Genomic DNA, 57,671 nt, shown 5'->3' with positions numbered 1-57,671 from the left:
CATACGCATTTGCATGAGTGTTTAGGACACGGTTCAGGTAAATTAGAATCAGGTATTCGTTCAGATGATTTAAAAGCTTATGGTTCGGTTATTGAAGAAGCGCGTGCCGATTTATTTGGCCTTTATTTTATGGCTGATAATAAAATGTTGGAGTTAGATCTGGTTCCAGATATGGATGTTTATAAAGCACAGTATAACTCATATATCCGAAACGGTTTAATGGTTCAGTTGGCTCGAGTTAAGCATGGCGCTAATATCGAACAGACGCATATGCGCAATCGACAATTGATAAGTTCGTGGGCCTTTAAAGAAGGAGCTGGTGAGAACGTTATTGAGCATGTATCAAAGGATGGTAAATCGTATTTTAAAATAAACGATTACAGCAAGCTTCGTAAGCTATTTGGAAAGCTATTAAAGGAGGTGCAACGTATAAAATCGCAAGGAGATTACGAGGCCGCCAGAGAACTCGTTGAGCAATATGGAGTAAAGGTAGATAGTACTATGCATAAGGGCGTGCTAGAACGGTATGCTAAACTAAAGATTGCCCCGTATTCAGGTTTTTTAAATCCTAAGTTATCACTCCTTAAAGATGATGATGATTCAGTTATTGATGTGAGTATTGATTATTCTGAAGGGTTTATTGAGCAAATGCGTCGTTATAATCGAGAGTATAGTTTTGAACTTTAACTGGAAAATCCAGCATAGTGATTGGCAATAAGTAGGAGGCGAAGTGTTTGACGTTTTGTATCTGTGATCTATGAACCCAATGTGTTAAGATTATTCCAATATAAACATTACTTTTGCAGCATTACACAATAAGGGAATCAGGTGTAAGGCCTGAACTGTACCCGCAGCCGTAATCCGCACCTTTAGTCAGGAACTTTGTTGTAATCATCCACTGTTAATTTCGATTAATGGGAAGGAGCAATAAAGAAGGAAAGTCGGAAAACCTTGTGCGTAATGCTATTCAAACATAAATCTTTCGGGAGAAAAAGAGATGGTTAAAATATCGACATTACTATTCGCTGCATTACTACTTCTATTTGGGTGTCAGTCAAATAACAAAGGCAATCAAGAACGACTTTCTGTTGCTGAGCCTGATAGTATATATCAACCAAAATACGCTAAAGGTTTTCTTATAAAGTATTATGATGGATACCGACAGTTGGTACTAAATGACCCTTGGGGTGATAAAACTAAATTTGAAAGCATTGCCCTGGTTGAAACGGCTGAGTTAAAAGCAAAACTCCAACAAACGAATGATTATGTGTTGGATTATCCGGCCATTAAATGGATTGCGCTTTCATCTACGATGGTTAATTATGCCGATAAGCTTGAAATGAAAAATACTATTTCGGCAGTTGCTGAGCCTCAGTATATTTCCGATGACTTTATTCAAAGCAGTATTGAAAAAGGCAGCATTCGTAATGTAGGAATGGCTGTTGCGCCTGATATTGAAGTGGTGGTCGATGTCGAACCAGATTTTATGATGGTATCTCCATTTAAAGACAATCATTTTTCGGCCATAACAAGTGCAGGCATTCCAGTTGTAACCAATGCCGATTACCTAGAACATACACCACTTGGACGTGCCGAGTGGCTCGTGTTTGTTGGGGAGTTGCTTGGTAAAGGCGAAAAGGCCAAACGTCAATTTAATGCCATTGAAAGAGAATATCTGGCAGTTAAAAAATCTGTACAAAACATCTCAATACGTCAATCGGTTTTTACCGGGCATATCTATCAAGGTATATGGTATACGCCAGCTGGTGAAAGTTATATGGCTAATTTCTTTAACGATGCGGGCTTTGATTATATATATAAGGATACCAAGGGAACAGGATCGTTGTCGCTCGATTATGAAACAATAATTGACAAAGCCGAACATACCGATTGTTGGGTTTTGATTATTAACCATCCACTGGCGATTAGTTATACCGAAATTGAAAAGATCGATAAACGTTACACCGATTTTGAAGCATTCAAAAGTGAGAACATGGTGGTGACCAACGCTTCGCACTCATTGTATTTTGAAAAAGGACTGCTGCAACCGCATATAGTGCTTGCAGATTTAGTTGATGCTGTTTATCCAGGAATTATAGAAAACCACAAAGCGATTTACTTTCATAAATTAGATAAAAAGTAATGGAAGAGCATCGGTATAAATGGATCATGGGTTTTGTGCTGTTGGCAACACTTGTTCTGGTATTGTTCCTCCTAAATATTGGTGTTGGTTCTGTAGCTATCCCATTTGAAGATATTTTAAAGGTACTGTTAGGTGAAGAGGCATCACGGAATGCCTATAATTCAATTATTCTTAAATCACGATTACCACAAACCATAACTGCTGTTTTGGCAGGTGCTGGCTTAGCAGTGGGAGGCTTGCAAATGCAGACACTATTTCGAAATCCTCTAGCCGGACCATCTATACTTGGTATTAGTAGTGGAGCTGGTTTGGGTGTAGCATTAGTTTTGTTGTTTGCCGGTAATGTACTTGGTGTAAGTATCAGTGGTTATGGTTTATTAGGGCATATGACAGTTGTTGGAGCTGCATTTCTTGGTGCCTTCCTTATCTTGTTGTTAATCGTATTTTTTGCACAGGCCTTACGCGATAATACCATTCTTCTGATAGTTGGAATTATGGTTGGTTATGCCGCTTCTGCCATTATTGGTGTTATGAAGTTTTACAGTCCGAAGGAAGATGTTCATGCCTATGTCATTTGGGGCTTGGGAAGTTTTTCGAATGTCACTTGGGAGCATCTTATAGTATTAATCCCGGTTGTGCTTATTGGCTTACTATACAGCTTAATGCTTATCAAACCCTTAAATGTGCTTGTTTTAGGTGAAAACTATGCCGAAAACCTTGGGATAAATATCAAACATACACGTTTAGCCATATTGTTTTGTACAGGATTACTAACAGCATCTATTACCGCCTTTTGTGGGCCAATTGCATTCTTAGGTCTGGCAGTGCCCCATTTAACCAAAGGCTTGTTTAGAACCAGTAATCAAAAAGTACTCTTACCAGCTGTAATAGTTGCTGGTTCGGTATTGGCCTTATTTTGTAATTTAATTGCCCGATTACCTGGTTTTGAAGGTGCGCTGCCTATTAATGTAGTTACGGGCTTAATAGGTGCACCCATTGTTATATCGGTTATTATCAAACGTCGCAAATTAAATATGAATGGATAACACAGCACTATTAGAATCCGTTAATTTGGCCGTTGGATACAATCAGGGCAGTAGCAGGCAATTGGTTTTGCATAGCAAAATAAACGTGCAATTACATCGAGGTGAGTTTGCCTGTTTATTGGGGCCTAATGGAGCTGGTAAATCAACGCTTATTAAAACCCTAAGTGGTTTTATTCCAAAAATATCAGGTAATGTTTTGGTTGATGGTACACATTTGGAATCATACAAGCGTAATCAATTGGCCAAGGTGGTGAGTGTAGTATTGACCGAAAAATTACAGGTCTCTAACATGACGGTGTTTGATTTAGTGGCGCTGGGGCGAACGCCTTACACCGATTTTTTTGGCACCATTGGTAAACATGACAAGCAACTGGTGATGCAGGCGATAAATGATGTTGGTTTGCAGGGTTTTGCCAATCGTCAATTGGTGTGTATGAGTGATGGTGAGCGACAAAAAGCGATGATAGCAAAAGCTTTGGTGCAGGATACGCCGTTAATTATTCTGGATGAACCTACCGCCTTTTTGGATTTACCTAGTAAGATTGAAATTGTACAATTGCTTAAAAAATTAGCTGAGGAAAAACAAAAAGGTATTTTGCTTTCAACGCATGATTTAGACCTGGCGCTTCAATTGGCCGATAAAATATGGTTATTGGGTCAAGGGCGAGAACTGGAATCAGGCATCCCTGAAGATTTGGTGTTGGCAGATGGCTTTCGTCGCTTCTTCGAAAAAGAAGGCATTCTGTTTGATAATGAGCGTGGTTCATTTAAAGTACAGCAAAAGCAATTAAAAGCCATTCGGGTTGTTGGGGCTGGAATTGAATACAAATGGTTAAGTCATGCCCTTAATCGCAAGGGCTATCAAACAACAGAAACAGAAGGTGACTATCCGCAAATAGAAGTTGATAAAGAAGCCAATAAAGCATATGTTCTTCACCAAACAGATGGAAGTAAACATGAGTTGAGAACCATTGAGGATTTACTAGAACAGATTACCCTGGATTGATTCATTGTTATATTCAAGCTTACAAAACTATCGCCGAATGATTCGGCATTACCACCAAAGCATTCAGAGATAGCTCCAAGCTCTTCAGCGACGCCTCCGAATCATTCAAAGGCACCTCTGAGGCTTGCGAAACTGTCGCCGAGTCGTGCGGCGGTACCTCAGAATTGTATAGAGACACCTTTAAACTCTTCGACAACGTCTCAAAAACATTCAGAGATATCTCTATGGCATGCAAAAGTACTTCCGAATTATTCGGCACTGCCGATGAATCATATGGAGATACCTCCAAGCTCTTCAGCAACGTCTTCGAAACATTCGGAGATATCTCTATGGCTTACGAAAGTACCTCCGAATCATCAGGCGATGCCTCTAAGTCTTTCGTAAACTATTTTTATGTCGATGCATTTCACTCTAAAACTTTGCCTATTAAAACTCTGTGTCTCTAAGCCTCTGTGCTTATTTTCTTACATCATAAATCATTCATCATAAATCTCTAATTCATTTTCTCTGCCAAAATTTCAACCCACTGTCACCTCATGCTGTCGCTTTGTCACACATTGACTAATGGCACAGCCTTTGATAACTTTGTGCCGTTAATTTGAAAGTTAAAAACATAAATATTTGTAACGATGCAAAAAGGACATATTGGGGTTACTACGGAGAACATTTTCCCAATCATCAAAAAGTATCTTTATTCAGATCATGAAATTTTCTTGCGCGAATTGGTTTCCAACGCTGTAGATGCTACTCAAAAGCTAAAAACATTAGCTTCGGTAGGCGAATTCAAAGGTGAAATTGGCGACGCTCCTGTTCGTATTATTCTTGATGAAGATAAAAAGACCATTACAATTTCTGACCGCGGTGTCGGTATGACATCTGAAGAGATTGATAAGTATATTAACCAAGTTGCTTTCTCTGGGGCTAATGAGTTTCTGGAGAAATATAAAAAGGATGCCAATGCCATTATAGGTCATTTCGGTTTAGGTTTCTACTCATCGTTTATGGTGTCTGAAAAGGTCGAAATCATTACCAAATCCTTCCGCGATGATGCACAAGCTGTTAAGTGGAGTTGTGATGGTAGTCCTGAGTACACACTTGAAGAAGTTGAAAAAGAAGATAGAGGTACTGACATTGTTCTTTACATTGATGAAGATAATAAGCAGTATGCAACAAAAGGCGAGATTGATGGTCTTTTGAAAAAGTATTGTCGTTTCTTGCCGGTAGAAGTAGTGTTTGGTAAACAAACAGAGTGGAAAGATGGTAAGGAAGAGCAGACTGATAAAGACAATGTGGTTAATGAAACGAAGCCACTTTGGACGCGTACGCCTTCTGAGTTAAAAGATGAAGATTACAACAAATTCTATCAGGGTTTATACCCAATGACTGATGAGCCATTATTCAACATTCATTTAAATGTAGATTATCCGTTTAACCTGACAGGTGTTCTTTACTTTCCAAAATTGAAGAACAATGTAGAGGTTCAGAAGAATAAGATTCAGCTTTATTGCAACCAGGTTTATGTAACCGATTCAGTTGAAGGAATTGTACCTGAATTTCTGACATTGTTACATGGTGTTATCGATTCTCCAGACATTCCATTGAACGTATCACGTTCATATCTGCAGAGCGATGGTAATGTGAAGAAAATTTCGAGCCATATCACCAAGAAAGTTGCTGACCGTTTAGAAGATATTTTCAAAAAAGATCGTGAAGGATTTGAAGCCAAGTGGGACGATTTGAAGATTTTCATTGAGTATGGCATGTTAACAGAAGAGAAGTTCTACGATCGAGCTAAGAAATTCACTTTGTTGAAGAATACTGATGGTAAATGCTTCACTTTTGATGAGTATGCAGCCATCATTAAAGATAACCAAACCGATAAAGATGATCAGTTGGTTTATCTTTATGCAACGGATGTTGATGCTCAATTTAGCTTTATTGAAGCAGCTAAAAACAAAGGTTACGATGTAATTGTACTGGATGGTCAGTTAGACAGCCACTTTGTTAATCACCTGGAAAGTAAATTTGAGAAGTCTCGCTTTGTACGTGTAGATAGTGATATTGCTGAAAAGTTAATTCCAAAAGCTGAAAACCTTGAGTTAAAATTAACTGAAGCACAGAAGCAAGACTTAACTAGCATCTTTAGCTCACAAGTGCCAAACGTTGATAAGAAAAACTTCATTGTAACTTTTGAAGCATTAGAAGAAACAGATTCGCCAGTGATGATTACGCAGCAGGAGTTTATGCGTCGTATGAAAGAAATGAGTGCATTAGGTGGTGGCGGTATGAACTTCTATGGTGAAATGCCTGATAGCTACAACTTGGTTGTAAACGGTAATCACCCATTGGTTAACCGCATCATCGAAGATGAAGAAAAAGAAGTAGGAGAGAAGGTATCATCTTTACGTCATAAGATTGAAGGTTTAGACGGTAAGCGTGCTGAACTGGAAAAGGCGAAGGAAGGCAAGAAAGATGAAGAAATACCTCAGGCCGATAAAGATGAGTTAGATGATATCAATAAGAAGCTGACTGAGTTGAATGGTAAAAAAGATGAAGAATTAGCTTCGTTTGCATCATCCAATAAATTAGTTTCTCAATTAATTGATTTAGCACTTCTCTCTAACAATATGTTGAAAGGAGAAGCCTTAACGAAGTTTGTTAAGCGTAGTATTGACCTAATTTAAAAGGTAATCATAAATGCAGGAGAAAAGCTCGAAACGTATGTTTCGGGCTTTCTTTTTTTTGTTATACTTATTTCTGGTTGAGGTTTAACTACTCATTGAGTATGTAGATTCGTAAAACTTCAGTATAGCTTTTAATTCCGCCTGTTTTCCTTAACATCATTTAACAAAATAAGATGCTTGTCATGAATTATAAAAGCTTATAAATCCCAGTATTTATCTATTTTTGCGCCGCTTTTAATAGTAAGCGCGTATTTACTTAACCTTATGAGTAGAATATGACGCACACGAAATATTCTAAAAACCAGAAAAAATGGAACAAAAAGTTTTCATCGCTAAAGATGTAACAACTAATCCGGCTCCTCTTGGACTTGCCGGTTTCGGACTAACAACAATCCTATTAAACCTGCACAATGCTGGTTTGTTTGGTCTGGATACAATGATTATGGGTATGGGAATCATGATGGGTGGTTTAATTCAGATTCTTGTAGGCATGCTTGAATGGAAGAAAAACAACATGTTTGGTATGATGGCCTTTAGTTCATATGGCGCATTTTGGATTTCGTTAGTGTTTATTTGGATATTCCCAAAAATGGGATTAGGTGAAGCTCCTTCAGCAACAGCAATGGGCTATTACCTTACAGTGTGGGGTATTTATACTGTTGGTTTTTGGGTTGCTACCTTCAAAATGACCAAAACTATGATGTTTTTGTTCGCAACTGTTGTAGTGTTATTTGCTTTATTAGCGATAGCCAATTTTACTGGTAGTCACTTGATTCATACAATAGCTGGCATAGAAGGGGTTATTTGTGGTGCAACAGCTCTATACATTTCAATAGGTACATTACTCGTTGAAGTGTATGGAAAGCAAATATTGCCAATGCCTTACTAATATTTATCTTGGTACAATTATAGTGTGTTAAATATGCACACTATTAAAGCATATTATCATAGTATTTCAATAATAAGAGGGATTCCTTAATAGGAGACCCTCTTTTTTTTGAAATACTTTGGTACTTTAGCAATAACAAAAGCCATAAGCATGTCAAATAATAAGTTCCAGAACTTCTTCGTAAGCATTGTTGTTCCAACGTTTCTTACCGTAATTCTATTCGTTATTTCATTGTACTTTATTTTTATTCCTGCCTATGAAAGTGCTATTATGAATAAGAAGAAGGAAATGATATCTGAACTTACTAATACGGCCTGGAGTTTATTTGAAGAATATGAGAATGAATACAAAAAGTCTAATTTAAGTAGGGAAGAGGCACAGATTCAAGCTATTGCTCGTGTTTCGGAAATTAGATATGGTAATGAACGTAAAGATTATTTTTGGATTATTAATCAGGAACCAAAGATGATAATGCATCCATATCTTCCTGAACTTGTTGGTAGCGACTTAAACGACTATAAAGATGCCAACGGCAAAAAACTATTTGTCGAAGCAACGAAAGTGGTTGAGGATGATAGTAATGGCTTTATTAACTACATGTGGCAATGGAAAGATGATGCGAGCCAGATTGTGCCAAAATTATCATACGTTAAAGAATTTGAGCCCTGGGATTGGATTATTGGAACGGGCATTTATCTGGATGACGTAGAAGCAGAAATAAAAACACTTAAAAGTAGGTTGCTTCGAATATCATTACTTATTTCATCAATCATTACGCTTATTCTTTTGTTTGTTATCAGGCAAAGTCATTTGATTGAGCGTAAAAGAATGAGGTTGACTGATGAATTGCGTTTATCACAACAGAAATACAAAACACTGGTTGACGCTTCAACGGAAGGTACTATCATGTTTTTACAAAAGAGAATTATTTTTTGTAATTCTAAATTCAGCGACTTATCAGGATACGATACCTATGATATTCAGCAAAAGAATCTCTCAGATTTGTTTACCATTAATTGGGAAGACATTAAAACATCTCTGATTAATAATAAGGTTTCTGCATCAATTGAAACAGATTTGCTTTGTTCTAATGGTGTCAGGAAAAATGTAGTTATTGCTGTTTCCCAGGTTAACTACAATAATCAGGATGGTTACATCATTATTCCCAAAGAAGTATCGCAGAAAGTTAGGCTTGAGAAGGAAGCTGAAAAACTGGCAAGCGAGCTGCAAACATCGCTATTGTTAATGAAGCAACCCATTAAACCTTTAATTCGCGAATTAATAAGTTGTTCACCCAATACAAGTGTTAAAGAGGTAGCTCATCTTATAACGAAAAAGAAATGCCATTATATGTTCGTGAAGGATAAAGGGTATTTAATGGGTGTTATAACTGATAGCGATATCAGGAAAAGAGTGTTAGCTAAGGATAAAAGTATAAATATACCTGCAGCACAAATAATGACAGCGCCAATTGTCACAATTCCGGAGAATGCACTCTTATATGAAACGCATTTGCAGTTTAATCGCGAAGAAGTTACTTCACTTGTTACGCTCAGTGATGAGAATGAGTTCACAGGCTTTATTACCTATCACGATGTTACAAGCATGCAACAAAATACGGTAGGGTATCTTATAAAAGAAATAGCCATCGCCGAAACAAATGAAGAGTTAATCGATATCCATAAAAAGGTGCCTGTGCTGGTAAATGCTTTGGTTCAAAGTGGTGATAATACGGCCAATATTACGCGTATAATTACCTCAATTACTGATGCTATAACAAAACGAATTATTGAATTGGGCATTGAGAGAGTAGGGGAAGCTCCATGTGCGTTTGCTTTTATTGTATTAGGAAGTGAGGGCCGCATGGAACAAAGTCTGAAAACGGATCAGGATAATGCGATTATATTTGAAGATGTGCCGGATGAGCTTCTACCAAATGTTAAAATATATTTTGAGGAATTAGGCGATTTTATCTCGGATTCGTTAAATAACTTAGGCTATAATTATTGCACCGGTGGTATTATGGCCAGTAATCCTAAATGGAATCAACCATGGTCGGTCTGGAAGAACTACTTTGAGAAATGGATTAATAGTAACGATATAGAAAGTGTTGTAGAAGCAAGCATCTTTTTTGATTTACGAGGTATTTATGGTAGCCATGAACTGGTTGATTCATTAAAAAGCTATATGCTCGATGAAGTACGAAATAAGAAGCAGTTTTTGTTTAATATGGCACAATCAGTAAGTAATTATAAGTCACCAGTTGGTGTGTTTGGGAATATTGTTGGCAATAATTTATCGTCTAATAACAAAAGTATTGATGTTAAAATGATATTAATGCCTGTAATAAAGTTCTCAAGATTATATACATTAACATACGGCTTTGATGAAACGAACACTTTAGCACGAATTAAAAGGCTATACGAAGAAGAACACATTCCTAAAATTATGTATGAGGAATTAAGTTTGTCCTATAATTACCTGATGCAGCTACGTTTCAGATTTCAGGCAGCAGATCAGCTGAAGGGTAGTGAGCCCAATAATAACATTGATATTGAAGAGTTGACTCAAATCGAAGTTGGAACATTGAAAAAAGTCTTTTCGGAAGTTAACTCAATTCCTTCAAAAGTAAATGCCGATTACAAGAGCTTTTAAGAAAGAGATAAGTGATTGAAAAGATTTAAAGAGGGAACGAATTCGTTTCCTCTTTTCGTATTATATACTTGAATCATTCGGTTTGTAAACAAACAACCCTTGTGTTTGACTCAGTTTAAATAAAATCTACATAAAGAAATTATATAAAATAATATCACTACTCGATAGTGGATGACCACTATCTTAAAGGATTGTTATGCTTTGATACATAGTTATGTATAACTCTTGTCGAATCTGACGTATATCGATTATGGATATTTAATATTAAAGCGTTATTGGTTATTAGTAATTTAATCATAAGTATAATACTTCTTTAGTGTATTCATAGTCAATAGATAGTCGTAAATTTTAATCATTTGCTTTGCGAAATGATTTTGTTAGTTTTGCACCGCTTTAACCAATCATTGTAAACCTGTTGTCGTTTCTTTTTGGTAAGAAGATTAATAAAGATATAGTTGAAAATGGAAAACAAGCAACGCTCATACAAAGAGCAAAGAAAAAACTCTAAAGAATTTAATAACAGAACTGAGTATCTGGAACACGAATTAACCATTATGAAATTCAGAAAATGGCGACTTAATTTGCCATTCAGGGATTTTAGTTTTGAATTAGAAGATTTAGTGCCGGCATTAGCCGCTACAATTGGTAAGGTAGTGATGGTAACGGCAATGGTGGCAGCATTTGCTGTGCAATTTGGATTGGCTCCTGAATTTGTAGCCGAAAATGTTCGTTTTGAATTATTGATTGCGGGAGGTATTTTCGTTATTTTATTTTCTGCTATACTTAATCCGAATGCTAACCTGGCGGGTACTCATGGTCCAATGATTCCCTTAATTCCTATAATTGCAGCAGCCGGCGGACACCCTCTAGCATTAGGCGTGTTAATCGGTTTCTTTGGTCTGCTTTTAAGTATAACTAAAGGAGGTTCAAAGTTAATGACCCTTACTGGTGTTGGAGTACGTGGTGGACTTTTAATATACCTTGGTGCTGTTGGTTTAATTGGGCAGATAGGTAAATTTAATGGCTGGGCCGAAGCCAGTGGTGTAAGTACAGTTTCTTTCGTAGTTATTGGTATTACCATTATAATATATGCATACCTCGCTCGTATCGGTAAACGTTGGTTAGCTATTCCTTTGTGTTCCGCCATTGCAGGTATTGTTGCCTTCTCAATGGGAGCTGATTTTGCTTTTACCACAAAACCCGGATTACCACATATGAATCCATTTTGGTGGTGGGGTGAAACTACTGGTTGGCAATTAGGATGGCCAAATTTGCAACACTACATTGCAGTAATTCCTTTTGCGATTTTAGCAGTAGCTATGTGGTCGCCTGATTATTTAGGGCACCGTGTATTTCAGGAGATGAACTACCCTAAGCAGGCAAAGAATGTATTGATGGATGTTGATGATACCATGACTGTGGCTTCCATTCGTCAGGCAATAGGAGCTTTTCTTGGTGGAGGTAATATCGCATCTTCGTGGGGAACCTACATGATTCCTGCAGCAATAGCAAAACGTCCGATTCCTGCTGGTGCAATTCTTACAGGTATCTTATGTATCTTGGCTGGGGTTTTAGGTTACCCAATGGATTTAGCCATGTGGGAACCTGTATTGCGTATTGCATTAATTGTTGGTGTATTCTTGCCGTTGCTTGAGGCTGGTATGCAAATGATTCAGAAACAACAAGATTCGTTAAGTGCAGGTACTTGTATTTTTGCAAGTGCATTGGTAAACCCAGTATTTGGTTGGGCTCTAACGATGCTGTTAGATAACTTAGGATTAATTGGTGATCGTGAAAGAGCCAGCAAACTTAGTTGGACTGAGAAGCTTGTTATTCCTAGTGTAATGTTTATTGTTTGTGTAGTTGCATTAGGTTTAGTGGGGCAATTACCAGGTATTAAAGGAATATTCTAGATATTAGCAATCATTATATATCAACGCTCAAACGAAAGTTTGGGCGTTTTTTGTGTTCGCTAAAATGGTCATTCCAAATTGGTAATTATAATAGTGTTAAACTATTCTCACAGGTTTATAGGATTTTGTTGTAGATTTTCTGATGTTTCGAAAATGGTCTACTCTTCGGTTTCAAACGATATGTTTTTTTGATAAACCAACCTAAAACAAACTTTAATGGTAAGGATTGCACTTATGAATAATTTAAATTTGTAGTCTAAACTTTACTCAAACTATGAAACATTTAGAAAGTGCTTTTAAAGGAGAAAATGAATGGTGGAAATACCTTTTAATGCTAACTATTATTCCCTTTTTTGCGCAATTGCCAGCTGCTATTCCTTTTTTGATTGCTCGTGCCATCACTGATTTGCCTGAAGGTGTAAAAGAGGAGGATGTCTCATTAATGCTTCCTGAAACCTATGGTTTAAACTCTTCTGTAGGCTTAGCTCTGATGGTGTTTGTATTTATTTGTATGCTCATTGCTTTTGTGGTACTATATAAACCTTTTCATGGGCAGAGCTTTAAAAACGTATTAAACGGTACAAATACTATTCGCTGGAGAAGGATAATTATTGGGTTTGCTGTATGTTTTGTTGTGGAGGCATTTTTCCTGGTTACAGACTACTATTTGAATATCAATGATTACGAAATGCGACTTAACTGGGATGCATTAATTCCATTGGCCATTGTTTCGTTTCTGTTAATTCCTTTTCAGTCAGCTTATGAAGAAATCATGTTTCGAGGTTACATTGCAAGGGGAGTGGCCAGACTCACTAGAAATCGCCTGGCAGTAATAATTATTCCTACCATATTATTTGCCTTACTTCATGCTTTTAACCCTGAAGTTGATAAACATGGCTTTTGGATGATGATGCCATTTTACGCCATAGTCGGATTGAGCTATGCGATAATTTCGGTATTGGATGATGGCATTGAAATCGCCATTGGCTTGCATGCAGCTAATAATGTATTTTCAAGTGTTTTTGTAACTACAGAAGATAGTGCTTTAAAAACCGATGCACTCCTGTTTTTGAAAGAGGTTAATGTTCCAGAAGAAATACTGCCTTTCATAATAGTTCAGGTCATTATTTTTGCTGCGATTGCCTTTAAATATCGATGGAAGATAAAAACCTTATTCACTAAAATTGAAGTCGGGAAGGTTTAATGTTAGTGATTTAGTACCGGAATTTCTTGAATTGTTATAACATCAAAAATGCCTTCTGAAATTGAAGGCATTTTTGATGTTATTGTTTAGATGATTACCATTGTTGCTCCGTAGCCATATTCCTGAAAAGAAGCATCCTGATAAACGTGGTTTTTATAATGGCGATCGAGTAATTTGCGCACTTCTGTTTTAAGCTTGCCATTGCCAACTCCGTGGATGAAGACAAGCTTTCTGCCTCTGTTTTGGGCATTATCCAACATTACCTGCTTAAATTTATCTAATTGAATAGTGATGATTTCCCCATTGCTTAAACCTGCTGTTGAGTCAATTAGTTCATCAATATGTAAGTCTACCTCCAGTATAGAAGGCTCATCTCGACGAGCGTATTTTTTCTTCGGTACTTTAGCCTCTTTCTCCTTGATTACCTTATTAAATTCTTTATCAGATAAAGCATCCAGTTTGCGTTCAAATTCACCCTTAATAACCGGAAGCAGAACTGCTTTTTCGTGGTAGTAATCATTATCGGCAAAAACATTATCCTTTAAAAAGCGTGGTGCTTTAATTTTAATTACCTCCGAAACGGGCGGGATATTCTTATAGGTTTTACCTTTTTTATAAAGCGATAAATTAACTTGCCATTGACGATCATCTAGCTGCATAATAGCCAGTTTGTCCAAGGCCAGCTTAGTGTTTGGCTCAATTGTTCCATTGTAAAAAAGATCTAAATCGCCATCCTTACGTAAGTTGCTAATCGTATAAAAGATAAAGTAATTACTATCATTTATGGCTTGAATACGCAAATCACCTGATGCTTGCCCGGGTTTATCACCTTGAAGAAAAGCGATGTGAAATTGAGGATTTGAGTCATCACCAATTTCTTCGCTATATTCATAATTCTCTTCTGTCTCTTTTTCAGCACTTTCTTCTGCCTTATTAGTTGATGATTCGCTTTTAATAACCACGCATTCGCTTGTTAAAACAGGAACTTCAAAGCCATCCTGATCTTCCACAAATGCCAATTTGCCTTCAACTCTAATAACTGTTCCTCCACCATTGGTATCTAAAAAACGTACTGTATCACCTGCTTTTATCTTCATTCTTATCGTGTTTTTATTATACAATTTGAAAATATGCACCAACTTCTAATGCATTTTTGGTACAGATGAACAAAGTTAATTAAATTTGTCGCGCTAAAAATGGAGATGATGATAAAGCCAGATATATCAATCGGAGATTACACCTATAATTTGCCAGATGAGAGAATTGCTAAATACCCATTAGCCAATCGTGATGAATCGAAATTATTAGTTTATAAAGGTGGACGAATATGTGAGCAAAAGTTTCCTGATATATTAAAGGAGTTGCCAGAGTCGAGCATGTTGGCGTTCAATAATACAAAGGTGATTCGTGCCCGCTTAAAATTCCAAAAGGCAACCGGAGCCGAAATTGAAATATTCTGTTTGGAACCGTTGGCACCAGCTGAAGTTCAGATGGCTTTTGACAGTCGCAAACAAACGACCTGGAAGTGTATTGTTGGTAATGCAAGAAAATGGAAAAGTGGCGCTTTAAACAAAGAAGTTTGCATAAATGGCGTGTCGTTTGAATTATCCATCGTTAGGGGAGAGCGCATGGGCGATGCTTCTGCTATTAGTTTTAACTGGGAAAATGCTAATTTCTCGTTTGCCGAAATTATTGAAGAGATTGGCCTAACGCCTATTCCACCTTATTTAAATCGCGAAACGGAAGATATTGATAAAGATCGTTATCAAACTGTTTATTCTGAACACCAAGGTTCGGTGGCTGCACCAACGGCCGGACTACATTTTACCGGTGATATATTAAGAACCTTAGAGCAAAGAAATCATCCATTGCTTAATGTTACATTGCATGTTGGGGCGGGAACTTTTAAGCCTGTAAAGTCTGAAGTGATTGCCGAGCATGACATGCATACTGAGCATTTTGTAATTGAAAAAGTAGCTTTGGAACGATTACTTTCTCATAATAAAAAGCTTATTGCAGTTGGCACCACCTCGGTGCGTACTTTGGAGAGTTTGTATTGGTATGGTGTTCGTCTGTTAATGGGCCTACCAATAGATAATGGTGTCGAACAATGGGATGCTTATAATCTGAATGGAAATTACTCTAAAAAAGAGGCTTTTGAGGCTTTAATGAAATTTATGGAAACAAAAAAACTGTCGCACCTTGCGGGTAAAACAGCTATTATTATTGTTCCTGGTTATGGGTTTAAAGTGATAAATGGATTAGTTACTAATTTTCATCAACCACAAAGTACCTTATTGCTTCTAATTGGTGCTATCGTAGGAAAAGAATGGAAAACCATTTACGATTATGCTCTTGAAAATGATTTTCGCTTCTTAAGTTATGGCGATAGTTCACTCTTGATGATTGAGGAATAGTTTAATTAAAGAATGAATTGGCATACTGACAAACTGAAGAGTTGAGCTTATCTCAATTAAGCAAATTGTCAGTTATACAATTAAATCATATCAAACTTCACGCTTAGCAATTTCATCCTCTAAAATTTCTTCAATATCTGCTACGCAACTGCCACAAATGGTCGCAACGTCAGTCTCATCCTGAAGATCCTCGAATGAAGTAATATTCTTATCCTTAATTACTTTTACAATATCAGCCTTGGTGAGCTGCATGTGTCGACACACAAAGTCATTATCATCAAACATATATTCTATTTTAAAATCTATTTTCATTTATCTATGACATAACAGCATCAATTGATTTTTGTTGCCATTTATTATCTTCAAAAATACTTAAATACTGAGCGCCAGCATCTTTAATAGCTTTAAAGGCATTGTCAAACTCAGCCGTTAGCTCATCCGGATGGTGTGCATCAACCGAAATTGTTAATGGAATTCCCAGTTCAATACAGCGTTTGATAATTGCTTCATTCGGGAAAAAAGTAGGATATTTTCCGCGGTAAATACCTCTGGTATTAACTTCTATAATCGTATCGGTTTTGGCAATTACCTGTAATGTTTCATCGATAATATCCTTATACCAGAGTTCATCTTCATTAAAGAACCGACCTTTATTGTTCATAACGACCTTATCTATATGTGCAATAACATCTGGCTTTTGCGTTAGTACCATCTCTTGAATTTGCTTATAGTATTGCGTTACTCCGGCTTTAATATCTCCATCAAAGCAGGTATTTAGTCCCTTTTCATAATTCTCTGCTGGGCCATCAAGAAACCAAATTGCATCTTTTTGAGCATTTGAGACTAAGTGAACGGAGCCAATGATGTAGTCTAATTGACCCAGTTTTCGCCATGTATCAAATGGTATACTTCGATTTTGTGCTATAAAATCAGCTTCTAAGGAGCGATAAATTTTTAGTTTATTGCTGAATTTAATACGGCATCGCTCAAGCTCTCTAACGTACTCTTCCAAATTATGGAATTGCATGGCCCATTCGGTTTCAAAGGGTACGGGTGCGTGACTTGAGAACCCGACTACTATGAGGCCTTTTTCGATTGCTTCAATACATACCTTTTCAACGGATGTTTTTCCATCGCAAAAATTGGAGTGAGTATGGTAGCTAAAATATTGCATCTATACATTTTTAAGTTGCGTCAAAAGTGTTAATATTTTCTTAAAGCACCAATGATTAAACGATCCGTTTGAATTCAAATAAAGCAGTTCGTCTTTTTATGTGGATAGTCTTAAAAAACGTGTTATTTTTGTTCTTGCCTCATTTGTAATGGGGCCATACAAACCTTAAAGTTTGACAATAAAAATCGTTAAAGGATAGTTAAAGTTGCTTTGGCTTAACAAAAATTAACGAAATGGAAATATTCGAATTTAACAAGTTTGTGTTTATTTGAATGAAACGAAGAAAATAAATAGTCGAAAAATATAAAACAAGATAAATTAATAATTATGGAACAATCCGTAGATATAAAAGCAATAAACGAACGTATAAAGGAAGAAAGCTCTTTTGTTGATTTGTTAACAATGGAGATGAATAAAGTAATTGTGGGTCAGAAACATCTTGTCGAAGGCCTGTTAATTGGTTTATTATCTGATGGTCATATTTTATTAGAAGGTGTTCCAGGATTAGCAAAGACATTAGCAATTAATACTTTGGCAACCATTGTAGATGCTAAGTTTTCCCGTATTCAGTTTACGCCTGATTTATTACCGGCCGATTTACTTGGTACTATGATTTACAGTCAGAAGAAGGAAGAATTTATTGTAAAACAAGGCCCTATCTTCACAAACTTTGTATTAGCTGATGAGATTAACCGTGCTCCAGCAAAGGTGCAGAGTGCTTTATTAGAGGCCATGCAGGAGCGTCAGGTGACTATTGGTGAAACAACATACCCGTTGGAAGAGCCATTTTTGGTAATGGCTACACAAAACCCGGTGGAACAAGAAGGAACATACCCATTACCTGAAGCGCAAGTTGACCGTTTTATGCTTAAGCTGGTATTGGATTATCCTAAAAAGGATGAAGAACAAATGATTATTCGCCATAACCTGGCCAAGACATTTCCTAAAGCATCATGTATACTTAAACCAGAAGATATCATTCGTGCCCGTCAGGTCGTGAAAGATGTTTATATGGACGAAAAAATCGAAAAATACATTGTTGATATCACTTTTGCGACTCGTTATCCTGAGCAATATGGATTAGAGAAATTCAAGGATATGATATCGTTTGGGGCTTCGCCGCGTGCAAGTATTAGCTTGTCGATGGCATCAAAAGCCTTTGCCTTTATCAAGCGTCGCGGTTATGTTATTCCTGAAGATGTACGTGCTATTTGTCATGATGTACTACGTCATCGTATCGGCTTATCATATGAAGCGGAAGCGAATAATGTAACATCGGAGGAGATTATCAGCGAAATTTTAAATCAGGTTGAAGTGCCTTAAGCTATTGCTATAGATACAATGTAAAGACTTAGTCTTTCGTTCAAGCATAATTACTTGTTTAACTTCTAAACTGATTAGATTGGAAGCAACCGATTTATTAAAAAAAGTACGACAGATTGAAATTAAAACGCGTGGGCTATCTGCAAATATATTTGCAGGTGAGTATCATTCGGCGTTTAAGGGTCGAGGTATGACTTTTAGCGAAGTGCGTGAATATCAATATGGCGACGATATTCGTAACATTGACTGGAATGTAACCGCTCGCTTTAATCATCCTTATATAAAGATTTTTGAAGAAGAGCGTGAGCTAACAGTCTTGTTAATGATTGACGTTTCAGGTTCACGTGAGTTTGGTACATCATATAAGTTTAAAAAGAATGTAATTACTGAGATTGCAGCAGTATTGGCTTTCTCGGCAATTCAGAACAATGATAAAATTGGCGTTATCTTTTTTAGTGACAGGATAGAGAAATTCATTCCACCTAAAAAGGGACGAAAGCATATTCTTCACATTATTCGTGAGTTTATCACTTTTACCCCGGAGCATCGCGAAACCAATATATCAGAAGCTTTAAAGTACCTGACAAATGCCATTAAAAAGAGATGTACAACCTTTGTGATTTCTGATTTTATTGATGACGATTTTGAAGATGCTTTGAAAATTGCCAATCAGAAACACGATGTAGTGGCTTTAAAAGTATTTGACAAGCGTGAAACGGAGATTCCATCTATTGGAATGATAAAGCTAAAGGACGCAGAAACAGGCGAGTACTATTGGGCCGATACATCTAATAGAGCTGTTCGTGAGTCTTATAACAAATGGTGGCGAGAAACTGATGATGCAACACGTCGATTGTTTAGCAAGTGCGGTGTTGATAACGTATCTGTAAGCACAGATGAGGACTATGTGAAGGCACTCATTTCGTTATTTAAAAAACGTATATAATGAATAAAAATTCAACTATATATTGGCTAATGAGTTCATTTTTGATGCTCGTTTTATTGTGTAGCTCACATGGGATTAGTGCGCAAAATGTTACTGTATCGGCCAAAATGGATTCGACAATTATTTTTATTGGAGGACAAATTGACTTAAAGTTACAATTGAGCCAGCCTGAGGAATTAGAACTGGCATTTCCTCTATTGACCGATACCATAACTGGTAATATCGAAATTGTGCGAATGAATGACCTGGATACTCTTAGTAAAGAAAATGGTCGTTTGTTAATTGAGCAGAACTATAGAATTACATCTTTTGATAGTGGTTTACATTTTGTGCCGCCAATCGTTTTTGAACAAGCAAGTGAGAAATTAGGTCAGGTGATACAAACTGAACCAATGGCGTTAATGGTGGTCAATCCGTTTGAAGAGGTTGATCCACAAAAAGGGATTGTTGATATCAAGCGACCTCAGGATACACCTTTTCATTTGTCTGAGTTGTATAAATATTTGCCATGGGTACTAGGGCTTCTATTATTATCTGGAATTGTCACTTTTATCGCGCTAAAGTTTTTTGGCAAAGACGTTCCGGTTAGGATTTTTAAGAAGGAAGAGCCCATCATTCCTCCTCATCAAAGAGCTTTGGATGAATTAGAGCGTATTAAGCTTGAAAAACTGTGGCAAAGTAATCGTGTAAAAGATTATTACTCAGGTGTAACAGATACCTTAAGGCATTATATTGAGGAGCGATTTGAAATTGGTGCCATGGAACAAACCACCGATGAAATTATGGAATCATTCAAAGGTGTGGATGTAAGGGATGTTAAGTCAATTGAGAACTTAAAGCAAATATTATTAACAGCCGATTTAGTAAAATTCGCTAAGCACGAACCACTTCCTGATGAAAATGATCTAAGTATGATAAATGCTTACTTCTTTGTTAATCAAACAAAAGAAGAGGAGATGAAAACGCTTGAAGAGGAAAAGGAAGAGATGTTAAAGAGCGAACAAAACGAAGCAGTTAAGGAATAAAACAGCAAATGAAATGATGAATGATATAACATTTTCGCAACCATATTTTTTCTGGCTTTTGCTGATCGTGCCTGGCTACATTGCATGGTATGTCTGGAAGCAGAAAGGCATGCAAGCATCACTAAAGATTTCTACACTTAAAGGTTTTGCTAATGCACCTAAGTCAAATAAGGTGTACTTACGTCATCTGTTATTTGTTTTTAGGGTTTTAAGTATTGTCTTGCTAATTACTGTTTTGGCCAGACCTCAATCAAGCAATAATTTTCGAAATGAAATAACCGAAGGGATTGATATTATCATGGCGCTCGATATTTCGGGTAGTATGATGGCAGAAGACTTTAAGCCCAACCGATTGGAAGCTGCTAAAGATGTGGCTGCTGAGTTTATAAAAGGGCGACCTAATGATAAAATTGGTTTAGTTATTTATGCAGCTGAGAGTTTTACACAATGTCCACTAACGACCGATCATAACGTACTGCAAAACCTGTTCAAGGATATACAACTTGGATTATTGGAAGATGGTACAGCCATAGGTATGGGATTAGCAACAGCTGTGCAGAGGATTAAAGATAGTGAGGCTAAAAGTAAGGTCATTATCTTACTAACCGATGGTGAAAATAACCGAGGCGAGATAGCTCCAATGACAGCAGCTGAAATTGCGAAAACATTTGGTGTTCGAGTGTACACCATTGGAGTTGGTACGAATGGTATGGCACCATACCCGATGCAAACGGTGTTTGGTAAGCAGTATCAACAAATGGAAGTAAAGATTGATGAAGAACTATTGCAGGGTATTGCTGATATGACCGATGCAAAATACTTTAGGGCAACCGATAAGCAGAAGTTAGACGAGATCTATAAAGAGATTGATCAGCTGGAAAAGACGCGAATTGAAGTGCGCGAATACACTAAGCGTAAAGAGGAATATTGGTGGTTCGCAGCATTTGCAGGCTTATTTTTAATGCTTGAGATATTTATGAGAAGCACAGTTTTCCGTAATCTGCCATAAAGGCATGGGAAGTATTTAGTGTTGAATCACTCAGTATTTTTAATGATTATAAAGATTAATACAAATGAATATATTCAGGTTTGAACATCCAGATGCCTTATTTTTGCTGCTACTGATTCCGGTATTAGCATTTATACATCTCTACTTGGCAAAGAGGCGAAAGAAAGCTTTAGAGGCATTTGGAAATACCGAATTACTAACTGAATTAATGCCGAACGTATCGTTCAAGCGACCAACGGTAAAGTTTTACATTATGCTTTTTGCCTTTATTCTATTGATTGTGACCATTGCAGGGCCACAGTATGGTAGTAAGTTGCAAACTGTAAAACGAAAAGGTATTGAGTTGATTGTGGCGCTTGATGTATCAAATAGTATGATGGCGCAAGATATTGAACCAAATCGTTTGGAGCGAGCTAAAAGAGCTATTTCGCGTTTAATTGATAAGCTACAAAATGATAGGGTTGGCTTTATCGTTTTTGCGGGTGAAGCCTATGTGCAATTACCAATCACAACTGATTATCCATCGGCAAAGATGTTTCTGAATTCAATTAATACCGATATCGTAGGTAAGCAAGGAACAGCTATTGGAGCGGCAATTGATAAAGGAATTAAATCATTTACAACTCAAGAGGATATTAACCGTGCAATAATTGTGATTACCGATGGCGAAAACCATGAGGATGATCCAATTGCTGCTGCCGGTATGGCGGCCGAACGAGGTATTAAAATTTATACCGTAGGAATGGGATTGCCCAAAGGTGCTCCAATTCCAGTAACAGGAGGCCGTAGTAATGATTTTATGAAGGATAAAGATGGAAATGTTGTTATATCAAAATTGGATGAGAATACCTTACAGAAAATAGCAATTACAGGCAATGGGGCTTACATACCGGCTAATAATATTCGTAATGGCATCAATAATTTGGTTGATGAATTGGGTGAACTGGAAAAGTCAGAGCTGGAAGCTAAGGTATATACCGACTACAATGATCAATTTCAATATTTTGCGGCTTTGGCCCTATTGTTGATATTCATTGAGTTCTTGATATTAGAGCGTAAGAACCGACGTTTGAAACATATCAATATTTTTGAAGTGAAAGAAGAGAAAAACAAGTAAAGCTTTAGATGATGATGAAATTAAAATATATACTTTTTACCGCCATTGTTTTGCTTGGTGTATTTCAGGCAGAAGCTCAAAATGAGCGTCGTTTTATACGCAGCGGTAATAGTCATTTTGCTGATTCTGCTTATCTGGAGTCCGAAATTGAATACCGTAAAGCACTTGATAAAACAGGTGATTCTTTTGAGGGGCAATTTAATCTTGGCGACGCTTTGTTTAAGCAAGAGAAGTTTAATGATGCATTAGACCAATTTCAAATATTAGCTGGCACAGAAAAAGATCCCCAACGACTGGCTCAGGTACATCATAACATTGGTAATAGTTATTTCGCTATGCAAAAATACCAGGAGAGTGTAGATGCTTATAAAGATGCGCTGAGAAATAATCCGGAAGATAATGATACGCGATATAACTTAATTGCGGCTCAAAAAATGTTGCAACAGCAGGAGCAAGAGCAGCAGAATCAGGACCAGAATCAGGACCAGAATCAGGATCAACAGCAAAATCAGGATCAGCAACAAGAGCAGCAACAGCAGGAACAACAAAATCAGGATCAACAAGAACAGCAGCAAGATCAAAATCAGCAGCAACAACAAAATCAACAACAGCAGGAGCAACCTCAGGAGCAAATGTCAAAGGAAGATGCTCAGCGTTTATTAAATGCTATTCAGCAAGATGAGAACGAGTTGCAAAAGAAATTGAGGAAAGCGAAGGCTGCAGAACAAACTAAAACTGAAAAAAACTGGTAGAAGTACTATTTTTGCAAAAAAACATAATCTAACAATATGCGACAATTAATACTTTTCCTAACTCTATTTGTCACGAGCATTGTCAATGCACAAGCACAAGATGTGAGCTTCACCGGGCGAGCTCAGTCGGCAGTAGTTGCAGGAGATAAATTTAAATTAGTTTATACTCTCAATAAAGAAGGTAGTGATATTCGCTTACCTGCTTTACAGGATTTTCAGATTCTGATGGGGCCCAGTACTTCATATTCAACGAGTACTTCAATTGTTAATGGCAAGGTGAGCCGCGAAACGTCATATACTTTCACCTTTATATTAAAGGCACTTAAAGAAGGACAATATACGATACCTGCAGCGACTATTAAGGTTGATGACAAGAAAGTGAGTTCCAATGCTGTTAGTGTTAAAGTTGTAAAAGGAGAAGCTCAGGCACAGCAACAAAATCAGCAAACTCAAACCGCGGGTACTACGCCGAGCGATGATGATTTATTTATTCGTGTAACACCATCAAAAAAGAACTTGTATCAGGGTGAATCAATGGTGTTAACAACTCGAATTTATACAAAGGTTCAACTCGACGGATTATCAGATATTAAGCAACCAGAACTATCATCCTTTATTACACAAACATTGCGTGATCAGGAAGGCATAAAATGGACCATGGAAAATGTTAATGGTCGTACTTATAATGTTGGTACTTATGAGCAAAAGTTATTGTTTCCTCAAAAATCGGGGAAGATAACCATACAACCTACCGAAATTGAATTTATGGTTCGCCAGCGTGTGGCCCGAAACCGTTCGCGAAGTATATTTGATGATTTCTTTGAATCAAATTACCGAACAGTTAAAAAACGTGTTAAGTCAAAACCAATAACCGTTAATGTTAAGCCTCTGCCATCATCTAAACCGGATGGGTATACAGGTGGGGTTGGGCAGCTAAGCCTAAAGGCTAGTGTCAATAAGAATGACGTCAAAGTTAATGACGGTATTACTTTAAAAGTAGTGGTTAGCGGTACAGGAAATCATAAGTTTATCGAAGATCCAAAAATTCAGTTTCCGGCTGATTTTGATGATTTTGATGCTAAGATTTCAAATAGTATCAGCAATACAGCGAGAGGTATGAAAGGGTCAAAAACCTACGAGTACTTGATGATACCTCGTCATGCTGGTACGTTTACCATTCCTTCTGTAAAATTTGCGTACTTTGATACAGCTAAGGGGAAATTCCAAACAAGTGAATCTGGACCTTTAACCATTACTGTTGAAAAGGGTGAAGGTGGCGAAGAAACAAACAGTGGTGTTGTACGTGCGAATGTATCTAAGGAAAATGTGAAGTTTATTGGTAAAGATATTCGCTTTATTAAAACGGGTGAAACGAACCTAAAGCCTACAGGTACCTTCTTTATTGGTAGTTTAATTTACTATTTATCGCTTCTAGTACCTTTATCCTTGTTTATTTTGTTGTTCATCATTAATCAAAAACGCATTAAGGATAATGCCAATGTGACATTAATGAAAACGAAAAAAGCAAACAAGGTGGCCATTAAGCGTCTTAAGAAATCAGCTCAATTCCTCAAATCTCGAGATAAAGAAGCTTTTTATGAAGAGGTGTTGAGAGCTTTGTATGGGTATTTAAGTGATAAGTTAAGTTTACCATTGAGTGAATTATCAAAAGATAATGCTGGTGAAATACTGAGTAATTCAAATGTTTCAAAAGAGGTTATTGCAGAAATAATGGATATTCTTGATACGTGTGAATTTGCACGTTATGCGCCAGCGTCAGGAGCTGACGAAATGGATAAGTTGTACAATCAAACGATTTCTACTATTAGTAAGCTTGAAAACCAGATAAAACGATAATGATGAAACAACTATATATATTGTTCTTGGTTTGCCTGTCGGTTGGAGCTGTTTATGGGCAAGATGACCGCTTACAGGAAGGGAATGCACAATACAGTGATGGTAATTTTCAGATGGCAATAGATACTTATAAAGGTATATTGTCAACGGGTGTTGAAAGTGGAACACTGTATTTTAACCTTGGAAATGCTTACTACAAAAATGGCGAATTATCTAATGCCATTTTAAATTACGAGCGTGCATTATTATTAAAGCCACATGATAAGGATATCAAGTATAACTTAGAATTGGCATACTCTCAAACGACTGATAAGATTGAGTCTGTTGATGAATTCTTTCTGAGTAAATGGGTGATTGACTTTAGAAATAAAGCAACCTCTGATACCTGGGCATTCATTGGTGTGGCATGTTTCATTCTTACACTAATAATGGGCGCACTGTTCTTCTTTTCACGATCAGTGATACTTAAAAAAGCAGGATTTTACCTTGGAGTTGGCTTGTTAGTTGGTAGTTTGGTGACATTAACTTTTAGTTACCGTCAAAAAAGTAAGTTAGTCAATAGAAATTATGCGATTGTATTTAGTCCATCTCTAACTGTTAAAAGTTCACCCGATGCTAGTGGTACAGAGATATTTATACTTCATGAAGGCACGAAGGTGAAGATTGTTAGTACTTTGGGACAATGGAAAGAGATTGAGATTGCAGATGGCACTGTTGGTTGGGTTGAAGAAACATCTATAACGATTATTTAATCGTAAAACGTCATAAAAAAAGCTCTTTATCCGTTGATAAAGAGCTTTTTTGTTATAAACACCCAAACTACTGATTGGCTCATCTTCATTTGAGAAATGAAGCACCAATCATGTATATTTTATAGCTCATCATTCTGTCTTATTACATACTTATCAAGTATAAACCAACTATATAATAGCGTTAATGATGCGCCAACTATTTCAATTACTATCATTCTTTGTTTCTTTGATATTATAACACCAATCACTTTGCCAAAAAATGAAAATTGCTGTTAATCAAGGAGAAAGTAGAAATGAGTTATTTACTTATGTCCAAATAATGGAGTAACGTGTAACAAATGGAATATGATGATGTGAAAAAAGCGGATACATTTTATTCAAATGAATCCGCCAGATTATAAAACTAATGTTTAATGCTTATAAAATAATTTTTCGCCCAAAGAGTTGGTTATTCTTCGAAAGTATAAAATAGTATGGAGCTTCTTCTTCTTTTAAATCAAACTCTTCTTTTAGTGGGCCAGCTTTTAGGGCTTTCTTTTCCTTTACTTTACTGCCAGCCTGATTGAACATCTCAAGTTGATAGCTGCCTTCTGGTAATTCACACTCAATATGCATTAATGTTTGAAGTTTTTCGTCTTCCATTATTTTCTCAATTTTTACTTTCAGGTCTTGTAGTTCCAGCGGACTCGCCGTTAGTTTTTTTGCTGAAACACCTATTTCCTTCAAGAAGGCGATATCTTCCATAGGTATTGACTCGACTTGCACTGTTGTTCGATGTTCATGTTTTTCTTTCCAGTGCACTGGAATATCGTGAGAGTCAGACGCAATTATAAAGGTTTTTACACCTGGTTCGTGATCTTCCATGTCATGGATTTCTTTCTTAATTATTTTAACATGATCACCATCTTCATTAATAAACTCCTCAATATCAACTTCACCATCTTCGCCTTGCATAATTACGATGCGATTTTTATGGGCCTTGTGAAGCTCTTCAAGTTCTTTCAACTCAATGCCTTTCTCTTTGAGTATTTTTTCCATTTCAATGTGCATTTTTTCCATGTCACCATCAAATTCGAAATGAAAATCATTTAGTGAATCCATTTTGTAGGCCATTACGCGCATCTGCTTGTCCATTCCGTGATGATGAGCTTCCATAATGCTATCGATATTAACGATCTTTGTTTCATCACCCGATTGAAAGACAAATACATCGTGGTTGAAAGTAGTATCCATTTCAACTACTTTTTCGCCTTCGCTGCTAATTACTTTTATTTTAACCTGGTTTTTCTTTTTCGTTTGGGCAGTTATCCCAAAACCTATTGATGTCATTAGTATTCCCGAAAGAATAAGTTTTGATGCAAAAGTTCCTGATTTCATAGTTTCCCAATTAATGAGTTAGTATTATTTTTTTCATGAAGTTTTAATGCAGTATTTGCAATTTCAAAATTACAAATACACTGATGTTAAATCGGTTAAGGTGCGGTTAAAAACAGTTAAGGAAAAGTTAATGTGTTTCAGTGCTTTCAGTCAAAGCTTTATCTTTACAAGGTAATTAAATGACTATGAAACGCAAATCAATACTTGGTTTAATACTTTTGATGAGTCTCTCGATGTTAGGGATTATTGCCGCGCAGTACTTGTGGATACAGCAATCAATTAAAGTACAGAAAGAAAAGTTTCAGGCATCAGTATATCGTTCTTTGGATAATACCGTACAGCGTCTGGAAAAAGAACAAAATGCAGATTATATTTTTGAAGAGTTCTTTCGACGGCCACATACGCTTGGTAACACCACGTACCGTAAGGATGCCAATGGTAATGTTGCCATTATTCGACAGCAAAATATAAATGCAAGTAAGCCAAAGATAGTATATCACAAAAAAGATACGGTGATAACGCAAGGAGGAACACGTATTGAAGTGCATACCGAAGTAAACGGTAATCATAGTGAACATCAGGTATGGATTGATGCGACGGGGGAGAAGATTGATGTTATTGAGCTGGAAGAGCGTTTGTTGCATATGGAAGATTCAATTGAGGTGGTGATGGATGCCATGGAAAGCAAGAATCGTGAGCTAAAAGAAGTATTTAACCAAATGAAAAGGGAAATTGAAGCCCGGCATAACCCATTGCAATATCGACTTGATTTAGATCATCTTAATGATGTTCTTCGCGAAGAATTGAAACAAAATGGTATTGATACGAAATTCGAATTTGGCGTTTTTGATCAATATTCCAGAGAGCTAACAAATTACCAATCTGGTAATTTTAGCATTGGTAATATCAGTGATTATACGCCGTTTCGGATAAAACTATTTCCACGTGATATTTTTCGTGGTATTTCCTCTTTTGAGTTAATGATGTATTTCCCTGACATGGCTTCCTACTTGATAAAAACACAAGGGTGGATGGTGTCTTTGTCAACTGTATTTACATTGTTTATATTGGTTACATTCTTTATTACAATACGTACCATTCTCAATCAAAAGAAAGTGTCGCAAATAAAGACCGACTTTATTAATAATATGACACACGAGTTTAAAACACCAATTGCCACTATCAGTCTTGCGACTGATAGCATATTAACGCCAACCATTATTAACAACGAAGATCATATTAGAAATTTCTTGAGAATAATAAAGGAAGAAAATACTCGCATGAATAGTCATGTAGAGCGTGTGTTGCAGATGTCGCAAATTGAGAAGAAAGATTTTTCTGTTGTTAAAGCTTCCAAGGATTTACATGAACTAATATTCAGAGCTGTTGATAATATGCAATTATTAGCCAACGAAACAGGCGGAAAGATACATACATCATTAAAAGCCGAATTGAGTGTTTTTATGGTGGATGAAATTCACATTACCAATGTAATCGTTAACTTGCTTGAAAATGCCCTAAAGTATGCCAATAAACAGCCTGAAGTTATAATATCAACTGTAAATACAGGTTATGGTCTTCAGATATCAATAAAAGATAATGGTATTGGGATGAGCAGAGATCAGCAGAGTAAGATATTCGAGAAGTTCTACCGGGCAACTGGTGGAAATGTTCACAATGTCAAAGGGTTTGGGTTAGGCTTAAGTTATGTGAAAGCTGTCATAGATGCTCACCAGGGTAGGATTAGTGTAAAAAGTAAATTGAATGTAGGAACCGAATTCATCATTCAGATACCTTACAAATAAAGCAATGGAACAAAATAATAGAGTATTTATGGTGGAAGATGACCGTAATTTTGGAACGGTCATGAAAGCCTATTTAGAGATTAATAAGTTTGTAGTTACCTGGGTTAAAGATGGCATGTTGGCTGTAAAACGATTTAAAGAAAGCCAGTTTGATATTTGCATATTGGATGTCATGCTACCCAATGTTGATGGATTCACTATAGCGCGTGAGATTAAAGAGTTAAATCAGGATATTCCAGTTATTTTTCTGACAGCTAAAGTAATGAAGGAGGATATGTTAGAAGGCTTTAGTACAGGAGCCGATGATTATATTACTAAACCTTTTGATTCGGAAATATTGATTTGTAAGATAAAAGCGATATTAAATCGAAATAAGCGTGCGCAAGCTGAAGTGCAGACTGAATATCAAATTGGGGAGGCGATTTTTAATAGTGAATTCCGAACCATTACAATTAATGAGGCAAAACAAAATTTATCGCCCAAAGAAGCTGACTTGCTATTATTATTGTGTCAAAATGAAAACAAAGTGTTGCCGCGCGATATTGCTTTAAAACAGGTATGGGGCGAAACAGGGTATTTCACTACCCGAAGCATGGATGTATACATTACTAAATTACGTAAGTATTTGAGAGAAGTAGGAGGTGTTGAAATTGTAAATATCCATGGCAGTGGGTATCAGTTAAGAATTGATTAAAATGGTTTTGTAACTAAAGAGGCCATGTAAGCGTCATAACTTTATAACTCGAAAAATAATATGTTATGAAAAAACTATTGATACTTATCGGACTTGTGGGATTTACCTTGACTTTTGCTCAGGATAGAAAAGTAGAAGTTGATAAAAAATTTAAGAATATTACTGATGTTGAAATAAATGTGGTTTTCAGCGATGTGGTGATTGAGCAGGCATCAGGGAGTGGCGTGCATGTTACTGGCTCAGTGACTTGGAGTCGGGATAAGGATGTATATGACATTATCACGCGCCAATCTGGCACAACCCTTATTGTTGAAGTTGATCATCCGCGTAACTCAAAAGGAAGTGCTTCGGGGCAATTTTATATTACAATGCCTGCCATGACAGATGCTGATGTTAACAGTGTAAGTGGCGATATTAAAGTTACAGGAGTGGGGCAGCGAAAAGTAAAGTGTAATACCGTTTCAGGAGATATTGTAGCGCACAAAATTGGTAGCGATGTGTCAGCTAATACCGTTTCTGGTGATATTGTATTGGATGGAGTTAAAGGAAGCGCTAAATCAAATACGGTATCGGGTGATGCCGAATTACTAAATATTGATGGTAATTTAAAAGGGAATTCGGTGTCTGGTAGTTTTAGAATTGTCAATCTTAAAGGTAATCGCGAAATAAGTACACTCTCTGGCAGTATCAGGTAAGTACAAACGCTAAAATTTATCTAACCCGCTTGCAATTTTGTAAGCGGGTTTTTATTTGGTTAAAGGTGTTATCTATTTAATTTTTAAAGAGGAATCCGCGTGGATTCGAATCAATTTTTTAAAACTCAGATTGAAATAAAAAGCTGACAAAAATCAGATTTTTTTCTCTGGATAAGGTATTCAAATCTTTGTAATTTGATTCATGCAAAAGCTGGTTGTCAACATTTGTGCTAGTTAACAACCAACGATTTATTAATTAATTATAAACTTAAATTATTAAAAATGAGTAACCCTAAATCAAATTCAGAGTTGGCTATTTTAGAAAGGAGTCAAAACGCATTTACAAATATCGACAATCAACCTTCTGTCGCAAGCACGATGGCAGAATTTGGATATGACGCATCTGCTATGGATGTAGGCAAAGCCATTTATGCGGAGGCTCGCCTGCAATATGATGTCAGTCACCAGGAAGCCATGGAGTCAAAAGAGGCTTATCGTTTGTTTTCTGAGAATAAAGAGAAGATAAATGTTCATTACCGTATGCTTCGCAAGAAAGCAAAGGTAGTATACCAGGATGAACCACTTATGCTGCAAAAACTTCAAGTAAGCGGTGATGCTCCAGAGGCATACCTAAATTTGCTTGAAAGTGTGCAACAATACTGCAGTGTATTTGTGGCTTCTGAAGAAGTGCAACAAGAACTGGCCCGTCTGAAAGTGACAATGGCTGAAGTAGAGGAAACACAGGCCGATATTAAGGCACTTCAAGCCTCACGTGCTGGTTATATAAAAGAACGGGGAGAAGCACAGCATGCCACTCAACTTAAAGATGAAGCCATGGCACGCCTTGATAAATGGATGCGAAAGTTCTATGCGGTTGCCAAGATTGCTTTTGAAGATCAACCACAATTACTCGAGACTTTGGGGCTGGTTGTGAAACGATAAACTATCTTTCAATTCAATAACTAAAGGTTCGCACTCCTTAATGGAGAGCGGACCTTTTTTTTGCCCCCTTACATCCCTCAAAAATAGCACATGCGCAATTAGTAAAGAAGAATACCCGTTGTTCTACGGTGAAGCTGCTTGTTAAGCTCACTTTTGCTTATTTGTTACCACACCACTTTTTTCCACTGCTGTCATCTCCATTTCAGAATTTGTTATCCATGTTTTAGTGTGAGCAGATCCCCAATAGAAATCAATTGTTTTCCACTGGATAAAGTTATCCATTTCTTATTTATAAAGGTAGAATTATGATTTTATCTTTAATTAACCTATTTTATAAATGCATTCATCTATTATAAATTATAAGGAATATCATTTTGATATGTTACCATCAATAAGGTTAAAGTGTATACCTATTTAAGAAATGTTATAACCTATTGTATAAAATTAATAATACAAATTATAAATAGATAACAACGAACTAAAAAAAGATTTAATAATAGTTGCATAATTTAAAAATAATTTTGAATATTGATGATGTTTATTATACATAGATTCATGTTAATTAAAAGTTGAATAATCTATTTGCTGTTCAGAATGCATTATACAAAGAATAGAATAAGTGAATATCAATCTGGTGTTGAGCTGTTGTTTAAAAACAGTATGGATCAGGAACTTGTGAAGAGTATCGTAGACAAGTATGGTTACGATGAAGCGCAGTTAAGTTTGATGTATAACCTAAACAAGGAGTTGAGAGAACTGCTGGGGCGCTTAGAAGTGGCAAAGCATCAGAAGGTGCTTGTTTATGATCAAAAGAATCAGCTTTTTGCGCAGTTAAAGAAAGACTATATGCGCTACTTGAAGCTCACAAGGATTGCATTGGCTGATGATGCAGGTGCTTCTGCAGCATTGTTATTGGAAGGAGCAAGGGCGCGAACAAATAATGCACTGGAGCTTCAGATTAGGGCCTTTGTTTCTAATCTTTTGAATAGTAAGGTGTGGTTAGAGGCCTTAGGGGTGTATAATGTTAGTGTGGCTGATGTTAAGAAGCTCCAGTCGGATTTGGAGCAGTTGGTACAAAGGAACAGAGTGTGCTTAGAAGCGCAAGGAGAGGTGCGTAGTCTTACTGTATATAAAAAGAAGTTATTGGTCAAACTTCAGGCTTACGTAAGTGACTACGTGAAAGTGGTTCGAATAGCCTTCGAAGAGAAGCCGAAACTTCTGGTAAGTCTTGGTATAAATGTTAAAACCGGATGAGTGATAAAAAATGCAGATTATAATAAATAAAGTTTGATTATATGAAACAACTAAGGTGCATTGTCGTAGAAACAATAATTATTTGGGGCAGATATTTCTGTTAAAAAAAAGTACTAGAGTGTTAGGATTCTATAAAAGGGAATTTTAATGTTCTAATTTGTGTATTTGCATATGTAATAATTAAGATTTATGTACGTTTGTACGTGAAGGTTAGTTTGTGAGATAATTGATTGATAGTATTAACCGTGTAGACGGGGTGTGCAGTTGGGGACTGAAAGAAACATAGGTTTATGAAGAGAGTACAATTTATTAAGGTTTTATTTGTTACTGTCATGATGCTTGGCTTTAGTGGAGCATTTAATGCATTTAGTCAAAGTAATGAACAGCATTTACCTTGTCTTAAAAAGGTATACCTAGTTAGTGATGGTGACGTTTTGCTTGATTGTAAGCCAGAGGAGAGTCGCTATATTGCTCACAAAAATTATGAATGGACTGTCAATAAGTATTCTGCTAATAATAAAGCGGGCGCTGAATTAAAAGGCTGTATTGAAAAAAAGAATGGAAAGTTCTATTTGAACCCATCCGAAATATTTAAGAAGGTTAAAGACAAACAAGTAGTCGTTGTATACAAGCAATTATCTGCTGACGGAAGTGTGCTTACACTTTATTATCAAATTAAAGTTGTAACAGAAGATTAACCTAAACCTTAATTTCTAGAGCATGAAAAGATTTTTACATACATTCATACTTCTTATATTAGCAATGACTTGGGTAGCTCAAAAGAGTAATGCCCAAAGTTGCGTTCCTGCAAGTAATTGTAGTAGCGATCCTGAAATTTTATTAGATTGTCCGGATATTGGGGCATGGACAGATTATTTCTGGGATGTAAGAACCCTAGGACAAGAATCTAACCCTTTAGCTACAATTCCTGAATTAATTCGCTATGATTCAGGTACTGGTGATTACTATTTTACGCCAGGGGGTGTAACTGATGGCCTTAATGGAGTGGAGGTAAGTCTGGTTTTAATTGAAGGGACTTCTAATGCATCCAGTTTAGGGCAATATGCAAAGCGAGTTCGTGTATTTAAATCACCGGAACGTTTTGCATTGACCGGACCAGATGAAGTATGTAGAGGTGAAATATTTTCATTACAGTTGGATGATACAGAGGCTTCAACTACAAGTTATGCATTATGGGGTGGCTTAGTCGGAAGTGCTGCCAATGAACTGACCATAGGGAATGGTGAAAATGGGCCGATAAGTTTTGATCAAACAGCTTTTACAGCAGGTGATTATAATTTCTATGTTATCGCCGATAATGGTACATGTTCATCGACCATGCCAGATGCAGATCCAGCTAACGGATGGAAGGTTAAAGTAAATGATGTGCCAAATGTTGATCTAAATAGTGATCAAACAGGTGACAGATTTTGTGCGGGAACGGATGTGACTTTCACAGCCAGTGGTGCCGATGAATACACCTTTTATCTGGGAACTGTTGATCCTGCAAACATTGTGCAGGCTCGTAGTACTGACGATACCTATAACACTACAACATTAACTGATGGTGATGTTGTTGTTGTTGAAGGATTTGACACCAGCACTTCTGCGATTACAAGCTGTGGAGCTACAGCTAGCGTGGCAGTATCTGTAGATGAACTACCTACAGTTGTTTTATCAGGAGATAATACTGTATGTGATGGTCAGACAACTGATTTGTCTTTTGCTTTAACAGGTCAGGCACCATGGAGTATTGAATATACCGATGGTACAACTACCTATTCAATAACAACCAGTGATGCTGCACATATTGAAGCCGTCGTGCCTGATGTTGCATTAAGTCCTGTCAAGTATACTGTTACTGCATTATCAAATGGTACTTGTTCTGCTGGAGCTCCTGAAATGACAGGTGAAGCTACAGTCATTGTCAATGAAGTACCAACAGGTGAAATAGTTGGTACAACTACAATTTGTGAAGGAGAAAGTACAAATTTGACTTTTAACCTAACAGGTGTTGGGCCATGGGATTTGGTTTATCAGGATAACTTCGGTAATACATTTAATGAAAACAATATAGCCACTAGCCCGCATACGGTTAGTGTTTCACCAATTATAAATACAACTTATACCATTACATCCTTAACGGATGCCAATGTGCCGGTTTGTTCAGCAAGTACTTTAACTGGTGTTGCTGATATTACTGTGAATACAAGACCTACTTCGGTTATGGCAGGAGCTGTTGATTTGTGTGAAGGTGATGCAACAACCGTTTCAATTGATTTAACCGGTGTTGCTCCATGGAATATTGAATATTCCGATGGTTTTAGCACTTATAATGTAACTGCTAATGCAAGTCCTTATGAAATTAATGTAACACCTGCTACAAATCCTGCAGGTGTTCAGACAGTATATAATTATTCAGTTACAGCATTAAGTGATGCTGCTTGTAGTGCTATAGTGGGCGATATGACTGGTGCCTCCGTTGTGACGGTTAATCCGGTGCCAAATGTTACTTTAAGTTGTAATCCGGTGAGTGCTGAATTTTGTGTAGGAACAGATGTGGAATTTACAGCTGGAGGTGCAGATGAATATGCATTCTACCTGGGAAGTGTATCAGGTACCTTGCTACAAGGGCGTGGTGTTGATAACACTTTTAATACAGACATATTAACCGATGGAGATGTAGTTGTTGTTATTGGTTACGATACTGATTATGCAACAGATTGTAACGCAACTGCAAGTGTTGCTGTAACTGTTAATGAAGTAACAGCAGGTATTAGTGTAACAGCTCCGGTTGTTGGAGGTACTGAGATTTGTGCCGGTACCCCAGTCACATTTAATGCCAGTGGTGTTAAGATTCCAAACGATCCATCAGCCAACTTTAACTATGAGTTCCATCGCTTGCGTGGTGTTGCCAATGATGTCGTACAAAATGGTGCATCAGCGGTTTATACCGACAATGCATTGGTTAATGGAGATGTGATTTATGTTGTGGTTACTGAAACGAATTCAGGCTGTAGCCATACTTCATCAAGTATTACAATTACTGTTAATGATAATCCGGCCGTTAGCTTAGTAGCTAATCCGAATCCTGTTTGTCAGGGACAAGATGTTACATTGACGGCTACAACAGGATTTTCAAATTATGCTTTTTATGTAAATGGTTCGGGAACACCAGTTCAGAATGGTGCTTCGAACTCTTATATTACTAATACTTTTAATGATAACGATCAGGTTTATGTAACTGCTACTTCCGATAAAGGTTGTACGGCAAGTTCTGTTCCTCCTGTTATTATTGATGTACATCCTTTGCCAACACCAAGCATTAGTGGTGAACTGACACCTTGTCAAAATGAGGTGATTCATTATACCACTGATTCAGGAGCTGGTGAAAATGGATATGTTTGGACCTTTACCGGTGGAACTATTCAAGGTGGTGGAAATGGAAATGATTTTATAGATATCAGATGGGATAACACGGGTGCTCAAACTGTTTCTGTTACTTACAAAAGTATTGATGGTTGTGATCCTTTAGCGCCAACCGTTGCAAATATTACAGTTAACTCTTTACCTGCTATCTCATTTACAGTTGGTAAAGAAGACGTATGTTTGAATAGTGTTGAAACGTACAGTACGCAAGCAGGAATGAGTAACTATGTTTGGACTATTGTTGGTGGAACAGAACAAACAAATGATGGTAATGGAACCGTAACTGTTCTTTGGGATACTGAAGGAAATGGTTCAGTAAGCGTCAATTATGATAATGCTGCAGGTTGTGATGCAACTAATCCTGAACAACTAGCCGTTATCGTTCACCCACTTCCAACACCTGGTATTTTAGGAAACGATCCGGTTTGTCTGAATTCAACAGAACGGTATACGACCGAAGGTGGATATAATAATTATACATGGAATGTTGTGGGCGGTTCTATGATTCCAACAGCTGATCCACATATTATTGATGTTCTATGGACTACCCCTGGAGCACAAAGTGTCAGTGTAAATTATGAAGCCAGTGCAGGAAATTGTGCTGCCGCCGCACCTTTTGTATTACCTGTATTTGTAAATAGCTTATCGGTTCCAACGATTGATGGTCCGGCAGAAGTATGTCAAAATTCATCCGGAAATGTATATGCCACTGAAGCTGGTATGTCAAATTACGTATGGACGATAACTGGTGGTACTATTGATTCTGGTGCCGGATCTGAGTCGGTGTCTGTAACATGGACTTCAGCTGGAGCGAGAATAATAAGTGTTACTTATCTGGATGCGAATAATTGTAACCCGATTATTCCAACAGTTTATCCGGTAACTGTGAATCCATTGCCAGTACCAAGTATTGCTGGAGCAAGTACAGTATGTAACTTTACATCAGATACATATACAACTGAATCTGGTATGTCTGACTATGTATGGACTGTAAGTGCAGGTGGTAGCATATCAAGTGGTCAGGGTACTAATGAGATTGTTGTTGACTGGACTATGAATAGTACACAAACAATCACTGTAGCTTACAAAGATATTGAAGGTTGCGATGCAGCAACTCCATCGTCGACAAATATTACGGTTGTCGATTTACCAAATCCAACCATTACTGGTTTGGATGATGTGTGTGAAGGGCACACGATAACTTATACAACACAGGCTGGAGCCTCTAATTATGATTGGCAGATAAATGGTGGAACAATTATTCCAACTGCCGATGCGCATGTAGTTGATGTCGTTTGGACTTTAGGTGCGGCAAGAGAAATTAGTGTTAACTATGAGTTAGGCTCTTGTCCTGCAACTGCGCCATTTGTTCTTCCGGTAACAGTTAACTCTGTTCCAAGTGTATCATTAAATGGTCCAACAGAAGCTTGTATCAACACAAGTGGACATGTATATACCACAGAGTCAGGCCAAAATAACTACACATGGAATGTTACTGGTGGTACTTATGCTGCTGGTGCAGGCCCTGAAGAGATTATAGTTACATGGGATACTGAAGGAGCGGGATCAGTCTCGGTTAATTATGATAACTCTGGTGGCTGTCCGGCCGTAAACCCAACGGTTCAAAATGTAACCGTGCACCCTCTACCTGTTGTTACATTATCTGGTAACGATGTGGTTTGTAATACTTACCGCGAGGTATATACTACCGAAACAGGTATGACCAATTATAGTTGGATAGTGACAGGTGGAACCATTGATGTCGACGACAATAATGGTAGAATTGAAGTAGTATGGAATAATGAAGGAGCGCAATCAATCTCTGTAAGTTATACAGATGCAAATAGTTGTGACCCTGCTACTCCACAGTTGCTAGATGTTACTGTTAATGTGACTCCTGTGCCAACTATTATAGGTAATGAAACTGCTTGTATTGATAATGTTGAAGTATATACGACAGAAGCAGGTTTCTTAAATTACAATTGGATTGTACCAGCTGATGGAACTATCGTCAATGGAGTAGGAACAGAAACCATAGAAGTACTTTGGAATACTGCTGGTAACCATGCCATTAGTGTCAATTATGAAAATGCATTTAATTGTACAGCTCTAAGTGCTGCAACACTAGATGTAACTGTTAATCCATTATCTGGAGTGGGTTTAGTAGCCACACCAGGTACGAGCGTAATTGCCGGTACTGAAGTTATATTTACTGCAAGCGGAACAGACGTCGTTAATTATGATTATAAGATAAACGGCTCCTTACAGACATCACACGATGGCTCCGAAACATTTAGTTGGACGCCTGCCGATGTAAGTGCTAATAACAGTGTTGTTAGAGTCATTGCAACAACAAGTAATGGTTGTAAAGATAGTACTGATCTGGTAATTAGTGTGTTCGAAGGTTTATTCCCATCAGTGCTTGAGCCTGCGAGTCAAAGCTATTGTGAAGGTTCACCAGAATCTGTTTCAATTTACGTGGTACCACCTGTTATGACTGGTGTCACTTATGAATTGATCAGAAATGAAGATGCACAGTCTATCGGAACGATTGTTATCGCCGATCCTACTGAAGAAATTCGATGGACTCATGGTGTTAACGGTGTTGATCTTGAGTATTTTGGTACAGCAACTTATAAAGTTGAGGCTTATTGGGCGTCGGTTCCAGCTGATCGCATTGTAATGTCTAACTCAGTTGAAGTTATAGAAACGCCACTTCCGAATAATACATTCTCAATACAACCAACTGGAGAAGTGGATGGATGTAACGATGGCGCTGGTCATGCAATTTCATTAGATGCTTCTGAAGTTGGAGTTAATTACACCTTATATGTTGATGGAATTCAGATTGGAGTGCCTGTTGCTGGTGATGGTAATGCAATACCTTTTGGGAATCAGTTAACGACAGGGACTTACACCATAATTGGTGAGCGCAATGGATGTTCTATTGATATGGCCGGAACATTTACGATTAAGTCAGACTGGAGTGGAGCATTATTTAATGTGAATCCTAATCCTGCTCATGGCCGATTCTGTACAGGAAGTACAGGAGTTGAGCTAATACTGGGTGGTTCAGCTGACGATGGAACAGTCTATGTGGTAAATTATAATGGTGCCGAAATCATCGGTTCTGACTGGACTGGTGATGGTAATGCACATACATTTGGGCCTTATGATCAGGCTGGAGACTATACCGTTAGTGTTAAAACTGCAAGTGGGTGTTATTATCCAATGGAAGGTATTGCTACTTTGGTTGAAGAAGCATTACCAACGCCGTTTAACTTATTGACCCTAAATGGAATTGAGAGCTATTGTCCTGGTGATGCGGGTGTTCAGCTAATGATTGATAATCAACAGTCTGGAAATAGATATACCTTATATCAGGATGGAAATCCGGTAGAAGATATCTTGTCTGTTACTGATGGTGGTCAGTTGGTATTTACTGGTACATACCTCGCTGGAAGCTACTCTGTAAAAGCAAATGTTGAAGGTATCAGCTGTGAAGTTGATATGCTAAATACAATTTTAATAGTTGAAGATCCTGAAGCAATAATACTTGACCTTCAGGGTGAAACAGAATTCTGTGAAGGCGGTGGAACTGCAAGGTTATATATAAACAATCCTGAGAGTGATGTTAGTTACGAGTTACTGGTGGACGGTGTTTCTACTGGAGACATGGGACTTGTAACTGGCGGTCAGATTGTTTGGGATGTTGCCAACGCGGGCGATTACACTGTGCAAGCCATCAAGAATAATACCAATACAAGTTGTGGCCCTGTTGTAATGAACAATGCCATAGCAGTAAGCATGATAAGCTTGCCGGAAGATCGTTCATTAATAATTGATGTGCCTGCTGATGCGGATTGTAATAAAGGAATTGTCATCACAATTCCAAATACCGAACTTGATGTTCGCTATGTACTTGTAAGTATGGCAACGGATCTCCCAATACCGGGGTATGAAATTATCGGTGTCGGAGATGGTAGTTCAGCATCTTTTGATGAAGTATTTGATGCAGATGGTTATTACCGAGTGGAAGCCTATCGTGGTTCTTGTTCTGTAATAATTGATGATACGTATATAGATCCTATTCACGTTCAGATAACCGGAGTGGTTGGTAAGAAAGATATCACCTATATTCCTTCAGGGCCTATTTGTATTGGTTCGGGTACCATTGCCATTCAGGTGCAAAACCCTGAGGCTGAAGTGGACTATGTCTTATATCGTGTCGATGCTATGAATAGTGAAACCGCAGTAGATACCATACTGGCGACACATTTAACAGATCCGATTGAGTTTGAACCTTTATATGCGGAAGGAAATTACCGTGTAAGGGGCTACGATGATCTTATCAATGATCCTTCTGGCTGTAGTAACAGTATGCTGAATGAGGTGACTATCAAGTATAATCCGCTACCAAGCTCATATAAATTAATAGGAGCAGATAAGTATTGCTCTTCTGACCCTGCTATTCTAACTTTAGATGGTTCTGAAGATGGTTATACCTATATTTTATTGCAAGATGATGGTACCGGTAATGTGCCTGTTGAAACAAAAATTGGTGATGGTAATCCTTTAGAATTCATGCCGATTACTGTATCAGGAAATTATACAGTATACAGTATTTCGCCGTATGGCTGTACATCGAGTATGAGGGATACAGTAAGTGTAAGTTCAGGAGCTGAAATAGCTATGCAATTGGCAACAGAAAGTGCTATGCAATATTGCTCTTCAGATGGTGGTGCTACACTTGAACTTCAAAACCAGGAAGAAGGAATATTGTATCAGGTAGTTGATGAAGCTATGAATGTTGTTGCTGAAACAACAGGTGATGCTTCAGGTACTGCTCTAATACTTGGTGAAGTGATAGCTGGAACATATGTTATTCAGGCTTCTTATGGTGGTTTAGGATGTGTTACGGTTATGAATGATGGAAACTCGATTGTTGTCACAGAAGATCTCAGTCCGGTTGCCTTTAATGTAGCAGAGCGCGAATTCAATATTTGCTTAAACGAAGAAATCGTTATTAACCTTGATGGAAGTGAAATGGGACGTCGTTATAGCCTAAAAGACGATCTTGGTGTTGAGATTTCTTTCCATAAAGTTGATGATGCTGATAATAGTGGCAGTCCTGTTCAGATTCGATTTACTCCAGATGCACCAACCGATGCCATGTATGAAGTATATGCCGAGGGCGATGGTAGTGCTTGTGATGTGCTGTTAGGCGTTATCCGTATCATAACCAGGACTGCACCAAATGCAATAAGTCTAAATGTTACAAATGCTGAATATTGCGCTGGTTCTGAGGGTATTGAATTGACTGTCGAAGCAACTCAAACTGGTATTGGATATCAGTTATTAAATGAAATGGGTAACACCATATCTTTTGTTGACGGTACCGATGGTGTTAGCAAAAGTTTTGCTAATCCGGTAATGGAAGGAACATACAAAGTTCTTGCCCGGAATTATGCATCAGGTTGTAATGTAACAAGTACCGATGTTATTGTAACCGAAAATCCAATACCAACTGCATTCGAACTATTCCTGGATGGAGGAATGCTGAATGCCTGTGATCCACTTTGTGTGGGATTGACTAATGTGTCTGAACTTAAACTTGTAAGTTCTCAAGAAAATGTAGGCTACTATCTTTTCAAGGATGGTTTGCCAGATCCTGCTGATATTGGTGCGCCTGGAACTGGAGAAGAGTTGAGTTTAGGAACTAAATCTGAACCAGGTTTCTATAGCGTGAAAGCTATAGATTTGAATGGATGTGAAAATGATATGATAGGGCAGGTTCAGTTATATGAGAAGCAATTAATAGCAATCGACGATATTGTTGCTGTTCATTATGGAAATAACACTGCAGATACGTCTGTATGGTACAATGACGAAAAAGATGAAGTCATTGATGTTTTAACAGGAGGTAATAAGAATATTCATTTTGGATTAGTCGATTTAACCCAGCCTGATAAGTTGGATATCTTATCCATGAATACCGCAATAGGAAATCAAGTAGAAATATACCCTGATGGTAGTTTAATATTTACGAAGTTACCTACTTTCTATGGAAGTGATTCGATTGATTACGTTGTGTACAATACTGATTACCCTGACCGTCGAGATACTGCGCGCGTATATTTCTTTGTTGGTAATGTAGATGTGTCTGAAGACGATAACTTGTTAATACCTAACGCCTTTTCACCAAATGGAGATGGTATCAATGATTTGTTTGTAATTAGCGGAAGTTTTGAGAATGATGTAGCGGAATCTAATCTTGAGGTATTTAACCGATGGGGAACTGTTATATATCGTTCGCAAGGTAAGTTTTATGGAGAAGATGGTAATTATTGGGATGGACTCGCTAACTCAGGTGCAATGGTGTCAATAGGCGATAAACTTCCAAGTGGAACATACTTCTATGTATTTACTATTGATGTAAATATAGATGGAGATATTCAAACGAAGCAATACACAGGTTATATTGAATTAAGACGATAAAAGATTTTAACATGAAAAATCTATTTCCTATACTGTTATTATTGCTATTGGCTTTGGGAACAAAGGCCCAAAACCAAGCGCAGTATAACCATTATATCTCAAATCAAGGGGTGCTTAACCCTGCCTACAATGGTACCCGGGATGTTATTAGTGGTTTAATGATCCATAGAAGTCAATGGGTTGGAATGAGCGATGCCCCAATGAACCAGGCAATTAATGTTCATGGACCCATTGAGGATACAAACCTCGGTGTAGGGGTTGTGTTGGAAAATGACCACTTAGGCTTCTCAAACAATTTTAATTTTATGGCAGCAGGGTCCTATAAATTAAAAATGGGTCGGAATGATTTTTTATCACTTGGCTTACAACTTGGTGTTACATCCAACGTTTATGATGGGACCAAAGCCATAACAAATACATATGGCGATCCGATGTTTCAGCGAAAAGAGTCTGTTTTAGGATTTAACTTTGGTATTGGAGCTTATTACTACGCCGAAAATTACTTTGGTGGGTTCTCAGTACCACGTTTTTTTAGCCCTAGTTTCGATGAAGCCAGCAGTAATGGTGGAAGCTTTAAAAATACCGTCAGTTTCGAAGATTTACACTCTTATTGGTATGGAGGATATATTTTCGATTGGGGCGAAGTTAAAGTGAAGCCAACAGCCTTAATTAGAACGGTTGTAGGAGCGCCTTTAACCTTTGATATTTCTGCTAATGTATTGCTTAATGAGCGTGTATGGGTTGGCCTATCTTACCGAAGTATATCAGAAATGGTATTTCTATCGGAGTACATCATTAACAGGCAGTGGTCAGTTCGTTACTCATTTGATTATTCGATTTCTACGATTGGGAAATACGGAACATATGGTTCACATGAAATAGGATTGCAGTTTGATTTCTCGTTTAATAAGCGAGCAGGAATGCGTTCAATCAGGTACTTCTAAGAAAAGTTGCCTAAGAATTTAAATGAATATTGATTAAATATTTAACCGATGAAACCTAATTCTCGAATATCACTTCTTCTTTTCATGCTTATGGCATTTGCTTCGGCATTCGCTCAACGTAGTGAATTGAAGAAAGCTCAGGAATTTTTAGCCAACGAAGAGTATTTCATGGCTCTAGAGTATTATAATCAGGCTGAGGAAAGAGGTGCTGTATTTAATACCCAAACAAAGCTTGAAATTGCCAGATGTTATTTTGGCTTAAAGGATATTCAGGCGGCATTCGATAGTTATGCCGAACTCGAGCAACAACTCACTAGTATTGATGTCGTTAATTATGCAGCTTGTTGGCACATGCAAGGTGGTTTTGATGTTGCCATTGAGTGGTACGAAAAAGCCAAAAAAGTGCAAGGTGTTAATCCTATTGATATGAACAAGCTGATAAAAGCTTGTGAGTGGGCAATGGAAAATGGTCGTCTTGATCCCGCTGTTGTAGTTAACCCGGAAATTCAGTTAGTAGGAGATGTTTCTTTTGGTATTCAGTATTATAAAGATGGAGTCGTTTATTCGGCAGAAAAACAAGGTCGAAGTAAGGAAGTTGATCGTTCAGGGAAGGGTTTTCTAAATTTGGCTTTTGCTAAAGTCGTTAATGGAGAGGTACAGGAAGGAAGTACCGTTTTTTCTAAGAACCTGGAATCGGATTACCATGTTGGAGCAACCGCTTTTACATCAGACTTTAAACGTATTTATTATACTAAAGTAGTCAGGATTAAAGGAGGTGCCAGTCGAATTAAAATATTTGTATCTGACTATGATGGAAGTGAATGGGTGAATGAGCGCGAGTTAGCTATTAATTCTAATGATTTTGATGTGGCTTACCCTGCTGTTTCGCCTGATAATATGTATTTGTATTATACATCAAATCAAGGTGGAAGTGGAAGTCAAGGAGGAAAAGACCTATACAGAGCATTGATTAAGTCTTCTGGTGATGTTGGGAGAGGTGAAAATCTTGGCCCAAACATTAATACGTTTGGTGATGAAGAGTGGCCTTATATTGATAAAGAAGGCAATTTAATATTTGCATCTGACGGTCACTTGGGTTTTGGTGGTTTGGATATATTTAAAGCTGATAAAGCTGGTGATAGCTTTACAGGTGTCGTTAATCTTCGTCAGCCGATCAATAGTGGTAAAGATGATTTTGGATATGTTCTTGACCCTTCAGATAATACACGTGGTTATCTTTCGTCTAACCGATTAGGTTCAGGTAGGGATGATGCAATTTTTACAATAGCACCTCCTGTTATTCAGAAAGAAGAAGAAGACGCACCACCAATTTTTGGTTTGGACGAAGTCCCTGTTGTTGACATGCAGAATGAAGTACCGGTTGATACAACACCAAAAGTGGTAGTGCCTGCGGTTGATATATCAATGTTCCCGGCTAGTTTAGAAACAAAAATAACATCCACATTTAATGGCGGTGTTATTCCAGGAGTCTCGGTTGTTATTCGTGATGCTAATAATGGAACGATGGTTGCTTCGGGAGAAACAGGAGATAATGGAAAAGTATCGATTGTTATTCCTGATGAATACAAGAATGAAGAGCAAGAGTTTGAAATTGTTTTCTCAAAAGGTAGTGAGTTCAATTCTAAACGGATGATTGTTAATATTATGGAGCTTGAAGATATTAACAATAATGGTTTGACACTTACACCTAATTTTGATGATACTGTTTTAGATGATATTGGTACGATGATAGTGCCTTATGAAGGCAATAAGATAACTAAGGAAGGATTGGCTGTATTAGACGAGTTAGCCGTTTATTTATTACAGAATCCTAATATAGTGGTGAAATTAAATGGCCATACTGAAGCCAAAGGAAATAGGTATAACAACCTAAATGTTTCGCAGGATATGGCTGATAAAGCTGAGCAAATTATGATTACGAAAGGTATTAATGATGATCAAATGATACCCCGTGGTTATGGTGAACGTTACCTGAAGAATAAGTGTAAACGTGGCGTCTATTGCTCTGATAGCGAACATCTGATTAATCGTCGTATTGAAATTGTTGTTTGGCGTATATTAGAATAAGTAAATTGATAAGTTTAACGATAACATCGTATCAATAATGAAACTTAAATATTTTATCATATTTTCTCTGCTGATGGCAACATTTACAGTTGCACAGGCCGATAAGTTGGAAGCACTCAGAACTAATAAGAAGATTATTAGAATGAGTGAGGCAAGAGCGCCGTATTTTGCGATTCAGATAATTGCGTTAAAACTACCACCTCAGGTACCTGAATTTTTTACAAATGTGGATGTCGTGCGTGAATATCCTTGTAATGACGGATACCTTCGATTTTGCGTAGGAGAGTTTAATTCTTATGAAGATGCAAAAGCAGCAATAGATGGTGTTAAAGGAAAAGGATACGAGCAGGCCTTTGTAGTCAATACGCGTGACTATAGTTTCAAAAATCAAGCTGGCACTGTTGCAGGAAAGAGTAGTTCAAAAAAGATAGATCCTAACAAGTTGTATACTATTCAGTTAAGTGCTTTTCGTTTTCCCGTATACCTGTCACACTTTGAAAATATAGATGATGTCATGGAGTTCAGAATGAAAGATAAAATCTTTCGCTACACAACTGGTGAGTTTAAGGGAGATGTCGCTGAACAGGAATTAGATAGAATTAAAGCACTTGGCTATAAAGGTGCACACCTTGTTGAGTTAGATAAATACTTACCGTTTAAGATTGAATAAAATATTGTAGCTTTGCAACAATAGCAAGCCGGTCTATCGCTGCAACTGAAGGGTTGGAGAGGAAAGTCTGGGCAATGAAGAGCACCGTACTTCTGAATAGGAAGAAGCTCGTGAGGGTTTAGTAACGTAGCAGAAAATAACCGCCTTCGGGTAAGGGTGAAAAGGTGAGGTAAGAGCTCACCAATGAGGTAGGTAACTATCTTAGTTGTACGTCTTACGGGTTGCAAGACCATGTATATCATAATTCCATTTGGAGCAGAGCTGCTCGCTTTGTTTCGCAAGAAGTTGTGAGGGGTAGGTCGCTCGAATTAGTGGGTAACTGCTATTCTAGATAAATGATAGACACTCCCTTGGGAGGACAGGACCCGGCTTATAGGCTTGCTATTTTCTTTTAAACCTACGCAATGATGAATATGAAGGGGCTGATATCAAAGGTGATCCATTATCTAAATGAAGAAATTTGGCGAATTAGAGCCGATCAAACGCCTCGTCAACAGTTCTTTTTAATTCGCTTGATTCGGACTTTTTACCTTGCTTTTAAGGGGTTTATTCAAGATAACTGCGTTCAGAAAGCTGCTTCTTTATCCTTCTACTCACTTATTTCAATTGTTCCTGTTGCTGCATTAGGGTTTGGTATTGCTAAGGGATTCGGACTTGATCGTCGTCTGACTTCATTTCTGGAATCACATATGGAAGGGCAAACAGAAGTTGTGCAACGTGTAAGCAAGTTTGCAACTAGTTATCTTGAGGCTACTCCAGGAGGTAATTTAGCTGGTATAGGTTTAGCAATATTACTTTGGTCTGTTTTACAGGTGTTTAGTAATATTGAATTCTCTTTTAATCAAATCTGGAAAGTAAAACACTCGCGAAGTATGTTACGAAAATTCAGTGACTTTATGTCATTAATGTTCGTTGGTATTTTAACCGTTGCTTCTTCGGGTGGTATGATTATTTTAATAACTAATCGTTTATCAGACTTTGGTATTAATGTTCAGTGGTTGTTACCTGTGGCTTCCTACGTTATAGCGTGGGCCGTATTTGCCCTTTTGCTGTCAATTATGCCCAATGCCCGTGTTAAACCTTTATCGGCTTTATTCGGCGGTATTTTGGCCGGAACAATGTTTCAACTACTGCAGTTTGGTTATTTCCACTTCCAAAAAATGGTTACAAGCTATAATGCTATTTATGGCGCCTTTGCCGCATTACCTTTATTCATGATGTGGATGAATCTCAGTTGGCTAATTGTATTATTTGGAGCGGAGCTAACTTATGCACATCAAAATGCACATAGCTATGAATTTGATTCAGATATAAGAAATATAAGTCACTCTTATAAAAGGCTCTTACTACTATTGCTGGTTGAAAGGGTTGTTAAGCGTTTCAATAGGGGCGATAAACCATATAATAACCTGGAATTATCGTTAGAACTTAAATTACCTCTTAGGTTAGTAAACGAATTACTCACTAAGCTAGTAGAAAGTGAAGTGTTTAATGAAATTGCCTATAATGCTTCAAAAGACACCTACTTCCAACCTGCATTGGCAATACATCAGCTGAGTATTGGCAAGGTCATTAATATGATCGATCAACATGGTACTCATGATCTTCATTACGAGGATACTGAAGATCTTATTAAGCTTAAAGAGGCCTTGTCTATTCTGAGGGAAAAAGTAGCCACAAGTAAAGCTAACTTACTATTAAAGGATTTGTAGGGAAGTAAATAAAAGAACCGCATCAATCGGGATTATTTAAACTCCTGAAAACAGGAATTGAGTGCATGTAATTATCGATAATCCTCCGTACTATAAGTAGTAACCACAAGGGCGAGGCCCGCTCTTTAAAAACATAGCGTCACTCGGTGCTTTTTTAGTGTTGAGTTTAACAATCTAAATACGACTGATGCGGTATATTTTAGTTTCAATGATTGTATTACAAATATAGCTTTTTATGTGTCTGTATCCAAGAAAATATAAGGGTTTTACATGTTTTACATCGGAAGATATTGATTGATAAAAAATTAAAATGTGTACTTTTACCATTACTTTAACACCGAGCTAAAAGTTGGTGTTGGTTTTAAAAACAAAGGGGTGCATGTATGTAATTGTAGATATTGAAACAACGGGTGGAAACATGAAAAATGGCAAGATAACTGAAGTGGCCATTTACCGTCATGATGGAGAGAAAGTTGTAGATGAATTTGTAAGTTTAGTAAATCCAGAAAGCTATATTCCGCCGTTTATCACATCATTAACTGGTATTACCAACGAAATGGTTGCTTCTGCACCTTTATTCTATCAAATAGCCAAAGACATAGTTGAAATATGTAAGGATGCTGTATTTGTAGCACACAATGCGGCTTTTGACTACAACTTCATTAAAGAGGAGTTTCGCAACTTAGGCTTTAATTTCGAAATGCCAACTATTTGTACAGTAAAACTGTCGCGCAAATTATTACCCGGTCATGCATCCTATAGCCTGGGTAAAATATGCCCCGACCTTGGTATTGGTAATGATGCCCGACATAGAGCCGCTGGTGATGCATTAGCAACCGTAGAATTATTTGAAATTTTACTTGAAAGGAATAATGGTATTCTTAATCCGGAGGATCCTTATAAAGAGTTCTCTGCTAATGGTCTTCACCCTAATTTGTCAATTGATACAATAAAAAAACTGCCAACACAAACGGGTGTTTATTATTTGCATAATGAAAACGGTGAACTGATATATATCGGAAAAAGTAAAAACATCAGAAACCGTATTATTACTCACCTTGGTAATCCTCGTACAAAAAAAGGTATTGAAATGAAGCAAAATACGGCTGATATTAGTTTTAATATGACCGGAAGTGAATTGATAGCCTTATTAAAAGAATCTCATGAAATTAAGCAGGATAAACCACGATATAACCGTGCACAACGTCGTTCGAAAACTAAAATAGGTTTATATAATTATACCGATAGGAGAGGTTACATTCGTTTGATGTTAAAACCTAATAGTGGGGTAGAAATTCCAAGTGCAACGTTTGAGAGCATGCAGGAGGCTCGGGAGAGGCTTTTTCAATGGATAGAAGAATATGAACTATGTCAGCAGCTTTGTGGATTGTATGATGGTAACCATGGTTGTTTTCAATACCAATTAAAGACCTGTAAGGGTGCATGTGTTGGCGAGGAATCTAATGTGGGTTATAATAATCGTGTATCGGATTTGCTTAAAAAGTTATCATACGGACATAATAACCTTGTAATTATGGACAAAGGTCGAAATGATTCGGAAGTTTCACTTGTTGTTATTGAAAATGGTCGTTATCTCGGATGGGGATATCTTGATGAAGATGCTTGTATTGAATCACCTCAGCAATTTAAAGAGCATATTAGCATGTTTGACGATAACGGTAATACACGTTCAATTATTTCAGGCTACCTTCGCAACAAGAAGTACAAGAAATTGATTCCGTATTAATCTGAGTACATATTATTGCTACAATCGGTGTTAAAACTTTGGAATACCGGTATCAAAAAACTGGTACAATTACAGGACAATTACCTTGATGTGATATGTATTCAAGCCATGATTCTCTATAAGTTACATTTATACCTCAAAAACAAACTACTAAACGAAAATGTCTGAATAGACGATATATCTATTCTTGTTTCGTGCCTCGTTTACCTGATATATTGTGGTAATCACCTTCTTTTTTTGTTCCTCCATCTGGAAAAGTTGTGAAAAAGTCTGGCTTTTTTTCAAAAAGTCCTAACTAATAAGCAGAAACTCCTCTGATTTTCACAGGTCTTTGTAAAAAAAAACCAAAGCTTTATCTCTTAATTCTATTGAAGTATCTTCAAAATGCGGAGAAACTTATCGAACAAAAGTAGGCATTCGAGTAAAATGGCTAAGTGAATGAGATGCTGAATCAGAACAATACATAACACATCAAGCTTATCGATACATTTTATTTACTAACCAATGGTCGGCTATTGTAATGGCAGCCATTGCCTCAACAATTGGTACTGCTCGTGGAAGTACACAGGGGTCGTGTCGGCCTTGGGTGGTTGATTTGATTTCTTCACCATCTTTGTTAACCGTATTTTGTTCCATTAATATTGTCGCAATTGGTTTAAAAGCTACATTAAAGTAAATATCCTCACCATTACTGATTCCTCCTTGTATGCCGCCTGAACGATTCGTTTTTGTTCTAACTCTGTCACCTTCCATGTAAAACTCATCGTTGTGTTCTGAGCCTTTTAGTTCGGTTGCTCCAAATCCTAAACCATAGTCAAAGCCTTTAACGGCATTAATGGATAGCATGGCTTGCCCAAGTGTTGCGTGTAACTTATTAAAGACAGGATCACCTAAACCAACTGGCGCATTTTTAATCACACAGCTTATGATGCCACCAACCGAGTCTTTGTTTTTGCGTACATCATCGATGTAGTTAATCATTTTATCTGCAGTATCCGAATCAGGGCAACGTACAATGTTGTTTTCTGTATTTGACAGATCTAATGCAGTATAATCTTTGTCAAGCTGAATAGAACCAACTTTAGAAGTAAAAGCGTGTATCGTGATGCCTTGCTGTTGCAGCATTAATTTGGCGATAGCTCCTGCAACTACCCGAGCAATAGTTTCACGTGCCGATGAACGACCACCACCACGATAATCACGAATACCATATTTCCTTTGATAGGTATAATCAGCATGCGATGGGCGATAGACGTCTGCTATGTTTCCATAGTCTTTAGAACGCTGGTCTTTGTTCCAAATAACAAAAGCTATGGGTGTACCGGTTGCTTTTCCTTCAAAAATACCCGAAAGAAACTCAACTCTATCTTTTTCATCACGTGGCGTGGTAATGGCTGATTGGCCTGGTCGACGTCGATTAAGTTCACTTTGGATAAAATCTTCATCTATTATTGTATTGGGTAATACACCTTCAATAATTCCTCCAACAGCTTTACCATGGGATTCACCAAAAGAAGTTAGTTTAAATAATGTGCCAAATGAATTTGCAGACATATGTAGAGTTAAATTTAGAGATTGTTAAAAAATGAAGCGTAAAAATAGTTGTTTATAAGTGATTGCCCAAGTAGATATGTTGAAGAGTTAAAAAGAACATGTGTTTAGTATTGATTTAATGAAAAAAAAGGGAAGTGCTATAGCACCTCCCTTTATATCTATTGTATTCGATTGATTATCCGCATGAGCAACCGCCACCGCAGCCACCAGAACCAGTGCCACAACTTCCTGAACCACATGCTTCGGTTAATTCATCTTCAGATGCTTCACGAATTTCAAGTACTTCACCTTTAAAGAAAAGATTATCACCAGCTAATGGGTGATTGAAATCCATTTTTACTTTTTCGTCGCCAACTTCAAGAACAAGTCCGTTTAAGCGATTACCGTGTGCATCTTGCATAGGAACATGATTCCCAACAGTTAGAAGATTCTCATCAATTTGTCCTTCTACCTCGAAAATGTTCTTTGGAATTTCAACAACAGCATTTGGGTTAACTTCGCCATAAGCTTCTGCAGCTTTCAATTCAAAATCGAAGGCTGAACCTTTAGCTAATCCTTCCAGCTTAGTTTCAAACATTTCCAACATTTTGCCTGCGCCAAATACAAAACCTAGTGGTGCTGCAGCTTCTGTTTTCTCAACAACTTCGCCTTCAGCACTGTTTGCACGCAATTCGTAGGAAAGGGTAACAAATTTATTTCTTCCTATTTCCATTTTATAAAATTTAGTATTGTTATTATTTCTTATCTAATGGTCTATATTATATCAATTACCAGGCCAATTACATATAACTGACAATGATTCATGATGACTGCCATATGGTCGTAAAAAAACAAAGTAAATGAGTTTTTTTAGAACCATATAATCAATTGTAATAAAAAGACAGAGGAAGCGAAAAAAAGTTCAATGCTCAAAGAGTTTTTTGAGTAATAAGTTTGTTTCATTGCTATACAATTCTACTTGAATGGTATAACTTATGTGTTAACGAGCATTAGGTAATACGTGCTTTATTAGTATAAACAATGTTGAACTAATTCATTTTATCAATTGGGCTATCCGCCCAAACCGGACTTACTTTTTTAGCTTGACCTAAAAAACTAAGGAAAAAAGTTCAAGGCTACCTTTTAAATTGCTTTCTTATTAATCTCAATCTTAAGTGTGGCCGGGTGATCTTCGAACAAGTTCTAAGCTTCCCGGTCTTACTAAAGCTTTCGATAAAACGTAAGCTATTTAAAAGAGAGGCCACAAGGCAAGATGCTTATTAGGGCCTCTGTTTTTAACAAAATACTAATATCGAACTTTATTTCATATCAGTGCGGTTCATATCTACAAATCATTTAGGACGCTATTTTTTGTTAAAATACTTAACCGTATGTGGGCATGTTACCATACATTGTAAACAAGGCTTACATTGATGGACATTAATGAGCATGTCTCGATTACTTAGTTTAGTCCATGTGTGACCTTTAATCGCGCCGGTTTTACAATTATCCTGACAAATAGAGCAGGTGCCGCATGTTGGTTGAGGGCTTGTTTTATTGGTTGTATCTAGTGGTGTATCTGTCAAGACAGAACACATACTAATTGCGCTGCCATAATGGGGTGTTATTAATAAATCATTTTTACCTATCCAACCCATGCCTGCCAATAAAGCAATGGTTTTGTGGGGGAGAGGCGTACGATGCTCATTAGTGTTATATAAGCCGCTTTGTTCGATGTTAGCCTCTGATTGAGAGAATGCATTTGTGTTCCTATCAGCAAGAAAGATGCTTAATTCGTCAGCTATTTTGTCTGTGGTAATTTCAGTATTGTGAAATTCATCAGTATCAATCTCATTTCGTCGAATCATTTGCGCCACATAATCTTTGGTGCTTGCTACTTTTTGCAAATAAGGCTTTGTTAATGCTTTACCAAAAAGGATAGCCGAACAATACCCTTGAGTTTGCTCTTCTGGCAGTTGAGTTATATCAACAAAGTGGATAAAATCCATCCCTTTGAATCCTAGGAATTCAATTATTTGGCTTTGATTAATCATACTTTTAGCACCTGGCCGTTTTTCGCTTTTTACCGATATTACCTTTATTAATAACTTTTGTAATGTAATCGCTTGCCAGAGGTACTTTACAAGCTGTTCCACCCACATCGACCTTTACCTTTCCAATGTTTTGGGCAATCTGCTGCGATTTACTCGTTAAGCTTTCGATATAAGTGCCAACGGCTATTACAAAACCATTCATCGTATACCTTACCCTATTGGGTGAAAGGTGGATGTTGTTTTCAACGAAATCAAGCAGTTTACTATACTTATTAATGTTTAAGACATCATCGGCATTAACTGCTGCATAATTTGACAATGTTGCCCAGCCAGCAGCTGCTGTTGTTTCAATATCTGATTCAATCCATTCGAGTCCTAAATCAAAGCCAAACGGAGTTTCAGCTGCTACCCAAGGCACAGCATATTCACTCAGGTAATACCAATAGGCTTGATTGACCCACTCGTTCAGGTTTTCTTTCGTAATTTGTTTTTCATCAGCCATTAGGCCGGCCAGGTACATGGCATCAGAATTACCGGTGGCATATAACTCTAGCGATAGCTCATGGTTCTTCTTCGTTTGCTTTAATATCTTTTTTAAATCCTGAACTTTAACACCAAAGAATGGTTCTTTGGCACCATGCTTAATCAAAACACTTTTTGTTTGTTCATTGCCGAATGCTTCCAGTTGCTTTAGTATTTCTTGTGCTGTCATGGTTTGGTTTTTTGTTCAATATGGTAATGCTTAAGCTAAGTTGCATAATGTTGACCAGCTTGACAAGTGTAAAAATGACAATCAGTTATTAAATCCATTTTAATCTGGACATTCGGACGAAAGGCTATTATATTAATGGCGCTTTATTCATTGTAATTTGAAGTTAAATATAAAACCGTATTGTTATGAAGTTGATAACTGGATTATTGTTGTGTTTTTTGTTTGTATTTGTAGGATGTAATGATGATGATGACGACAAGATGTCGAGCATTGAAGTTCGTTTAACTGATAGTCCTGCAGAGTATGAAAAGGTGTTAATTGACGTGGAAGAAGTGAGAATTAATGCATCGTCGGATGATGAAGGAGGGTGGCAAACCTTGAGTACAGAAGACGGTATTTATGACTTGCTTGAGTTTACCAATGGTAATGATACGCTATTGGCTGGAGAAGATTTACCTGTTGGTCAAATATCTCAAATGCGATTAATACTGGGCGATGATAATAGTTTAGTAAAAGAAGGATCGACCTATCCATTAGAAACACCATCGGCACAACAATCGGGCTTAAAATTTAATATTAACGCCGAACTGGTAGAAGGTGTAAACTATAAGATTTGGATTGATTTTGATGCGGGGCGTTCAATTGTTGAAAAAGGCAATGGAACCTATTCATTAAAACCGGTAATCAGAACTTTTACTGAAGCGACCAGCGGAAGTATTAAAGGCATTATAAATCCGGTTAATGTGCGATCATACATAGCCGCCATTTCTGCAGCTAATGATACCATTGGAACTTTTAATGATACCATAAGTGGTGAGTTTCTGCTAAGAGGTATTGAAGCTGGTAACTATGAAGTCGAGATTGAACCTGGCAGCGATTATGAAGAACAGGAGTTTGAAGGTGTAAGTGTTATTCTCGGAGAAGTGACTGATTTAGGGACAATTACATTGATGATGCAGCCTCAGTAGCAATAATAAATCTTCAAGTATAGTTCGCTCCCTGACTCTGGGAGTATACTATCCCTTACCCAGGGAGGGATAGTATGCACCACCCGGGAGCGTGCACTCCCAACCCACGGGAGGTTATTTAATGCTTTGTCAAACCTTAATCTGCATAAATCATTGGAATTGTTTTAATGACTTTGTATGGTCGATGAAAGGATACAACAAAGCCTTCAATAGTTATTACCGAAGGCTTTTTAAACAATGTATATCAATGCCGTTTAGTTAAGGGTAAAAATCCCCCTCAACCCTTCGGGTAGCTCCCCAAGTGGAGCATTTATGCACAGCTTGTCTTTTATGCATTTATACCAAACTGCTAATCAAATCTTCCCCGTGGGGAAGTGCCGGAGGCGAAGGGGGAAAGAAGTTGGATTGTGTACTATTCATTCAAGATTATATAATTTTTTTTAACTAAACGACATTGCAATGTATATTATAAGCTTACTCGAACTCAATTGGTTTTAAAAAATAGAGTGATCGAATCGCACACGGATCGTTATCCGTTTTTGATTTGTTAAGGCATAAAAAAAAGGAAGGCTCGATGTGAACCTTCCTTTGTATTTTATAATTGTTTGTCTTACTAAAATTCTTCACCCATTCCACCGCTGTCACCACCGTTTTTACTGCGTTTCTGAATGAAGTTATTCAGTCGGTAGCTTAGTGTTACAGAAAACATTGGGGAGTCAGGTATCATTTCCTGGTAACTATATGAGTTAGGATTATCTATAATAGAAATGCGTCGCGATGTACCTAGTACGTTTCGTGCCTGCAGAACAGCTGAAAGTTTACGGTCCATAAAGTCCATGCGTATGGCTGCATTCATGTAATAATTGGATTTATTTTCTCCCTGTGCTGTTACTGTCGGACTATCGTAGTTTCCATCGATTTGAAGCTTGATGTTTTTTCGTAAGGTAAACGAGTTGTTAACCCTTGAACTCCAGTTGAAAGACGACCTGCTTTCGCTGGGTGAATAGTAGTTTTCGATACGATAGTCGTACAAATTACCCATGATGTTCATTTGCCACCATTTCGTTAAAGACATGTTCAACATGGTTTCGACACCTAAGGAATAGTCTTTGCCAATGTTATCGTATGTACGTAGCCAGATTTCACCATTTTCATCATAAGGTAACTGTATGCCCTGTATTTTATCGTGAGTTATTCTGTAATAGCCTTCAAGTGATAAAGAAATTTTCTCCCATTCTTTTAGGTAACCCAGTTCAAAGGCATCAATGTATTCGGGTTCCAAATTCGGATTTCCCTGACGAACGTTATATTGATCCTGCCAGGTTATAAAAGGCTCAAGGTACCAGCCTCTGGGCCGATCAATGCGTCTTGAATAACTGGCCATTAACTGATTGTCCTTTGGTAGCTGGTACGACACATGTACTGTGGGGAAGAAATCCCAGCGCTCAACCGTATACGTTTCATTAACGGGAATGGCTTCAGTATCGTCTGGCGATTCTTTGTATTGGTAATCAAAATCGGTACGTCGATCGGTATATTCAGCACGTAAACCTAATTGATAGCCAAATTTGTCAACATTTCCTTTATAAACACTGTAGAGTCCATATATATTTCGATGCATCTCAGTCATGTTTCTGCTGGTATCGTTTTCAACAAAACCACCTTGATTGACATCCCAATTATATACTCTTGATACATCATCACCTAAACCCATTCGACCCTGAAAACCGGCTTCAAAAACGTCGTCTTCGCCAATGGGTTTACTATAGTCAAGGCGCAATTCCCACCGGTTGTTTGGTCCCACTTCAGTAGTGCGGGTGCCATCTACAATGGAATTATTCTGAGAGCGATAGTTCTCTGAGAACTCATCGCCATCGTAACCGCGATGGTTAATTTGAGCTGCAATTTCATGACCCTTTTGTGCAAATTTATGCACGTAATTACTTGTTATCGAATAATACAAGCCAGAGCGTTCTGAATCGTTTATGCTATGATACGTCTGATTTTCCATGCCAGGTATTTGCTCAAGGTATTCCAAATCAGAATTTCCTGACATCTTAAAATTACCAAGGCGTGCATTAATGCTAAAGTTATCTCTCGGTGTGATGTCCCAATCAAAACCGGCTCTGGCACCACCACCACCAAAACTTCTTTCATTATCGCCTTCAGCTTCTATTATGGTAGTCTCATTATTACGGGTTGTTTCACGACGAGTATAGCTAGTGCCTGTTCGTGGACTATTATTATAGTCGGCACCTATGTTAAAATTGATATTTTTTTTGCGCCAGTTTAAAAGAAAGTCGCCACCATACATATTAAAGTTGCCAGCCTTTAAATTAGCAAGGCCTTGTACTCCGGGAGTTCGGTTTTTCTTTGTGATAATATTAATGATTCCTCCCGTTCCGTCTGGCTGGTATTTGGCCGATGGATTGGTAATAATCTCAATGTTTTCAATAGTTGAAGCCGGCGTTTGACGTAATACGTCACTTGCATCCAATACTGTAGGTTTACCATCGATGAGTACGGTTATACCTGTACTTCCTCTCAATGATACGTTACCTTCAATATCAACTTTGATTGAAGGCACATTTTCAAGTACTTCAACAGCAGACAGGGAGGCAGATGTCATCTGCTCTC

The 57,671-nt window shown here is 37.5% G+C and carries 41 protein-coding genes, 1 other RNA gene and 1 riboswitch (2 of these 43 cut by a window edge); of the genes, 32 read left to right on the top strand and 10 right to left on the bottom strand.

What is annotated here, in order from left to right; genetic code table 11:
* From JIV24_RS03475 to JIV24_RS03435, 9 genes are all read left to right on the top strand, one after another.
* A protein-coding gene (locus JIV24_RS03475; protein ID WP_200463611.1) for a dipeptidyl-peptidase 3 family protein crosses the window boundary here: on the top strand, positions 1-687 show its 3' end. It extends 1,263 nt beyond the left edge of the window; the window shows 687 of its 1,950 coding nt (coding positions 1,264-1,950); its start codon lies beyond the left edge, outside the window; its stop codon occupies positions 685-687.
* Between the two features lie 86 nt (positions 688-773).
* A riboswitch (cobalamin riboswitch) is annotated at positions 774-972 on the top strand.
* A 25-nt stretch (positions 973-997) separates the two neighbouring features.
* Positions 998-2,143 carry an ABC transporter substrate-binding protein gene (locus JIV24_RS03470; RefSeq protein WP_200463610.1) on the top strand — a complete coding sequence of 382 codons (1,146 nt, stop codon included), beginning with the start codon at positions 998-1,000 and terminating at the stop codon, positions 2,141-2,143.
* Positions 2,143-3,189: an iron ABC transporter permease gene (locus JIV24_RS03465; protein WP_200463609.1), complete on the top strand. Its 1,047-nt coding sequence runs from the start codon at positions 2,143-2,145 to the stop codon at positions 3,187-3,189. Before JIV24_RS03470 ends, JIV24_RS03465 begins: the two co-directional genes overlap by 1 nt.
* The gene (locus tag JIV24_RS03460) at positions 3,182-4,195 is read left to right on the top strand and encodes an ABC transporter ATP-binding protein (RefSeq protein ID WP_200463608.1); all 1,014 of its coding nucleotides are present in this window, start codon (positions 3,182-3,184) and stop codon (positions 4,193-4,195) included. Before JIV24_RS03465 ends, JIV24_RS03460 begins: the two co-directional genes overlap by 8 nt.
* A 629-nt stretch (positions 4,196-4,824) precedes the next feature.
* Positions 4,825-6,879, top strand: coding sequence for a molecular chaperone HtpG (htpG, locus tag JIV24_RS03455; RefSeq protein ID WP_200463607.1), 2,055 nt, complete (start codon positions 4,825-4,827; stop codon positions 6,877-6,879).
* 310 nt (positions 6,880-7,189) lie between these two features.
* On the top strand, positions 7,190-7,768 hold the full coding sequence (locus JIV24_RS03450; protein ID WP_200463606.1) for an acetate uptake transporter: 579 nt from the start codon (positions 7,190-7,192) through the stop codon (positions 7,766-7,768).
* A gap of 150 nt (positions 7,769-7,918) precedes the next feature.
* A complete protein-coding gene (locus JIV24_RS03445; protein WP_200463605.1) occupies positions 7,919-10,423 on the top strand; it encodes a DUF294 nucleotidyltransferase-like domain-containing protein in 2,505 nt (834 codons plus the stop codon).
* A gap of 461 nt (positions 10,424-10,884) precedes the next feature.
* Positions 10,885-12,336 (top strand): DUF3360 family protein, encoded by a 1,452-nt coding sequence (locus tag JIV24_RS03440; RefSeq protein WP_200463604.1) that lies wholly within the window; start codon positions 10,885-10,887, stop codon positions 12,334-12,336.
* Positions 12,337-12,610: 274 nt separating this feature from the next.
* Entirely contained in the window at positions 12,611-13,540 is a 930-nt protein-coding gene (locus JIV24_RS03435) for a CPBP family intramembrane glutamic endopeptidase (protein WP_200463603.1), read from the top strand.
* Positions 13,541-13,626: 86 nt separating this feature from the next.
* On the opposite strand, the gene JIV24_RS03430 is transcribed toward JIV24_RS03435, so the two are convergent.
* A complete protein-coding gene (locus JIV24_RS03430) occupies positions 13,627-14,637 on the bottom strand; it encodes a DUF2027 domain-containing protein (RefSeq protein ID WP_200463602.1) in 1,011 nt (336 codons plus the stop codon).
* 108 nt (positions 14,638-14,745) lie between these two features.
* Between JIV24_RS03430 and JIV24_RS03425 the strand changes: the two genes are divergently transcribed.
* On the top strand, positions 14,746-15,957 hold the full coding sequence (locus JIV24_RS03425) for an S-adenosylmethionine:tRNA ribosyltransferase-isomerase (protein ID WP_200463648.1): 1,212 nt from the start codon (positions 14,746-14,748) through the stop codon (positions 15,955-15,957).
* Between the two features lie 90 nt (positions 15,958-16,047).
* On the opposite strand, the gene JIV24_RS03420 is transcribed toward JIV24_RS03425, so the two are convergent.
* Both JIV24_RS03420 and JIV24_RS03415 read right to left on the bottom strand, forming a co-directional pair.
* Entirely contained in the window at positions 16,048-16,269 is a 222-nt protein-coding gene (locus JIV24_RS03420; protein WP_234445692.1) for a (2Fe-2S)-binding protein, read from the bottom strand.
* Positions 16,270-16,273: 4 nt separating this feature from the next.
* On the bottom strand, positions 16,274-17,131 hold the full coding sequence (locus tag JIV24_RS03415) for a histidinol-phosphatase (RefSeq protein WP_200463601.1): 858 nt from the start codon (positions 17,129-17,131) through the stop codon (positions 16,274-16,276).
* Between the two features lie 327 nt (positions 17,132-17,458).
* Here JIV24_RS03415 and JIV24_RS03410 point away from each other — a divergent pair, with 327 nt between their 5' ends.
* The 8 genes from JIV24_RS03410 to JIV24_RS03375 all read left to right on the top strand — a co-directional run bounded on the left by JIV24_RS03410 (position 17,459) and on the right by JIV24_RS03375 (position 25,912).
* Positions 17,459-18,454 (top strand): AAA family ATPase, encoded by a 996-nt coding sequence (locus tag JIV24_RS03410; RefSeq protein WP_200463600.1) that lies wholly within the window; start codon positions 17,459-17,461, stop codon positions 18,452-18,454.
* A gap of 79 nt (positions 18,455-18,533) precedes the next feature.
* Positions 18,534-19,400, top strand: a complete 867-nt coding sequence (locus JIV24_RS03405; protein WP_200463599.1) for a DUF58 domain-containing protein — start codon at positions 18,534-18,536, stop codon at positions 19,398-19,400.
* A complete protein-coding gene (locus JIV24_RS03400; protein WP_200463598.1) occupies positions 19,400-20,425 on the top strand; it encodes a hypothetical protein in 1,026 nt (341 codons plus the stop codon). Before JIV24_RS03405 ends, JIV24_RS03400 begins: the two co-directional genes overlap by 1 nt.
* A 13-nt stretch (positions 20,426-20,438) precedes the next feature.
* Entirely contained in the window at positions 20,439-21,434 is a 996-nt protein-coding gene (locus JIV24_RS03395) for a vWA domain-containing protein (protein ID WP_234445691.1), read from the top strand.
* 64 nt (positions 21,435-21,498) lie between these two features.
* Positions 21,499-22,551 (top strand): vWA domain-containing protein, encoded by a 1,053-nt coding sequence (locus JIV24_RS03390; protein WP_234445690.1) that lies wholly within the window; start codon positions 21,499-21,501, stop codon positions 22,549-22,551.
* An 11-nt stretch (positions 22,552-22,562) separates the two neighbouring features.
* Positions 22,563-23,303, top strand: a complete 741-nt coding sequence (locus tag JIV24_RS03385) for a tetratricopeptide repeat protein (protein WP_234445689.1) — start codon at positions 22,563-22,565, stop codon at positions 23,301-23,303.
* Positions 23,304-23,339: 36 nt separating this feature from the next.
* Complete coding sequence (locus tag JIV24_RS03380; protein ID WP_200463597.1) at positions 23,340-25,160, top strand: BatD family protein; 1,821 nt, start codon at positions 23,340-23,342, stop codon at positions 25,158-25,160.
* A 2-nt stretch (positions 25,161-25,162) separates the two neighbouring features.
* Positions 25,163-25,912 (top strand): tetratricopeptide repeat protein, encoded by a 750-nt coding sequence (locus JIV24_RS03375; RefSeq protein ID WP_234445688.1) that lies wholly within the window; start codon positions 25,163-25,165, stop codon positions 25,910-25,912.
* A gap of 417 nt (positions 25,913-26,329) precedes the next feature.
* On the opposite strand, the gene JIV24_RS03370 is transcribed toward JIV24_RS03375, so the two are convergent.
* Positions 26,330-27,289, bottom strand: coding sequence for a hypothetical protein (locus tag JIV24_RS03370; protein ID WP_200463595.1), 960 nt, complete (start codon positions 27,287-27,289; stop codon positions 26,330-26,332).
* Positions 27,290-27,474: 185 nt separating this feature from the next.
* Here JIV24_RS03370 and JIV24_RS03365 point away from each other — a divergent pair, with 185 nt between their 5' ends.
* From JIV24_RS03365 to JIV24_RS03350, 4 genes are all read left to right on the top strand, one after another.
* Entirely contained in the window at positions 27,475-29,094 is a 1,620-nt protein-coding gene (locus tag JIV24_RS03365) for a sensor histidine kinase (RefSeq protein WP_200463594.1), read from the top strand.
* Positions 29,095-29,098: 4 nt separating this feature from the next.
* On the top strand, positions 29,099-29,788 hold the full coding sequence (locus JIV24_RS03360; protein WP_200463593.1) for a response regulator transcription factor: 690 nt from the start codon (positions 29,099-29,101) through the stop codon (positions 29,786-29,788).
* Positions 29,789-29,853: 65 nt separating this feature from the next.
* Positions 29,854-30,483 carry a DUF4097 family beta strand repeat-containing protein gene (locus tag JIV24_RS03355; protein ID WP_200463592.1) on the top strand — a complete coding sequence of 210 codons (630 nt, stop codon included), beginning with the start codon at positions 29,854-29,856 and terminating at the stop codon, positions 30,481-30,483.
* Positions 30,484-30,765: 282 nt separating this feature from the next.
* Positions 30,766-31,425, top strand: a complete 660-nt coding sequence (locus JIV24_RS03350; protein ID WP_200463591.1) for a hypothetical protein — start codon at positions 30,766-30,768, stop codon at positions 31,423-31,425.
* 147 nt (positions 31,426-31,572) lie between these two features.
* Here the strand turns inward: JIV24_RS03350 and JIV24_RS22595 are convergent, their stop codons facing one another.
* Positions 31,573-31,707 carry a hypothetical protein gene (locus JIV24_RS22595; RefSeq protein WP_262896382.1) on the bottom strand — a complete coding sequence of 45 codons (135 nt, stop codon included), beginning with the start codon at positions 31,705-31,707 and terminating at the stop codon, positions 31,573-31,575.
* A 312-nt stretch (positions 31,708-32,019) separates the two neighbouring features.
* Here JIV24_RS22595 and JIV24_RS03345 point away from each other — a divergent pair, with 312 nt between their 5' ends.
* The 9 genes from JIV24_RS03345 (at position 32,020) to JIV24_RS03305 (ending at position 49,767) form a co-directional block, all read left to right on the top strand.
* The gene (locus JIV24_RS03345; protein WP_200463590.1) at positions 32,020-32,679 is read left to right on the top strand and encodes a hypothetical protein; all 660 of its coding nucleotides are present in this window, start codon (positions 32,020-32,022) and stop codon (positions 32,677-32,679) included.
* Between the two features lie 290 nt (positions 32,680-32,969).
* Entirely contained in the window at positions 32,970-33,377 is a 408-nt protein-coding gene (locus JIV24_RS03340; RefSeq protein ID WP_200463589.1) for a hypothetical protein, read from the top strand.
* Positions 33,378-33,399: 22 nt separating this feature from the next.
* On the top strand, positions 33,400-42,606 hold the full coding sequence (locus JIV24_RS03335; RefSeq protein WP_200463588.1) for a T9SS type B sorting domain-containing protein: 9,207 nt from the start codon (positions 33,400-33,402) through the stop codon (positions 42,604-42,606).
* An 11-nt stretch (positions 42,607-42,617) separates the two neighbouring features.
* Positions 42,618-43,550 carry a PorP/SprF family type IX secretion system membrane protein gene (locus tag JIV24_RS03330; RefSeq protein ID WP_200463587.1) on the top strand — a complete coding sequence of 311 codons (933 nt, stop codon included), beginning with the start codon at positions 42,618-42,620 and terminating at the stop codon, positions 43,548-43,550.
* Between the two features lie 48 nt (positions 43,551-43,598).
* Positions 43,599-45,638: an OmpA family protein gene (locus tag JIV24_RS03325; protein ID WP_200463586.1), complete on the top strand. Its 2,040-nt coding sequence runs from the start codon at positions 43,599-43,601 to the stop codon at positions 45,636-45,638.
* 73 nt (positions 45,639-45,711) lie between these two features.
* On the top strand, positions 45,712-46,308 hold the full coding sequence (locus JIV24_RS03320) for an SPOR domain-containing protein (protein WP_234445687.1): 597 nt from the start codon (positions 45,712-45,714) through the stop codon (positions 46,306-46,308).
* A gap of 20 nt (positions 46,309-46,328) precedes the next feature.
* Positions 46,329-46,697: RNase P RNA component class A (rnpB, locus tag JIV24_RS03315), an RNA gene on the top strand.
* Positions 46,698-46,712: 15 nt separating this feature from the next.
* Entirely contained in the window at positions 46,713-48,020 is a 1,308-nt protein-coding gene (locus JIV24_RS03310; protein ID WP_200463584.1) for a YihY/virulence factor BrkB family protein, read from the top strand.
* 379 nt (positions 48,021-48,399) lie between these two features.
* The gene (locus JIV24_RS03305; RefSeq protein WP_200463583.1) at positions 48,400-49,767 is read left to right on the top strand and encodes an exonuclease domain-containing protein; all 1,368 of its coding nucleotides are present in this window, start codon (positions 48,400-48,402) and stop codon (positions 49,765-49,767) included.
* Between the two features lie 477 nt (positions 49,768-50,244).
* Here the strand turns inward: JIV24_RS03305 and aroC are convergent, their stop codons facing one another.
* The 4 genes from aroC to JIV24_RS03285 all read right to left on the bottom strand — a co-directional run bounded on the left by aroC (position 50,245) and on the right by JIV24_RS03285 (position 54,066).
* On the bottom strand, positions 50,245-51,321 hold the full coding sequence (gene aroC / locus JIV24_RS03300) for a chorismate synthase (protein ID WP_200463582.1): 1,077 nt from the start codon (positions 51,319-51,321) through the stop codon (positions 50,245-50,247).
* A gap of 175 nt (positions 51,322-51,496) precedes the next feature.
* Positions 51,497-52,033: an FKBP-type peptidyl-prolyl cis-trans isomerase gene (locus JIV24_RS03295; RefSeq protein ID WP_200463581.1), complete on the bottom strand. Its 537-nt coding sequence runs from the start codon at positions 52,031-52,033 to the stop codon at positions 51,497-51,499.
* A 631-nt stretch (positions 52,034-52,664) separates the two neighbouring features.
* A complete protein-coding gene (locus tag JIV24_RS03290) occupies positions 52,665-53,354 on the bottom strand; it encodes a hypothetical protein (protein ID WP_200463580.1) in 690 nt (229 codons plus the stop codon).
* A gap of 4 nt (positions 53,355-53,358) precedes the next feature.
* Positions 53,359-54,066: a DNA alkylation repair protein gene (locus JIV24_RS03285; protein WP_200463579.1), complete on the bottom strand. Its 708-nt coding sequence runs from the start codon at positions 54,064-54,066 to the stop codon at positions 53,359-53,361.
* A gap of 185 nt (positions 54,067-54,251) precedes the next feature.
* Between JIV24_RS03285 and JIV24_RS03280 the strand changes: the two genes are divergently transcribed.
* Positions 54,252-55,034: a DUF4382 domain-containing protein gene (locus JIV24_RS03280; protein ID WP_200463578.1), complete on the top strand. Its 783-nt coding sequence runs from the start codon at positions 54,252-54,254 to the stop codon at positions 55,032-55,034.
* A gap of 613 nt (positions 55,035-55,647) precedes the next feature.
* Here the strand turns inward: JIV24_RS03280 and JIV24_RS03275 are convergent.
* On the bottom strand, positions 55,648-57,671 hold the 3' portion of the coding sequence (locus JIV24_RS03275) for a TonB-dependent receptor domain-containing protein (RefSeq protein ID WP_200463577.1). 421 nt of this gene lie beyond the right edge of the window; only the last 2,024 of its 2,445 coding nucleotides appear in the window; the start codon falls outside the window, past its right edge — the gene reads right to left on this strand; the stop codon is at positions 55,648-55,650.

It is taken from the genome of Carboxylicivirga marina, assembly GCF_016612505.1.
GTDB classification, from domain to species: domain Bacteria; phylum Bacteroidota; class Bacteroidia; order Bacteroidales; family Marinilabiliaceae; genus Carboxylicivirga; species Carboxylicivirga marina.
Note: the sequence above shows the minus strand (reverse complement) of the source record. Positions and strands in the feature narration are given on the sequence as shown.

Coding starts and splice junctions, on each gene's coding strand:
- aroC (WP_200463582.1), bottom strand. CDS start 51,321: ATGTCTGCAAATTCATTTGGCACATTATTTAAACTAACTTCTTTTGGT.
- JIV24_RS03290 (WP_200463580.1), bottom strand. CDS start 53,354: ATGATTAATCAAAGCCAAATAATTGAATTCCTAGGATTCAAAGGGATG.
- JIV24_RS03470 (WP_200463610.1), top strand. CDS start 998: ATGGTTAAAATATCGACATTACTATTCGCTGCATTACTACTTCTATTT.
- JIV24_RS03445 (WP_200463605.1), top strand. CDS start 7,919: ATGTCAAATAATAAGTTCCAGAACTTCTTCGTAAGCATTGTTGTTCCA.
- JIV24_RS03355 (WP_200463592.1), top strand. CDS start 29,854: ATGAAAAAACTATTGATACTTATCGGACTTGTGGGATTTACCTTGACT.
- JIV24_RS03280 (WP_200463578.1), top strand. CDS start 54,252: ATGAAGTTGATAACTGGATTATTGTTGTGTTTTTTGTTTGTATTTGTA.
- JIV24_RS03465 (WP_200463609.1), top strand. CDS start 2,143: ATGGAAGAGCATCGGTATAAATGGATCATGGGTTTTGTGCTGTTGGCA.
- htpG (WP_200463607.1), top strand. CDS start 4,825: ATGCAAAAAGGACATATTGGGGTTACTACGGAGAACATTTTCCCAATC.
- JIV24_RS03295 (WP_200463581.1), bottom strand. CDS start 52,033: ATGGAAATAGGAAGAAATAAATTTGTTACCCTTTCCTACGAATTGCGT.
- JIV24_RS03285 (WP_200463579.1), bottom strand. CDS start 54,066: ATGACAGCACAAGAAATACTAAAGCAACTGGAAGCATTCGGCAATGAA.
- JIV24_RS03365 (WP_200463594.1), top strand. CDS start 27,475: ATGAAACGCAAATCAATACTTGGTTTAATACTTTTGATGAGTCTCTCG.
- JIV24_RS03385 (WP_234445689.1), top strand. CDS start 22,563: ATGATGAAATTAAAATATATACTTTTTACCGCCATTGTTTTGCTTGGT.
- JIV24_RS03310 (WP_200463584.1), top strand. CDS start 46,713: ATGATGAATATGAAGGGGCTGATATCAAAGGTGATCCATTATCTAAAT.
- JIV24_RS03440 (WP_200463604.1), top strand. CDS start 10,885: ATGGAAAACAAGCAACGCTCATACAAAGAGCAAAGAAAAAACTCTAAA.
- JIV24_RS03350 (WP_200463591.1), top strand. CDS start 30,766: ATGAGTAACCCTAAATCAAATTCAGAGTTGGCTATTTTAGAAAGGAGT.
- JIV24_RS03380 (WP_200463597.1), top strand. CDS start 23,340: ATGCGACAATTAATACTTTTCCTAACTCTATTTGTCACGAGCATTGTC.
- JIV24_RS03325 (WP_200463586.1), top strand. CDS start 43,599: ATGAAACCTAATTCTCGAATATCACTTCTTCTTTTCATGCTTATGGCA.
- JIV24_RS03410 (WP_200463600.1), top strand. CDS start 17,459: ATGGAACAATCCGTAGATATAAAAGCAATAAACGAACGTATAAAGGAA.
- JIV24_RS03450 (WP_200463606.1), top strand. CDS start 7,190: ATGGAACAAAAAGTTTTCATCGCTAAAGATGTAACAACTAATCCGGCT.
- JIV24_RS03395 (WP_234445691.1), top strand. CDS start 20,439: ATGATGAATGATATAACATTTTCGCAACCATATTTTTTCTGGCTTTTG.
- JIV24_RS03330 (WP_200463587.1), top strand. CDS start 42,618: ATGAAAAATCTATTTCCTATACTGTTATTATTGCTATTGGCTTTGGGA.
- JIV24_RS03320 (WP_234445687.1), top strand. CDS start 45,712: ATGGCAACATTTACAGTTGCACAGGCCGATAAGTTGGAAGCACTCAGA.
- JIV24_RS03420 (WP_234445692.1), bottom strand. CDS start 16,269: ATGAAAATAGATTTTAAAATAGAATATATGTTTGATGATAATGACTTT.
- JIV24_RS03400 (WP_200463598.1), top strand. CDS start 19,400: ATGAATAAAAATTCAACTATATATTGGCTAATGAGTTCATTTTTGATG.
- JIV24_RS03345 (WP_200463590.1), top strand. CDS start 32,020: ATGCATTATACAAAGAATAGAATAAGTGAATATCAATCTGGTGTTGAG.
- JIV24_RS22595 (WP_262896382.1), bottom strand. CDS start 31,707: ATGGATAACTTTATCCAGTGGAAAACAATTGATTTCTATTGGGGATCT.
- JIV24_RS03305 (WP_200463583.1), top strand. CDS start 48,400: ATGTATGTAATTGTAGATATTGAAACAACGGGTGGAAACATGAAAAAT.
- JIV24_RS03430 (WP_200463602.1), bottom strand. CDS start 14,637: ATGAAGATAAAAGCAGGTGATACAGTACGTTTTTTAGATACCAATGGT.
- JIV24_RS03370 (WP_200463595.1), bottom strand. CDS start 27,289: ATGAAATCAGGAACTTTTGCATCAAAACTTATTCTTTCGGGAATACTA.
- JIV24_RS03360 (WP_200463593.1), top strand. CDS start 29,099: ATGGAACAAAATAATAGAGTATTTATGGTGGAAGATGACCGTAATTTT.
- JIV24_RS03335 (WP_200463588.1), top strand. CDS start 33,400: ATGAAAAGATTTTTACATACATTCATACTTCTTATATTAGCAATGACT.
- JIV24_RS03340 (WP_200463589.1), top strand. CDS start 32,970: ATGAAGAGAGTACAATTTATTAAGGTTTTATTTGTTACTGTCATGATG.
- JIV24_RS03425 (WP_200463648.1), top strand. CDS start 14,746: ATGATAAAGCCAGATATATCAATCGGAGATTACACCTATAATTTGCCA.
- JIV24_RS03435 (WP_200463603.1), top strand. CDS start 12,611: ATGAAACATTTAGAAAGTGCTTTTAAAGGAGAAAATGAATGGTGGAAA.
- JIV24_RS03375 (WP_234445688.1), top strand. CDS start 25,163: ATGAAACAACTATATATATTGTTCTTGGTTTGCCTGTCGGTTGGAGCT.
- JIV24_RS03460 (WP_200463608.1), top strand. CDS start 3,182: ATGGATAACACAGCACTATTAGAATCCGTTAATTTGGCCGTTGGATAC.
- JIV24_RS03390 (WP_234445690.1), top strand. CDS start 21,499: ATGAATATATTCAGGTTTGAACATCCAGATGCCTTATTTTTGCTGCTA.
- JIV24_RS03415 (WP_200463601.1), bottom strand. CDS start 17,131: ATGCAATATTTTAGCTACCATACTCACTCCAATTTTTGCGATGGAAAA.